Origin of the sequence: Hymenobacter terrenus, assembly GCF_000972495.1 — a bacterium.
GTDB classification, from domain to species: domain Bacteria; phylum Bacteroidota; class Bacteroidia; order Cytophagales; family Hymenobacteraceae; genus Hymenobacter; species Hymenobacter terrenus.
In genome coordinates this window covers 1-48,013 of record NZ_LATM01000033.1, presented here as the reverse complement: position 1 = coordinate 48,013, position 48,013 = coordinate 1, and the positions used below count along the sequence as shown (strand labels likewise).

Sequence of the window (48,013 nt, the reverse complement as noted above, 5' to 3'; positions counted from 1 at the left end):
CAAGGCCAGAATGGGGGGCGCCAAGGCCAGAATGGGGGGCGCCAACCCAATGCGTATGGGAAGACGCCTGGGAATAGCACAAACAGGAAAAATAAGTTCTGGACTCTGGTAATTGTTTACTCGGTAGATAAAAGTCCGAACCTGAGGAGCCGTTTATGTCCACGTCAGGCCTGGGGCGGGCCCTGGTGGAGTGACCATCCGGCGGTTCCTTTGTAGTTGCTGGGGCAACGTCCGCCCCGCTTTTCTTTCCGTCGCCATGCCCCAACGCCTGCTTTTCGTGTACAACGCCGACGGCGGCCTGCTCCCCGGCCTGAAGGATATGTTCCACAAAATTCTTTCACCTGCCACCTACCCCTGCTCGCTGTGCGCCGTGACGTATGGCGCGACCAAAATGCGGCCCGAGTGGCAGCAGTTTATCAAGGCGCTGCCGGTGCCAGTCACTTTTCTGCACCGCGACGAGTTTGAGCGCGACTACCCGCAGTGGCGCCCGCATCCGCTGCCCGCCGCCTTTGCCGTGGGCGAATCCGGGGAGTTAGCGCCCTTCATTCAAGCTGAAGAGATGAACGCGGCCGACCTGAACGACCTGATGAGCCTGGTGAGTACCCGCCTCGCTACCTTCGGAGCCCGTGCCCCAATGCCTGGCGAGTAAGGTATTTGCCCGTTGGGTTTTTTAAAGTGATAGTTTGTGCATTTTCATGAGCTAAGGTGTGGGCGTTACAAGTGGTAGAGGAAATTATTTTGCGCATTCAACGCTGCCTTAGCATCGTTCAGTACCTGTCGTTCGGTGACAAACCGAGCCAACAAAAGGCAGTGAACCTGAAAATACATATCTACACACTTATCGATCCGCAAATTTATTTGGTAATAACGGCTGTGCCGCCGCTATCTGGCAGTGGAATGAAGCCAATGTGATGAGCCTGGCAAAATTCCAGTACGGCCTGGTGCGCACCCTTGTACTCATCGTTGTTGAAGTCGTGCACGAAGATGTAGCCGCCGGGTGCTAACCGGGGGTAAAAAAACGCGAGCCCTTCTAGAATGGGCTGATAGAGGTCGGCATCGAGACTAACGAAGCAAAACGTGTCGTCGAGGCCAGCAGCGGTGGCGGGGAAGAATCCCTTGCGGACGATGCATTGCTGTGGGTGCGGCATTTTTTGCAGCACCGTCTCCGCGCTGGTATCAGCGAAGTTTTGCGTGCCGGTGGAAAAGCCGCTGGACTGCTCAGTGACGATATCTTGACGGTCAAAGCCTGAGAACGTGTCGAATAAATAAAGCTCGCGGTCAGCAAACAACTGGTTGAGGCGCTTGGCGAAATCACCACGGTACACGCCTAGTTCGGCTACGTTGCCAGGTACTTTTCTGGCGACAATTTCCTGGTAACACAGGCCCAGCGTAGCGTAACGCACATAATCCAAGTTGGGCGGTAGTGGCGCCGGACTAGTTTTATAGTTTAGCGACTTGGTAAAATACAGCCCTTTCGTCGCAACGGCTTGCGCTAGCTTTTGAAATAAGAATCGGGCAGTGCTCATGCAAAGTGCTTAAGGATGGGAAGATAGGGTGGACCAAATAGGCCTGGCCAGGAAAGGCGGCTCTGAAAAAATTGGTGTGAGCTACTAAGCAAAGTTAGCTCGCCAAGTCGAATTTGAGCACAGCGGCACAGATGAGCCAGTTGCGCTCAAATTCTGCTTAGCTTCGCGCTAATTATGAAAAATCCGTTTCTTCTTGTTACGCTGCTGGGTATGGCCACCGCATGGGCCCCGGTCGCCTCCCGTGCCCAAACTGTGCCAATCGGCTCCTCCACCTACGACGCCCGCACGTTGTTCAGCCCCTCGTTTATTGAACAGCTGGCTACGCCCACCCGCACGGCTGGTGGCCAGCCCGGCGCCGCCTACTGGCAAAATGCGGCCGACTACAAAATCGACGCCCGCCTCGACGAGAAAGCCGCCCGCGTGACGGCCACCGTTGCCATCACCTACACCAACAATAGCCCCGATAACTTGCCCTTCGTGTGGCTGCAGCTCGACCAAAACCTCTACCGCGCCAACTCGCGCGGAGCGGCCGTGACGCCGGTGAGCGGCGGGCGCTTCGGCAATGCGGCCCGCAGCTTCCAGGGCGGCGACAGCCTGCAGACGGTGAACATTGAGCTGCACGGCAAGAAGCTGAAGGCCAACTACCGCGTGCAGGACACGCGCATGCAAATCATCTTGCCCGAGCCGATGAAGCCCAAGGGCGACAAGCTCACCATCCGCATTGCCTACGGCTTCAACGTGCCCGAGTACGGCTCCGACCGCCTCGGCCGCCTCACCACCAAAAACGGCGAAATCTTCGAAATAGCCCAGTGGTACCCGCGCATGGCCGTGTACGACGACGTGGAAGGCTGGAATACGCTGCCCTACCTGACGGCCGAGTTCTACCTCGAATATGGCAACTACGACTACACCGTGAACGTGCCCGCCAACTACCTCGTGGGTGGCTCGGGCGAACTGCTGAACCCCACCGAAGTGCTCACCGCCGTCCAGCAGCGCCGCTTGGCCCAGGCCGCCGGCTCCGACAAAACCGTGCTGGTGCGCACCGCTGATGAGGTGACGCAGGCCAGCTCGCGCCCGACTGGCAAAAACGGCCGCCTCACCTGGCACTTCCGCTGCCAGCGGGCCCGCGACGTGGCCTGGGCCGCCTCGGCAGCCTTTATTTGGGATGCGGCCAAGATGAACCTGCCCAGCGGCCGGAAGTCCTTGGCCATGTCGCTCTACCCCACAGAATCGGCCCAGGACACGGCCTGGAACCGCTCGACAGAATACGTGAAGAAGAGCATCGAATACTACTCGAAACAGTGGTACGAATACACTTATCCGGTAGCCACCAACGTGGCCGGCGTGGTGGGCGGCATGGAGTACCCGGGCATTGTGTTTTGCGGCGCCAACGACCGCAAAGCCAGCCTTTGGGGCGTAACAGACCACGAATTTGGCCACAACTGGTTCCCGATGATTGTGGGCTCGAACGAGCGTAAATACCCCTGGATGGACGAGGGCTTCAACACCTTCATCAACATCCTCTCGACCCAGCATTTCAACAACGGCGAGTACAAGGCCCTCAACGACACGGCCCGAACGGTGGCCGGCCTCGTGCGTGGTATTCTGAATCCGGCCACCGACCCGCCCTACACCGTGCCCGACGTGACGCAGGCCCGTAACCTGGGCTTCGCCGCCTACAGCAAAGTGGGCTACGGCCTGTTTTTGCTCCGCGAGGAAGTGCTGGGACCGGAGCGGTTCGACTACGCTTTCCGCACCTACATTCAGCGCTGGGCCTTCAAGCACCCCCAGCCCAGGGACTTTTTCCAGACCATGAACGAGGCCAGCGGCGAGGACCTCACTTGGTTCTGGCGCGAGTGGGTGTACAATAACTGGGCGCTCGACCAGGCCGTGACCACTGTCACCTACGTCAACCAAAACCCCGCCCAGGGGGCCCTTATCACCATCGAAAACCGCGGCCAGGCCGCCATGCCCGTCACCGCCGACGTCACCGAAACCAGCGGTAAAACCACCCGTGTGCGCCTGCCGGTAGAAATCTGGCAGCGCGGCGGCACCTGGACCTTCCGCTACAACTCCACCACGCCCCTCACCCTGGTGCGCCTGAATGCCACCAAGCTGCTGCCCGATGCCAACCCCAGTAACAACGTGTGGCGGGCGCAGGTGCTAAAGTAGCCTCCCCCCAGCCCCTTTCCTGCGGAGAGGAGGAGCCACGGTACAAGGGCTCGTCTAAGTTTAATGCATGAAAAGCCTCACTGCTTGAAAGCGGTGAGGCTTTTTGCTTACTGATTTTCCCGTCAGGCTTCCCCTCTCCGCAGGAAAGGGGGCCGGGGGGTGAGGTTACGCTACCCGACCCCGCCACTTCGGGTCGTAGTGCGCGCCACCGAACAAGTACAGCATCATCGCCCGCGAGTAGCGCAGGATGGCCGGGGTGAGCAGCAGCGTTATCACGGTCACGACTACCACGTACACCCAAGTATCGGGGTTGCCGAAGAGGTAGTAGAGCAGCACGCCTACCACCAGTACCGTGGCCACGTTGAAGGCGAAGGTGATGTACATAGAGCCGTAGTAGAACCCTGGCTCCGGCTCGAACGACTGCTCGCAGACGGGGCACTGAGCCGGCATTTCGGCAAATTTGGTGATGTTGAGGGCCGAGTGTGAGAAAAGTTTGCCCTGGTGGCAGCGGGGGCAGCGGAGCCCCAGCAGGGCCGTGGTGGCGGAATCGGAGGAAGTAGCCATAACCAGTCGAGATAAGTGGAGCGGATGGAAAAGTATACGGGCAAATGGGCCGTCCGCCTACTAGCGCGGAGCTTCAAAGGCTGATTTTGCCGTTTCCCATTACAAAATTACCGGAGCTACTACCCGCGCCCGCAGCCTCCTTGCGGGCACTTACAGGACAAATCAACGCTGCTGCCGGAATGCCTCGGGCGTGGTGCCGGCGTACTTGCGGAAGTAGCGCACGAAGTACGAGGCATCGTCAAAGCCCAACTCGTAGGCCACCTGCGCCACACCCAGGGCCGAGTGGCTGAGCAGGCGCTGCGCCTCCACCACCACCCGCTCGTGGATGAGGGCGCTGGCCGTTTTGTTGAGCGCGCGGCGGCACAGAGCGTTGAGGTGGTTGGCGGTGAGGTGCAATAGCTCGGCGTAGTCGCTCACGCTGCGCTTGCTGCGGAAATGCTCGTTGAGCAGCGCCCCAAACTGCCGGATTTGCTGAAGGCCGGGGCTGGCTTCCGCCGTGGGCTGAGCTGGGTACGAGCGCCCCGCTAGCTCCAGGCACAGGTGTAAGTAGCTGCGGAAAACCTCGGCCTGGTTGGCACGGGGCTCCAGGTATTCGGCAAACAAACGCTCCACGAGCGGGCGAATTTCGGTTTCGACGGGCGGTAAATACAGCACCGGCGGGTGCGCGCTGTTGAAAAACGGGTAGTCGTAGAGGCCGTTGCCGGGGTAGCGGAAGAGGTAGAAATCGGTATCGAAAAACACCACGAAGCCCCGGGTATCGGCCGCTAGTTGCCAGTGGTGCACCTGCCCCGGCGCCAGGAAAAACAAGCTGCCCGGCCGCAGCTCATACGTCACCAAATCCACCGTGTGCGTGCCCGTGCCTGCGGTGATGTAGAGCAGCAGGTAAAAGTTGTGAGTATGCGGCACATTCACGTGCGGAAACCGGACCACGTGCGTTTCGAGGCGCTCGCAGTAGTACGGCGTGCGGGCAGCCGGTTGCGGAAACGAGGCAAGAGCGAGGACCGGCAGGCCAGCAGCTTTCATAAGCAGGAATGAAAAGGCGAAAAGGCCTTTCACTCCGCTAATAACGCATGATTACGTCACCTTCGCGGCCACGGCCACCGGCTCGGGAGCCATATCAATGTCCTTGGTTTCGGGCACGAAGAAGGAATAGAACAGCAGCCCCAGCACGCTGATGCCCGCCAACGTGCCAAACCCCACGGCATAGCCGAAGCGGTTGACCACGTACCCAGCCGGAATACTGCTGAGCGCCGCCGCCAGGCCAATGGCCGAATACACAACGCCTTGCAGTAGGTTGAAACGGCCGGTGCCCTTGCTCAGGTCGGCAATCATCAGAATGCTAACCACGCCAAACAGACCCGCCGCGATGCCATCCAACAGCTGAATCCCCGTCAGCATATAAGGGTTGTCGATGAAGGCAAACAGCAGCGCCCGCACCGGCAGCAGGACTTTCTTGCGACCCTGCTCGGCAGCATTGTCGGCAAACTTCGCTACGAACACCATCACGCCCTGCGCCATAATGATGGCAGCCGACAGATACAGCGACGAATTCTGCTTATCCACAAGCCCCATTTTCTGCCCGACCAGCGGCAGCATGGCGCCGTCGGCGAGATGGAACAGCGCCATGGCAATGGTGAAAACCAGGATGCTCCGGTTGGATAACAGGTTTTCACACCGGCCGGGTCGGCCACCTGACCCTCGTTGGCAGCCCCACGGGCCAGCTCGTGGTCAATGTCTTTTTCGCGGATGAGCATCACCGCTGCCACTATCCCCAGGCACTGAACGATCGAGAAGTAGAAGATGGCCTCGTACGAAACGTACCGGCCCAGCAGCCCCGCGATTATCGCGGCCAGCATGTTGCCCAGGTGGTTGTAGCTCTCGTTGCGACCAATGCGCTGCGAAAGCGCCGCGTGTCCCACGATGCCCAGCGTGACGGCCGCCACGCACGGCGCATACACCGATTGGGTGAGCCCCACCACCGCCTGCGAGAGCAGAATCGGGTAAAACCCGTAGCTAAGCACCACGGCCAGGCAGCAGAAGGCAATGATAATGGATGCCACCATCAGCAGCAGTAGCTTGTGCTTGATGCGGTCGATGAGTGCGCCGGCGGGAGTTTGCACCAGGATGCCCACGATGCCGGGCGCAGCGATGACGATGCCAATTTCGTCGGGCTTCCAGTCGCGGACGGTGAGCAGATAAACCGATAGGTACACGCCGACGCCATCCTTCACGTCAGCTATCAACAAGCTGACCCAGTCGAGTCCCTGCAAAGTGCGTGGTGCCGGTTCCATACTCATCGTCGTAGGTACCAGCAGTTCGACGGAGGGTGTAAGACTTGGTTTATGTCGAGTTTGTTGCTTGCACTGAAATATGCCTTTTATGTACAGATGATTAGAAAGTAAAAAACAGCAAATTACTTTCATTGCAACTAGTAGCTTAGCCGCTTTGCAGCTAGCCTGCACATGCCACAACGTCCCGCGCGGCGGGCCGTAACTTTAAATACTGCTGGGGTCTGATTGACCCTGACTGGTGGGCGCTACGGAAGCATCGCGTCAACGGGCACGGCGCTGCGCCTTGGCCGTTGAGTTGGAATATTTGTACTCCTCCAATCCAGCTGGGCCGACGACTGCCAGCAGCGACGTGCTTTTTTTGTGCTTGTGAAAATTTCTTTGTTGAATCGTCCAGCCGTTTGGGTTGTGTTGTTGAGCGCGTCCGTGCTGTTGTCTGGCTTCGCGGGGCCGAAACCCAGGCCGGCTGCTCCGGTGTCGCGTAGCCGCACCTTCGTCCTCACCAGCACCGCCACGGTGCCGGTGCCGCCCGCTGGCACCGTGGCCCTCGACCTCTGGCTACCTGTGCCGCACACCGATGCCAACCAGGATGTACGCAACCTGAAAATTGACTCACCGGTTTTCTATAAAATCGAGCAAGGTGCCTTCGGCAACCAGATGCTGCACCTGCGCCTTTCCAGGCACGACTCTGCCAGCATGCTCACCACGTCGCTGGTAGTGAAGCTCACGGCCCACATCACGCGCCGCGAACACCTGAACCTGCGCGCCCACACGCCGGCAACCGCCGGCAAGCCCGCCAAAAAGGAAAAACCCGACCCTGACCTGGCCCGTTGGCTGGCTCCCGACCGCCTTGTGCCCCTTGACCCCAAAATCAAGCAGCAAGCCCAGGAGGTGGTCGCGAAAGCCAACGCCAAAACGGACCTTGAAAAAGCCCGCGCCATCTACGAGCACGTGGTGAGTACCGTAACCTACGACAAAACCGGCCAGGGCTGGGGCCGCGGCGACATCTACTACGCCTGCGATGCCCGCCGCGGCAACTGCACCGATTTTCACGCCATTGTTATTGGCTACTGCCGGGCGGTGGGTATTCCAGCGCGGTTCAGTATCGGGTTGCCGCTGCCGCCCCAGCGCGGTAAAGGCGAAGTGAAAGGCTACCACTGCTGGGCCGAGTTCTTCACCCCCGAAACCGGCTGGGTGCCCGTCGATGCCTCCGAAGCGGCCAAAGACCCCAGCCGCCGCGCCTATTTCTTCGGTGCTCACGACGAAAACCGCGTGGAACTCAGCCGGGGCCGCGACGTGGAACTGGTACCCAGGCAAGCCGGCCCGCCGCTCAATTACTTCGTGTATCCCTACGCCGAGGCCGACGGCAAACCCCTGGAAGTGGCACGGACGTACGAGTTTGCGGACCTCGCCACGCCGTAGCGCGGCGTTGTGAAAGCAATTTATACGAATGATATCCGTCTTGCCCTCCGCGTTAATCTCACCCCCCGGCCCCCCCTCCCAAAAAGAGGGGGAACCAGCCGTACCTCGTTTGTGAAACTGCTGTAGAAGCAGTTTGATAAGTTGCTAATAGCACGATGTAGAGACGCTACCCTTGGCGTCTCGTCGTCCGCGCCGTTTGCCTAGCCGCGCCGTTCGCGCCCGTCATCGTTCAACGACGAGACGCCAAGTGTGGCGTCTCTACACCGGGCGGGCTACCGCATACCCTCATCAGAGAGCTGCTTTAAACCTGGCCCCAGGCATCTTTATAAAACAGCTCATCCAGCGAGCGGCGGCTGTCCCACTCTTCTATTTCCAACATGGGCGCTGGGTAAAAGCTTTCGACATGACCCACGCAGAGGACGGCAACCGGCTCGCTGTCGGCGGGCATTTGGCAGAGGTCCCGTAAATGGTTGGGGTCGAACAACGAAACCCAGCCAACGCCAATCCCTTCGGCGCGGGTGGCCAGCCAAAAGTTTTGAATAGCACAAGACACCGAAGCCAAATCCATGTGGGGCATGGTGCGCCGACCAAATACATGGTTTTCGCGCTGCTCCATCAACCCCACTACCAGCACTTCCGCACACGTCAGAATGCCTTCAACTTTCAATTGCATAAATGCTTCGGCCCGCTGCCCGAGCGCGTGAGCGGTGCGCACCCGCTCTTCATTTACGTGGGCATGAATGCGCTGCCGCAACTCCGGACTCACTACCCGGATGAACCGCCACGGCTGCATGTACCCCACGCTGGGCGCCCGATGAGCCGCCTCCATGAATCGGTGCAGCTGCTCGGCGTCGACTGGAGCAGGTGTAAAATGGCGCATATCCCGTCGCTCATAAATGGCCCGGTACACGCCCCTGATTTCCGGCGCGGAGAATTGATGCTGATTCATGAATAGGTGTCGCGCATCGTCCATCAATAATAAACGCTGCCAGATTTTGGTGGTGTGATGCGCTTAACCTTCATCCAACCAGGCGTTCGAAACCACGAGGCGGTCCGGCCGGACATGGCGCCGCATCTTGGCATGGATCTACTAATCCTCTCGTTTTAAGAACCTCACGCCAGATGCGGCGCCATGCCCGGCCGGACCGCCGGATTGGGGTAAACCGCTGCTTATTCAACTACTGAAAGCTGCGCGCTGCTTGTTTATGGGGCCAGCACCAGCTTGCCGAAGTTCTCGCCCGAAAACAGCTTGAGCAACGCCGGGAGGAAGTTCTCGATGCCGTGCTCGACGTGCACTTTGGGCGAACGCAGCTTGCCTTCGTGAATCCAGCCGGCCATTTCGCGGGCGGCGGTACCGTAGTTGGCGGCATTGTCGAACACGATGATGCCTTCCATGCGGGCGCGGTTTACGAGGAGGGAAAGGTAATTGGAAGGGCCTTTGACGGGCGTCGTGTTGTTGTACTGTGAGATGGCGCCGCAAATCACTACGCGGGCCTTGAAGCGGAGCTGCGCCAGCGCCACGTCCAGGATTTCACCACCCACGTTGTCAAAATAAACGTCAATGCCCTTGGGGCAGGCGGCGCGCAGGGCCTTGTTCACGTCTTCGGTTTTGTAGTTGATGCAGGCATCGAAGCCCAACTCGTTTACGCAGTAGTCAACTTTGGCCTGGTCGCCGGCGATGCCCACCACATGGCAGCCCTTCAGCTTGGCAATCTGGCCCACCACGCTGCCCACGGCCCCGGCCGCGCCGGATACCACCACGGTTTCGCCTTCCTTGGGCTGGCCCGTATCCAGCAGACCAAAGTAGGCCGTGAGGCCGGGCATACCGAGGGTGGCGAGGTAGGCTTCGAGGGGCGCGATGCTAGTATCCACTTTTAAGAGGTACTCGGGGCTGCTAGGGTCGGTGGCCCCGGCACCCACCACGGCGTATTGCTGCACCCCGAGGTTGCCGGTCACGTAGTCGCCCACGGCGAAAGCGGGGTTTTGAGATTCAACTACTTGCCCGGCGCTGCCCGCCCGAAATACTTCGCCAAGCTGAATGGGCCGGATGTAGGATTTGCCCTCATTCATCCAGCCACGCATGGCGGGGTCGAGGGAAATAAAGTTGAGTTTCACCAGCACCTGGCCTTCAGTAAGTGGTGGCATCTCAATGGTTTCGATGTCAAGATTGGCCGGCTGGGGTAGTCCTACTGGGCGCGACGCCAGTTTCACGCGGGTGTTGGTGAAGGTCATAGAGTGGTATGGTGGGAAGTGGGAGAAGTGGGAGAGATTAGGAGGAAGTGGGAAAGTTGGGAAGGTAAAAGAGGCCGTCATGCTGAGCGCAGTCGAAGCATCTCGCTCGGGGCAGTAATTCAATCGTTGAACGACATTGAATTACTGCTGCACGCGAGATGCTTCGGCTGCGCTCAGCATGACGGTGAAACGATTTGATTAGTTAAGCCTGCGAACCTGTGGCCGCTGCCGGCTGCGCTTGCTCCAGCGTCTGCACATCCTCCGCCGTCAGCCGCAGCTCGGTGGCTTTGAGCAACTCCGTGACTTGGGCCACGCTGGTGGCACTGGCGATGGGCGCGGCCACGCTCGGCGCCTGCATCAGCCAGGCCAGGGCTATCTGGGCGGCCGTGGCTTGCTGGCGGTCGGCCACGGCGTCGAGGGCGGTGAGAGTGGAAAGGCCCTTCTCATTCAGATATTTCTGGCCCACGCCACCACCGCGCGGACTCTTTTGCAAGTCGGCGGCCGAGCGGTATTTGCCGGTAAGGAAGCCGGCGGCGAGGCCGTAATACGGAATGGCGCTGATGTTTTCGCGGAGTAGGAGCGGGGCCAGATTCTTCTCAAAATCCTCTCGGTCGTAGAGATTATAGAGGTTTTGCAGCGTCTCATAGCGCGGAAAACCGTGCTGCTGGCTGGCGGCGAGCGACTCACTCAGGCGCTCGGCGGTGAAGTTGGAGGCGCCAATGACGCGCACTTTGCCCTCCTGCACTAGCTGGGCGTAGGCTTCGAGTGTTTCCTCCACGGAGGTGGTGGGGTCGTCTTTGTGCGATTGGTAGAGGTCGATGTAGTCGGTTTGCAGGCGCTTTAGAGAGCCTTCCACGGCGCGGAGGATGTAGTCTTTCTTCAGGCCCTTGTTGTCGGCATTCACTTCCCAGCCCACTTTGGTGGCGATGACGACGTCGTCGCGCCGTCCGCGCCGTTGCAGCCACTTGCCGATGATGGTTTCGGACTCGCCACCCACGTGGCCCGGTACCCACACCGAGTATCCGTCGGCGGTATCGATGGCGTTGCCCCCGCCGGCCACGAAGGCGTCGAGCACGGCGAAGGACGTGGCTTCGTCGCTGGTCCAGCCGAAGACGTTGCCACCGAGAATAAGCGGCGAAATGGAAAGGCCGGAGCGGCCGAGTTCACGGGTTTGCATAGTTTCAGGTGAAATGAGGAGGGAGGCAAGGCGGCCCTGGTAGTGGGGCGCGCTGTTTAACCGGTACCGGGGCTGGCAGGTTGTGCCCAGCGGTCCTGGTTCGGTACTTTGCAGCCCCATTCGCTGCCTATGCGCCTCTTCCTATTGCTGTTGCTGCCGTTCGTTTTTGCCGGGTCGGTGCCCAGGCCGTCCGTGGTAGAGCGGGATTTCGGCGCTTATTTCCGGGCCCGCCAGCTGCGTGGCTCCTTTTTGCTCTTCGACCCGCAGGCTAACCGGTACACTGCCTATAATGCCGCCCGCTGCCGCGAGGGCTTCTTGCCGGCGTCCACATTCAAGATTCCCAATACTATCATTGGCTTCGAAACCGGCGTCATTCGCGATACCAGCCAGGTATTCAAGTGGGACGGTGTGCGGCGCACGTTCGGCACCTGGAACCGCGACATGACACTGGCCGAGGCCCTGCGGGTGTCGTGCGTGCCGTGCTACCAGCAGGTGGCGCGGGTGGTGGGGGCTAAGCGCTACCAGCAGTGGCTCCCTAAGCTGAGGTTTGGCAAAATGGTGGTGACGGCCGCTACCGTCGACTCGTTCTGGCTGGTGGGCCCCTCGCGCATCACGCAGTTCGAGGAAATTGACTTTCTGCGCCGCTTGCATGCTAATGAGCTACCGGTTTCGGCCCGCAGCCAGCACCTGACCAAGCAGTTGCTGCTGCTCCAACAAACTCCGCAGTACCGCCTCTACGGCAAAACCGGCTGGACTAGTGCCGGACCTCGGCGCAACAATGGCTGGTTTGTGGGTTGGCTGGAACAGACCAGCGGCCCCGTTTATTTTTTCGCCCTCAACCTGGAGCCCGCCCCCGGCCTGCCTGCCGACGAGCGTTTCACTGCCGGTCGCCGCGTCATCACCGAGCAGATTTTAACCGAGCTGGGCTTGCTGAAAAAGTAAACCGGGCTGGGAGGCACTAGGGAATGCGGCGCGTGGTGCAGGCGGGGCGCCAGCGGCCCTCGCGGCATATGGGGCAAGCCACGGCATTGGTAGGGCGTAGCTCCAGCACGTGGCCGCACGTCACGCAGGCGTGGGGGCCCACGGTGGCAATGGTTTCGCTGGCCTGGGCCAGGTCCTGCGGCATGATGCACAGGCCCGGACAAACCTCGGCATCTTCGTAAAAAAACAGGCTCATTTCACCAGTGGCTTCGCTGTACACGGCTTTGAGCTGGCCCAGGTGCTCGACCTGATGCTGGCGCAGAGCCCCAAATAACTCCTTGTGAGTGAGATTTTGCCTGTGGAAATTGTCCCAATGTAAGCGGCCGTTTTGGAGCAGCAATATTTCCCGGCCCTCCATCCAGTCGCTAAATTTGGGGTATATCTCAGTGAGGTAATTGAAAACCCAATAGAGCCCCATTACCACGCTAAACACGATGACGGCGTGGCTGAGCGGCACCTCGGGATAAAACATGGTGTCGCCCGCAATCGAGCCCAGCCCGATGACGATGCTCAGCTCGAACAGCGAGAGCTGCTTCACGCTACGCCGCCCGGTGATGCGCAAGGCAGCCAAGAGCATCAGGTAGGTTATGGCGCAGCGGAAGGCCACTTCCAGAGCGTAGAGCGGCGAGTTCTCGCCCGGCCACCAAAGGCGCTGCCAGTCGAAAGGCGTAACGGATTCAGCCAAAAAAAGCATAGGAGGGCACGGAAGAATGAATGGCCCGCCAATAATAAAAGGGTCACTATATGCATGCCTTGAGGAGCAAGGCCGAGCATATTGGTTGGAGCGGAGCGCCCTGTCAGTACGTTAAGCCCGGCAGTAGAGGTTGCGCTGAGCGCCAAGGCTGCGGCCTTCCGGGGGCGCTCAGACCGCATAAAATTCCAGGGGTAGGCCGTCGGGGTCGGCGAAGAAGGTGAATTGCCGGCCTGTCAATTCATCGGTTCGAATCGGTTCGCAGGGCACCGCGTGCTGCTCCAGCCACTGAATGGCGGCCGGCAAATCGGCCACGGCGAAAGCAAGGTGGCGCAGGCCGGCCGCCTCGGGCCAGCTCGGGCGGGGCGGCGGGTTGGGAAAAGAGAATAATTCCAGCACGTACTGCCCGCTCACGGCCAGGTCCAGCTTGTAGGAGTCGCGTGCGGCGCGGTAGGTTTCGGCCAGCACTTCCAAGCCGAGGATTTCAGTATAGAAGCGCTTAGAAATGGAGTAATTAGAGCAGATGAGGGCAACGTGGTGCAAGCCAAGGAGGGGCGGCATGGGGCGAAAATGAGTGAGAGGTTACGGCAAAACTACCCAAGTACTTAACAGCTCGTCCTACCGGACTTTCTCAAGCCCAAAGTTTGAACGTTGGAGCAGCCTAGTCAGCACAATGCCTACTGGGTAGCGTCGACGTAAGCTCCGGTCAGCCTGCAAAATTCTTGCGCCGCCGGGGCGAAAACATCCTGCTGGGCGTGCGGGCCGGGCCTGAGCACTGCCATTACCTTCGGTAGTTTCAGCACCACGACGGGCCGGGCCAATACGTGGGTAACTTCGCGGGGACGCTCTACAATATAAATACCCAAGCTCAAGTGACTTGGCCAAAGGTAAGTTCTCCGTTAACTGCAAGCAGGATACGCCCTAACCTGCATCTGAAAGCGCGGCCCAACTGGTTCTTCTCTCACCTCAACGTTTCCTCTTTCATGAGTAGCAATCGTTCTTTCCTGTTCGTCCTTCTTAGCCTGATGCTAACCCTGAGCTTACTACCGCGTCAGGGCGCCGCGCAGGGCCGTAACAGCCAAGCGGCGGCCCAAGCGTTGGCCACGCAGATTACCGAAACGCTCGCCCTCACCGCACCGCAACAACAGCAGTTTCAGGCACTCTGGCAGACGACAGAACGGGGGCATTACGCCACTACCTGGGCCACGTTCCAGACGCAGCTGGCGGCTATTATGCAGCCGGGTGGCAGCGCCGAGCAAACCCATCGGCTAACGCAAAACGCCCCCGTGCTGGCCAGTGCCTACCAAGAGCTGCAACGTCTGGTAAGCATCAACCCCCAGCCCGAACCGCCCGGCAAAAACTAGTCGTGCTTCCATCGGTGCCGACAATAAGGTAAGTTCGGTTCTACTCGTGAAAGCCTTCTGCTACTTGTCTGTTCTTGTAACAGGGTTTAAACTAAATACTGATAACCAGACTGTGGACTGGCTCTGAAAGCCGGTTTCATTGGTCTGGTTATCAGTATTTAAAAGAAATAACTTCTTAGCGCCGGCCGCTAAGCGAGAACGGTAGTTTCTGCAGGGAGAAAGTGGCGACTGGCGGCTGGGTGCCGGCCAGCAGTTGGCCCAGGAACGAATACAGGACGTACACATCGTCGCCAACGACGGTCACGGTGGTGGGGGCCACAGGACCGGTCGCGTCGGTAGCGAAGGAGTTGACCTGACGGGCGGAAGTCCAGTTGTTCTGGGTTTCGAAAGCGGCTATGCTGCTGGCGCCGCGTGAGCCACCAGCTCCGTTGTTGACCACAATCAGGCGACGGCCGTCGCGGCTCAGCAGCAGCCCGTCGGGGAAAATGGTGGCCCCGTTCAGGTTGATTTCGGTGATAGTGTTGGGCTGCCGCAACGATATTTTCAGCAGCTTCTGGTCGTCGAACTTGGCCACGATGAGGTAGCCATCGGGATGGTAGACAATGCCATTCAATCCAAAGCCGACGCCGTTGGGAGTGGGAGCCAGGGCCGCATTTTCTACGAATACCGAGGCGTGGCCCGCCGGCGTCACCTTGTAGATGAGCCCGGAGAAACTGTCCGTCACGTAGGCATTGCCGGCGAAGTCGGTGGTCACGTCGTTGGCTACGTGGGGTAGATTGGGCCGCAGGTCGCTCAACCGGACGAGGGCCTGACGGCGCCCGCTGGCCTGGTCATAAATGGCCAGTAAGGCTTGCTTACCAGTTGTTTGTGGAGTGCTGCGCGGGCTGACGCCGATGTCGCCAGCAGCTACCAGCACCCGGCGCCGGAGCCTATCGAGGCGAACACCAAAGCTGCTAATCAGTGCCGAATCCTGCGCGAAAGGGTGGTACGTTCCCGTTGCCGACACGGTGCCTACCTGGCCCTTGGCCGCCGAACTCACCAGAAAAGTGTTCCGATATTGGTCGTAGGCCACGCCTTCGGGGTACAACCCCTGGCTAACAAAATCAACGCGGTCGGGGACGCGGCTGCGAAAGCCCCGGAGGTCGCTGCTGATTTCGGTGTCGGGCGTTGCGGCGGGTTCTACTGGTTCCGTGGTGTTGCAAGCCGTAGCAAGCAAACCGGTGGCTGCTATTAGCACCCGTTGGGAGTTAGCCAACGCGTGCAGGGAGCGGAAGGATGAAAGAAAATTCATGGGAAGTTGTTTTACTGAATAGGTTAGGGTGAAAATGAGCTGGCTTGAGGGGCCTGCACGGCAAGAGCTACCGGCTAGAAAACGGCCTGCTCCGCAATCTGCCGGTTGGCGTTCAGGTCGTTTTGAATGCTTTCTATTTTTGCCGTAATGGTCCCGATGGCGATTTTGCCCAAGGGCAGTCGCAGTGGTGGTTGCTCGGCATTTGCTACATCAATAATGGCTTGGGCGGCTTTGGCTGGGTCGCCTTCTTGCTTGCCGTCTACTCCCTTTATCCTTTCGCGGAAAAGCCCGGCCGTGGCGTTGTAGTCGTCGATTACGGCGGTGGCTAGCCCAAAGCCGGGGCCGGCAAAGCTGGTCCGAAATGGGCCGGGCTCGACGATGGTGAGCTTGATGCCCAGCGGCGCGATTTCCTGCGCCAGTGCTTCGCTGAAGCCTTCCAAGGCAAACTTGCTGGCGTTGTAAATTCCAAAACCCGCGAAGGCTTTTACTCCGCCGTGGGAGGAAATCTGGATAATGTGTCCGCTTTTTTGCCGCCGGAAAACGGGCAGCAGAGCTTGAGTCAGCTTTAAGGTGCCGAAGAAGTTGGTTTCAAAAATTGCCCGGATTTCGGGTAAACTCGTTTCCTCAATGGCCCCGGCAAAACCAACGCCGGCATTGTTGACCAGCACGTCAATCTTGCCAAACTTGTCGATGGCCTGCTGAGCGACTTCCTCAATTTGTTTTTCGTCGTTCAGATTCAAGACGAAGGCAAAGCCCTTGTTTGCATTCGCGGCGTTGAACTCATCGGCTTGCTGCTGCTGCCGGAATGTGCCCAGCACAAAGGCATCTTTTTCGATAAGCGCCTGAGCCAGCGCCCGGCCCAGGCCACTGGAAATTCCGGTGATAAACCAAATTCGCTTTTCCATACATTCGTTTTTTAGATAAGTCAGGGTTGTAGCTGCCGCTTCGTCGGAGTTGCGCCAAGCTGGTAATGCGGCCGCGGTTGGGTGTGGCTTCCGGGCTAATTCTGGAGTTCCAGAGCCGGGCCAGCGGCGGCAAAACTGGGGTAGTCGATGTAGCCAGTGGCCCCACCCGTGTAAAAAGTTGCCGCATCGGCCTCCGCCAACGGTAGCTGTTGGGCAATGCGAGTCGGCAAATCGGGGTTGGCAATAAAATAGCGGCCGTAAGCCACCGCATCTGCTTCCTGGTTCTCGATGGCCTCGCTGCCGGAATCAATGGTGTAGCCACCATTCACGATGAGCACACCCTGAAAGCGGCGCTTGATTTCCCGGAAAAAACCAGCCGGCATTTCTGCCGTGCCAAAAGCGGCCTGATTGAATAAATGCAGGTACGCCACCCCTGATTTCCGCAATTCCTCGGCCAGGTAGTAGTACGTTGCCCGGACGGTCTTCTCATCGTAGGCCGTCATGTCGTGCAACTGGCCGAAGGGCGTGAACCGAATGCCTACCTTACCAGCACCGTGTTTTGCCACGATGGCACTGGTGATTTCCAGGGACAGCCGGGCCCGGTTTTCAACGCTGCCCCCGTACTCATCGGTCCGGATGTTGACGTGGGGGTTTAAAAATTGCTCCAGCAAGTAGCCGTTTGCCGCGTGAATTTCCACGCCGTCGAAGCCCGCCGCGAAGGCGTTGTCGGCCGCTTGCACAAACTCTTTTTGCACCAGCAGAATATCCTCGGTCGTCATTTCTTTGACGTCCCCGGCTTGTACCTGAATGAGCGTGTTCTGGTAGTCTAAAATGCTCACCTGTGCCTGCGCCCGCACCAACGAAGGTGCCAGCGGCGCCTGGCCTTTCAGAAAAAACGGGTGCGACAGGCGCCCGGTATGAAACAGCTGAGCAAATATTCGTCCACCCGCGGCATGAACCGCAGCCGTTACCAGCTGCCAGCTCTGCACTTGTTCGGCCGACCACATGCCCGGCGTGCCAACGTAGCCTACGCTATTTTCGGAAACGTGCACCGCTTCCGTAATGATAAGGCCAGCGCTGGCCCTTTGGCCGTAGTAAGTGGCCAGCAGCTCGTTGGATAAATCGCCGGGCCGGGTGGCGCGGCTGCGGGTCAGGGGCGCCATGATGACCCGGTTTTTCAGGGCGTACGCTCCCAGCTGCAGGGGAGCCAGCAAGGTGTTTTCCATCGGTATTTTCCGGAATATGCCCGCAGCCGCCACCTTTCTCGCAGCGGCTGCGAACAAAGACTGACTTAAGCAATAAATCGTTCGCGGATGATTTTCCCGTCCTGCCAATCCTGAATGGCTACCTCCACAACTTTAGCCGGACCATTGTCAGCATGGTCATAATCAAGCGACCAGACCAGGAAGCTTCTGTTTCCTTTCACGATTTTACCTACTGCGGTAAAATCACGAACTTCCACCACTTTTGATAAAAGCTCAACGCCTACTTGTCTATTAGCAGCTTTACCGTAGTGCGTTATGCCATCAAGGTCGGTCTTCTCAAGGTCGTCATGATAGAAGGTGTCAAAGGCTTCGAGGGCTTTTCCCGCGGCCATCGTGGCAATTAACTCGTCTAGCTGCGCTGCAATTTGTTGCTCTGTCATGACTGTAGTTTTTGTGGGTTGAATGATGACACAAAATTGCAGTCCTGCTAAGCCGGGCAGTTAAAACGAAAGCGACCTTATTCGGTAGATTTCGGAGATTGGCGCTGAACACATGCTAAGGAAGTTCTTGCGGCCGCCGCGCGGGGCCTTCTCACCCAAAGTGCTGTCAGCAGATGTTAGGTCTTCTTTCCCGAATGAGCACGCAGATTAAAATGGTTTCGTAGTCGGGGTAGAGTTGTAGAGACGTGACACTTCGCGTCTCGTCGTTGCACGGTCTAAGCCGTGGGTTTTAACAATAGCAGAGGCCATAGGCAGTAGATGCGCATCTACTGCCTCTATTATTGGCCATCCACTCCACAGTTGTACCAATAGCCACCTTTAAAGCTGCATCTCAACGTGGGGCCAGGCGGCCGCACACAGCTAGCACCACGCCGTCGCTCGTGATGCAGAGCGGGCAGATGCCGAATCGAGAAAACAGCCCCAATTTTTTGTATCGGAGTAGAAGGCGGCCACCGGCCCAGCGGGCTTAGCGTAAGAAATTTTTGATGCTGGCCAGCGGCAGCTCGTCGCCAATATAACGGCCATAGTGGGCCACGGCTACCGTGCCCTGTTCGTCAATTAGGAACTCGGCCCCGATGCGATTTTTGTTGCCATCTTGCTTCATGGGTTGAGTAAAGAGTTTTTTACCTTCGCGGGCTTTGCTCAATCCCCCATGAAATAGCGAATTCAGCACTTTGCTGGCCGATATTTCCAGGCCATAGAGCTGGTAGAGGGACTGGTCTGGATTGGGTACCATCACAAAGGGCATGGGCTGCCCGGTCAGGTATTCCCGCAGGTGCTCGGGTGTAGATTCGTACACCGCTACCACCGTGAGGTTGTGCGCCTGGAAGTAGTTTGCCTGCTCCAGCAGCTCGTACATCCGTCGGTTGCACACGGGGCAACCCACGTTGCGCATGAACAGGAGCAGCACTCTGTGGCCCTTCAGGCTGGCCAGCGAAACGGGCTGGCCGTTGGTGTCAACGGTCGAGAAATTTCGGGCGGATTGCCGCGCCTGCACCCTAGTGGGCGTGGCGGTAGGCGGGGTAGCCAGCCCCGGCAGGGTCAGTAGCAACAGCGCGATGACGAACAGGCGCTGGCAGCGCGCAGCTGAAAGGGTTATCATAGATGCCGGTATTTTAAGGATTGGTTGTCCTTTGATACCTTTCCTTGGAGGGTTATCACCCACGGCCGGCATTTTCACCTTCATTAACCAGCTAAATAAGCGGTTAGCATCGGCTGTTCAACTGGCCGTCAGCGTGCCCACGTCTTTGTCAATACGCTGCAATGGGCGTAGTTGGAAAGAAGCCCTTGAAGGATTAGCCCGCTGTCAGACAGTACTTGCTACCTACATTCGCTGGGCCGGGCACGGCTCGTAAGCAGTGCTAACCAAGGCCTTCCCTTCAGATTATGATAAAACGCTATTTCCACCAACTCATCGGGTTTCTCTCCTCATTGCTGCTCTTCTTGACTATGCCTGCGGCGGCTCAAAGCCTCCCGGAACAGCCACTGAGCGCGATAAAATGCGGCCGACTGCTGGATGTGAAATCAGGCAAAGTTCTGACCAATGCCGTGGTGCTCATCAAAGGCACCACTATTCTGAAGGTCGGAACCGGGCTGGCTATTCCCGCCGAGGCCAAGGTACTTGACTTGGGCAATGCTCTGGTGCTGCCGGGCCTTATCAATGCGCACACGCACCTGCTGCAAAACTATGATGCCGCCTTAGGGGGCGACGACCAGAATATGGTGCTCACTGTGGCCCAGTTGGGTACCACGCGCCGGGCGCTGCTGGGCGTCGCCATGGGCCGCGAGGCCCTGGAGGCCGGCATCACCACCGTCCGCGACGTGGGCAACAGCGGCATCAACGGCGATGTGGCCTTGCGCGACGCCATTGAAGCTGGTTGGGTGGTGGGGCCGCGCATAGTGGCTTCCACCCGGGCCCTCTCGGCGGCTGGCGGGCAGTTTGGACAAGTTACCGCGGCGGCGCAGTCTCTGATTGAGCAGGAGTACGTCGCGGTCAGTGGCGTGGAGGAAGCCCGGCGGGCCGTACGCCAGGCCCTGTACGACGGCGCCGACTGCATCAAGGTCATCGTCAATACCGGCCCTCGGGTGCTTTCGCTCGATGAGCTGAAGGTTATTGTGGAGGAGGCCCACCGCGTGGGGCGCCCGGTAGCCGCCCATGCCACTAGCGCGCAGGCCACCCGCATTGCCGCCGAAGCTGGCGTGAATTCCATCGAGCACGGATATACCATTCCGGATGACGTACTACGGCTGATGGCAACCAAAAAGATTTTCCTGGTGCCCACCGATTACCTAGCCGATTACTACGCCATTATCAGCCCGGCTCCAGCCCAGGCCACGCCCGAGCAGCGCCAGCAGCAGCAAGCCGGCACTCAGGCCTTTGTGGCTGCCAGCCAAAAACGGCTGGCCCGTGCTATCAAGGCAGGGGTCCGCATCGCGGCCGGCTCCGATGAGTATTATCAGGTGCCCGGCAAAACCCGCGGGCAAAGTAGTCTGCTCATTTACCGCGCCTACGCAGCGGCCGGCATGCCCCCGCTCGACATCATCCGGGCCGCCACACTCAACGCCGCCGACCTGTTGGGCCTGAAGGACAAAATAGGTGCGCTCGAACCAAATATGGCCGCCGACCTCATTGCCGTAGAAGACAATCCCTTAGCCGATATTACCGCCCTGGAACAGGTGCGGTTTGTCATGAAAGGCGGCAAGGTTATCAAAAACGAGCTTCCCGGCAAATAAATACCACCCTCCGTGTACCGGACTGAGCAATAGCGCGAACTTTGCAGTCCGCGTCCCTGAACGATGGAACGGCTTAGGGATGCCAACTGCAAAGTTCGCGCTACACTATACCAATTAGTCGTTGCTATTGGAGAAACCCTGCCATCACAGCCTTGGTATCTACTTTCACGCCCTTTTGGCTTATCTGCACGCCGGGTGCCTTTACTTTAGTGTTGTTGCTGAATACACTTATAATAATTTTTTTAATTTAATAAAAACCCTTGGCATTTTGAAGCTTATCTTTATTTGCTGTGGGCTAAAGTACGCATTCTTAACATTGTTAAATTCGTCGGTAAAAGGTGCATGCTGTCTTAATTACAGTGCCGTGTTTATGTTGAGCCGCTTACTAAAGCCCAGTTTGCTCCCAAACCTGAAAGCCGTGAGGTGGTAATACAATGGGCTTGACATCATCCTTCGGGCCGGCAGTATCCGTGGCGAAACTTAGAACTGTGCGGTAGTGTCCACCGCGTGAGTCAGGGATTTTCGGTAGCTCAATGCCTTGAGGTTTATCACTCAGATTTAGGGCTACTACTACGGCTTCGGTGTTTTTGCGGCGGTCAAAAAGCACGGTTTGAGCGGGGCTGGGCAGCAGCCGGAATGCTGAGCTGGCATCAAAATTTCGCAGCGCCGGGTGTCGCTTCTTCAGCTGCAACAGCGTGGTGTAGAAGCCTTGTAGCGGGTAGCCGTTCCACGGAATAGTATCTTTATCGAAGAAGCGCAGGCGTTTTTTCAGGGCCGCCTCCTGGCCGTTGTAGAGCATGGGAATGCCCGGCCACAAGGCCGCGAGCACGGCCATGGGCTGAGCGTTAGCCCCGAGGCGCTCGTACTCGCTGCCGTCCCAGGCATTGATGTCGTGGGTGCTGGTGAAGGTCATCAGGTGCGTGCCGGGCGGGTACATCTGGCGCTCGGCGGCGAGGTAGTGGGCCAGTTCAGTGGTGGGTTTCTGGCCCCGGCCCAGGCTGTCGAGCAGGCCGTGCAGGTGCAGGGCGTAGGTGGCGTCGAAAGCCTTTTCCAGCAGGTGAGTATTGGGGGTGAACTCGCCTTCTTTAAGGAAGGTGGGCGGAAACAGCTCGTCCCACTCGGCCAGCATGAATACGGGTTTTATCCGCTCCAATTCTCGGCGGGTATCGTTCCAGAAATCAGTGGGCACAAGGCCAGCCACATCGGCCCGAAACCCGTCGATATCGGCATTTTTCACCCAATAAACCATACTTTCGGTCATGTACTGGCGGAGGGCGGGCTGGCGGTAGTCTAAGTCAATGACGTCCTGCCAGTCGGCCACGGGCGGGCGAAAATGGCCGAGACTGTCGCGGGTGTACCAGTCCGGGTGCTGGGTGGTGAGGGCATTATCCCAGCTGCTATGGTTGGCCACCCAATCAAGAATAACGTGCATGCTCAATCGGTGGGCTTCGTTCACCAGGTGCTGTAAGTCGGCCAGCGTGCCCAAGTCGGGGTTCACGGCGCGGTAGTCGCGCACGGAGTAGGCGCTGCCCAGGGTGCCCTTGCGGTGGCTCACGCCGATGGGATTGATGGGCATGAGCCAGAGAATCCCGACGCCCATTTTTTGCAAGCGCGGCAGGTGGGGCTCGAAGGCCCGAAATGTGCCCTCCGGCGTATACTGCCGCACATTCACCTGGTACAATGTGGCGGTGGCTGCCCAGGCCGGGTGCTTAATCGTGAACATATCTTTCGGAGGAGCTGCGGGTGCTACGGCCGTCGTTTGGGTTTCGGCCGGCGATTTGGTGCCGGACTGGCAGGCGCCAAGCAGGAGCGGTAGGAGCAGCCAGAACAGGTGACGGAAGGAGGGACGAGTCATGGTGCAAAGTAGTGGAAAGCAGGAAAGCCACAGGTCCCAGCATCTATACGTACGTTGTAGTTAACGTCTTTGCGTCTTTCGGCAGTGTCTGGAGTGCCTTTGGGAGGCGCAGACTACTGCGTGCCCGCTATGGCACTACTGCCCGGAGGCTGCATCTTTACGGGAGCCAGGCGGGCATTCTTAATTTCTTATGCAAATCACGATTTCCTTCATGGCGGTAGCGCTTTTTGCCGTTATCGCGCAGGCGCTGTTTGCGGCCGGGCTGCTGGCGGGGTCGCCCTTCAACCGGGTATCGAACCGCTTTCTGGCCTTGCTGATGGTGGCCATCGCCCTGTGGGTACTCGATGGATTTTTGCGCGTCTCGGGCCTGTACGGGCAGAACGCCGACTTGTATTTTTCTCCCATCTACTACTCGCTGGGGTTTGGGCCGCTGCTGTATTTCTATGTGCGCAGCTTGGTCAACTACGGGTTTCGCTGGCGGGCGAGCTACTGGTGGCACTTCGTGCCGGTGCTGGCGCAGGCGGGCTTGTACTGGTGGCTGCGTTTTCAGCCCTACGCGGTACGCAACGATTTTTGGCAGCAGGTCCACCGGCCGTTCACGTATCGGCTGGAATTTATTGGCACGTGGGTGTCGCTGATGGGGTATCTGTTTCTCAGCCTGCGTTTGCTGCGGCAGTACGGCCGTTGGCTGGAAGACAATTTCTCGGAAGCGTCGCGCCTGCGGCTGCGCTGGTTGCGGTGGCTGCTCGTGCTCCTGGCCGTAGTGAGCGTGCAGTGGCTGGCCGAGCTGGTGCTGCGCGAATTATTCGAGGTGTATTACCGCTACGATTATTCGACCGAACTGCTGGGCGTGGTGGTGTTCGTTATTGGCATTGTGGGCTTGCGGCAGGCCGATATGCGGGCCGTGCATTTCGTCCCGGAAATGGAAGTGGCAGAAGCGGAATTTCCGCCCCAAGCCACCCCCGCAGCTGCCCAAGGCGAGCCTGTTGCGGCCACCATAAAGTCCGAGCCGGAAACTGCGATTGAGACCGTAGCAACTCCCGAGACAGCCCATAGAAAGAGTACTGATTCACAACCCGCCAACCCGGCCGCGCCCGACCCACTCGTGATGGAGCGCATCCGCCACGCCCTGGTCGATGAGCGGCTCTACCAAAACCCCACCCTGACGCTGGCCGAATTATCGGCCCACACCGGCCTGCCCCCGCGCCTGATTTCCTTCACCGTAAACGCCGGTTTCGGCCGTTCCTTCAACGACCTGGTGAATGGCTACCGCGTAGCCGAAGTCCAGCGCCGCTTGGCCGCCCCCGATGCTCGCCGCTTCACCCTATTGGGCATCGCATTTGAGAGCGGCTTCAATTCCAAAACGACCTTCAACCGGATTTTCAAGCAAGTAACTGGCGTAGCCCCCCGGGATTATCAACCTTGAACGGCACGTAAGCTGGATAACTCCCCTCCTTACCAAGGAGGGGATGTTTCAGCGCCAGCTGAAACGGGGGTGGTTGAATTCGTTGAACGATGTCCGAACGACGCAGTGAAAACAAGTCTCAGTATGCCAGTGAATTGAATACAATCTTCCTTGCTGATGCGTAAACAGTTTATTCTAGAAGAGCAGGGTGATTTGTCGTTTTATATAGTCTCAAAACAGGTTTTGGGACGTCCCATATCCGGTTTTGGGGCGATGGACGGTAGGGGAGAAGGCCACCTTTGAGACGTACTTCAAACGTCCCGTTCATGACCCATTTTCTCTGGCTGGCCCTTGGCGCACTGGCCCTCCGCCCCGCCCTTGGCAGTGCTCAAACCACCCCCGCGCAGGTCTGGACCGACCGCACCCGCGTGCTGCCCGACGAACTACGCCGCCTCCCTGTCGGCCTCACGCTCTGGCACTCGCCCAACCCTGTTTATCCCGAATCCAATCCCGCGGTGCCGGGCGGCTACGTCTGGAAGCACCGCACCGCCGTGCGCGCCGAAGCCACCGACCTGGAGATTGTGAGCTGCGGCAGCTACATCTGGTACAGTGCCGCCGGCTGGCAAGCCAATCTGCACGAAACCCCTGCCGAATTCGCCGAGCTATTCAACTGCCCCGGCGGGAAGCTGAAGAAGGGCGTCACCTACACCTTCGCCCGCAACTACCGCTACGCCGCCAGCGCCAAAAGCCGCTACGGCGGCGATGCCCTTTGGTTCATTATCGCCAAAGATGCGCAAGGCCGCCTCTATAAAGGCTACGGACTGATTGAAACCGAAGCCGAGCCCCATTCCGCCAAGTGAAACCGTTGCACGAGATAGGGATGCAGCACTTTGCGTTTGGTCGTTGAACGTCGTGTCTTCCCTTCTCTCAAATACTTCACACCCCGAGCGCCCCGATTAAAAAATACCACTTACACTCCCAATATCATGAATAATCTGCTGATTTTTCTCTTCCCGTTCCTCGGCTTGCTCGCTGCCCACCCAGCCCCCACCACCTACCGGCTCGACTCTACGGCCAGCACTCTCACCTGGACCGGTCACGCCGAGGCCGGTTCCTGGGCTCCCCAAGGCACCATCCGGCTGCGGGAGGGCAGCATTTCGGCCGAAGGCCAAACCGTGCGCGCCGCGCGCATCGTGGTGGACATGGCCAGCATTGCCCACAGCCAAACGCAACTCGCCGAACACCTGCGCGGCACCGACTTTTTCGATACCGTAAAATACCCCACCGCCGTATTCGAGCTCACCGAATTCAAGGCCGGGCAGGCCCGGGGCGTATTCACCATCAAGGGCCAGACCAAGCCCGTGGATTTTCCGGTAAACATTGAGCTTACGCCGGGTGGCCTGCGTTTGCGCGGCACTGCCACGCTCGACCGCACCCAATTCGGCATCAACTATAACTCCTCTTCTTTTTTCCAGAACCTGGGCAGTTACGCCATTCGCAACGATTTTCAGGTAACGTTCGACATAATGGCGCGCTAGGGTATGACGCGGGGTTTAGGAAATAGCTATCTGCGAAGTCAAGCAAACGTCATCCGACGCCTCACGTAGAAGATAGCGGGCTGATATTTTGTCTCCCGCTCCCACTTTTGCCATGCCACCTGCTTCGTATTGGATGAGGTTACGCCACTTCCTGCGGGTGCATAAAGCATTATTTTTCTTAGGGTTTGTGCTGCCGTGGGTGGTGTTCGGCAGCATCTCATGGTCCGTTGTGGTTTTCGGCGGCTTCAGCTGCGACCAGCCAATTCTGCTGTTTTTGCATCAGCACGCCACCCCGTGGCTCGACAAGCTGGCCGTGGGCCTGACGGTCATCGGCAACACCGGCCCGATGGTCGCCACAACTCTGCTGATTATCGGTGGGTTGTTGCTGCGGGGCCGCCGTTCCCAGGCGCTGGCTTTCGTGCTTTCGGTAGGTGGGTCGATGCTACTGACTCAGGTAATCAAGTTCTTAGTAGCGCGGCCCCGCCCGGAACTATGGGCAAGCATTCACCCGGAAACCACGTATAGTTTTCCCAGTGGGCACGCCATGGACACCGCCGCGGTGGCTACGGCCGTTGGGTTTCTGCTGTGGCAGCATCGGGCCTACTGGCTGACCCGCACGTTGGGGCCCGTATTCGCCCTCAGCGTGGGCTGGGCGCGCCTGTACCTCGGCGTGCATTATCCCTCCGACGTACTGGCCGGCTGGGCCAGTGCCGTGGGCTGGGTGATAGGAGTGCAGGTGCTGGCAGCACTGGCCGTTCGCCAACCCCCACCTAAGGCTTCCGTCAAAGCCAAAGCGCCGCCACAATGAGTTCCACTTACTGCTAATGAGGTTTATCTGCCTCGTACCACACGCAGCGCACGCCGTCCTCGGTAAACTCATTGCCCAGCTGCAAGCCTATTTTTTCCAGAATCCGACGTGAGGCTGCATTGTCTACATTTTGTGAGAGCAAAATGAAAGTGCTTATTACCGGGCATCAGCGTCAGCACTTACTTATCAATGATCGTAAGCCCGCCAAGTATAGACGTGCATGGACCATTGCCAATGGGAGGCCGTCAACTACTGGCTCTTTCCTGATTCAATTCGTGGGTTGACTTCTTCCCGCACGATCAAAGGAATCTTTGCAGAAGCAACCCGCGTGGGCAGCCGCGCCACCATCGTCGCGTAGAAGTCTCGGCCACGGCGGGTGCGATAGCCGGCAGCGTTCAGTTCGGTGGCAATCTGACGCAGAGTGTGGCCGTGGCCGTTTAGCAGTCCCGCCAAGCGAGTGGTTTGGCGGTTGGGCTAGCTCTCGGCCGCGTTGCGCTGCATGGCCGCCCGTCCCTGGGCCATCACGCGGGGGGCAGGTTAGCTGGAGTGCCGAGCTGCGCTCCACGGGCTTTTTGGGCGGCGGATGTCTCCTTGGCCCGCTTGGAAATGGTTTCGCGCTCATGCTGGGCGATGACGGCGAACAGCCCCACGGTTAGGGTATTGGCATCGTGCATGTCGCAGCACACAAACTCGACGCCTGAGTCGCGCAGGGCAAAGATAAAGCTGGCGTTGCGCCAGAGGTGGCCTACCTCCTGGCCTGCGCGTCAAAACAATTAGTCCTGAGCCTCCGGTGGCCCAGTTATAGTTTGCGGCCAAGGCCGCTTGCAATAACGTCAACACGGCGGGCTCGAACACGGCGGCTTCGGTGCGCAGCAGCACGTGCCGAACGGTCTTGCCGCGGCACGTCAGGCAGCCCGCAGGGTCAGACAGGGCGGTGCCGCGCACAAAGCCCAGCACGACGTGGCCTCGTTTAGGCTGGGGATTCAAGTAGCACAACGCTCCGTGGAAGCTGTAAAACGGTATGTTCCATCTGAATTCCTCCCGTACGGCGGGGGCCAAGCTCACTAGAAGGGCCTGCAGGCGGCGGGTTACGGACTGCAACGGGGCCGGTAGTTCATCCAGAAAACACTCGACGGATTCGTTCATCAGAAATAGGGGTTCCACTAGAGTTGGAACAGGAATTCTCTTTAGCACGGCCTTCTACTACTCCTTGTCGGTGCTGGCCACGTTCTGGCTGTATTTTCACTACGCCTCCCGGCCCGCCCTCAAACGGTTCGTGGCCCAGCGCCGCACTGTTGCCCAACTGCTGTTGCTGGCTTGCATCGTCCTTACACTCGCGTTGGCCGCCCCACCGTCGACAGGGTCTTAAGCAGGTTGGCTGGCCTTCACCACCTCCCCCATCGTTTGGCGCAATCGGCTGAGGGCAAACGCCTGCGCCTTTACAGCTTTGGCCTTGGCCACAGCAGGGTCTTTTGCCAGAGCCAGCACGGTAGGGACCAAGCGCTTGGTATCGTCTTCGCAGTCGAAATTAAACAGCCATTCCTTCAGACCAATGTCTTCCCACATCACGCCCTTGCTGCTCTGCTCGACCCAACGGACTACAATAGCTGGAATGCCGTTGGCAATGCACATGATGGGGCTGTGCATCTCGTTGCCGAACAGCCCAGCGCTGCGCCGATAGATACCAACGGCTTCATCCAGAGTCCACGGGCGATTCAGCCACACCACTTTTTTCTGCACGTCGGCAGGCAGCTTATCGAGCAGCCACTCCTTGCCGATGCTCATCTCCGTTTCGTCCTCGTGGCAGATTAACACCTTCAGGGACGTTTCGCGGGTAACGGCGATGATGGCTTCGCGAAGGGGGCGGTGGTCGTGCTCCTTCATTTCCTCGTTGCGGTTGTTTCTTCCCCAGTCGAGCGGGCGGTTTTTGCGCACGTGCAGCCACGTAGGGGTAAATCGCTGCTTGGGGATACAACATAGAAACTTGCCACTCTCCAGTCCCTGCGCCTTTAGGAAAGCGTCTGCCGCCGGTTCGTTTCGTACGTCCAGGGCAAACACCGCGTCCGGAGAAAACTCCATGATGGGTGCATTGACACCATCCTGCTTAGCTTTCGCCAGGGACACCGAGTCGCGGAAATACGCGAACCGCGCTTTGCTGAGGGTTTCCTTTTCCTGGGTTCCGAAAACCCAGTGGCCGTACGTGACGCCATACACCCCAAACGGTTTGCCCGTACGTTTGTGAAAGGCCTCCGCATCGGCCCAGGCCAGCATATAGGGCCCGGAATTATGCAGCAAGAAGTCGGCGGAAGCGACGGCTGCCTCCAGCTCGGGGGTGGAAGCCTGGCCCGCGGCGTCGAGCTTGCCCTGCGCGATGCGCAGCTTCGGGAACCGCTGCTTTAACATGGTCACCTCTTGGTCCGGCAGATAATCGTAAAATGGCCAGAAGGTGACGATGGCGTCGGGTAAGTATTTTTCCAAAAGCACCAGCACGCCTGGCGTGTGAGCAATGTCGCCGATGTTTTCTGTTTGCCAGCCTGAGCGCAGCAGAATGTGGCGGGACCGGGGCGCTACCGCCAATAAGGCATCGATGGGCAGCAGCGACACGCCACACAAGGCGGTGGAAGCTTTTATAAACTGGCGGCGGTTTGGGAAAGTAGGCATTATAAACAACGGTAAATGGTTTTTGAATGGGACTCAGAGCCAGCCTTTAGGCAGCGCTCTACTGTTCCACGTAGTTGAGGTCCTTGCCGTAGCTCTCGGGTAAGGTGCTGACTGCCCAAAAGGCCACCGCCAGCGTGAATGCGCCCAGCATTGCCGCGCCCGGCACGAAGCCAAATATCCCGCTCAGGTACTGAAAGGCAGGCACCAGCAGCACCACCGCGCCCCGGGCGAAGTTGGGGGCCGTAGTCGCCACCGTGGCCCGCAGGTTGGTGCCAAACTGCTCGGCCGCCACCGTCACAAACAATGCCCAGAAGCCCACCGAAATGCCCAGCACAAAGCATACCGCGTAAAAGGTGGTGGGCGAAGCGCCTTTCAAGCCAAAGAGATACACCGCAACCAAAATGGCGCAAAATGCCAGAAACACTTGCAGCGCTTTGTTGCGGCTGTGCCAGAGCTGACTCAGTGCTCCACTTATAAAATCGCCGAATACCAGCCCGAAGTAGCACCAAAATACCGCCAGCCCGGCAGTTACTTCCCCGGTGATGCCCAGCGCCCGCCCAAACTCAGGGGCCAGCGTAACGAGAATGCCTACCACAAACCACAGCGGCACGCCGATGAGCAGGATGCGCAGGTACTTACCCAGCCGCGGCCCGTTGGTAAACAAACTCAGAAAATTGCCGCGCGACACTTCGCCCTGGGCCTGCACTTGCTGGAATATGCCCGACTCGAACACGCTCACCCGCAGCAGCAGCAGTGCCAATCCCAACCCGCCGCCCACGAAATAGGCGTTGCGCCAGCCTAGCTTCTGACCAACCAAATAAGCCAGCATGGCTCCGCTCACGCCGATGGTGGCCACTATCATCGTGCCGTACCCGCGCTTTTCTTTGGGCAAGCTTTCGCTCACGAGCGTGATGCCCGCGCCCAGCTCCCCCGCCAGGCCCACGCCGGCAATAAGCCGCAGCCAAGCGTACTGATCCACCGTCTGCGCGAAGCCGTTGGCCAAGTTGGCCAGCGAGTACAGTAGTATGGACCCAAACAATACCGAAAGGCGCCCATTCTTATCCCCGAGGATGCCCCATAGAATACCGCCAAGCAGCATGCCGCCCATCTGCATGTTGATGAGAAACAAGCCCTGGTAGGTGAGCTCGGCCGGAGCCGTGACGCCCAACTCGTTGAGGCTGGCGACCCGCACGATGCTGAACAGAATCAGGTCGTAGATATCAACAAAGTAGCCCAGCGCGGCCACGATGACGACGGCAGAGAACAGCTTCGTTGTTGATGGAGAAGTTTCTTGCCCTGGTACGGTTTCGGGGCTCTCGGGTAGTTTGCTAACAGACATGAACAGGTGGAATGAGATATTCTTGAAGGGAGGAGAAAGAAGTGGCCAGGCGGCGATGCCGTCGGTTCCAGCACATAGCTGATAAATTGTTCGCCCTCGAGTTGCGGTTCCTGCTTCTGGTTGGCATGAAGTCCGACACTGGTTCTACCATTTCTACCATTATTTATGTCTGAATGACTTTGGCTACTTCGCCGGCCATTTCCTGCTGCCGCTGCTTGACAAAGCCGCGCGCGGTACCCAGCTTGGCCAAAGCAACCGGGTAGTTTCCGTGGATTTCCAGCACCCGGCTGGCAATCTGAGCGCCAGTGCTGGTGTCAACTTCAAAAATCCAGTCGGCTAGGCCTACGTCGCGCCACATCTGGCCCTTGCTGGTATCGGTGGGCTGCCGGACCAGAATGGCGGGCACGTTGGCCTGAAACGCCATAATGGGCGAGTGCATTTCTAAACTCACCACGGCCCGGCTCCGTTCGTACACGGACGTGGCTTCGTCGGGCAGCCAGTAGGTTTCGCGCCACACCACGTTCTTCTTCACATCGTCGGGCAGCGGGTCCACCAAGTACTGCTTGGCCAGGGCCATCTCGTGGGTCATTTCGGGGCAAGCCAGCACCTTAAGTCCTGTTTTGCGCACCCATTCGATAATGACCTCCCGCAGCTTGGCGTGGTCCTGCTCTACAAACTGCTCGGAGATAGCCGCCCGACGCAGCTCTTCGGCCGTGGGAGTGGTGTTGTGAATCTTAAAATACGGTGTGTAGCGCAAACGCGGAATTACGCAGATAAACTGCTTTTCCGTCAGGCCAACCGAATTTAGATAGGCCTGCGCTTTTACTTTGTTGCGCAGCGGGATGGCAAACGTGGCATCCGGGCCAAAAGCCAGCACCGGCGACTTGATTCCTTCTTGTTGCAGTTGCTTCAGCGACACCGTATCCCGCAGGTACACAAAGGCAGCTCCATTGAGCAGGTCGGTCAGTTGTCCGTCTAGCTCCCCGCCAATCGTGACGCCAAATACGCCGTAGGGCTTGCCGGTAAGCTTACGCCATGCCTCCATATGGCTTTGAGCCAGCACCATCGGCCCGGACCCGTGCACGAAGATGTCGGCTTCCTTAAAAGCGGCCTGGAGGGCGGGCGTAGAGGGTTTGCCGACCTCGTCCAGCTTGCCTTCAGCGATAACCAGCTTGGGAAAATACGCCTTGAGCATCTCCGCTACGCCGTTATCCACGCTGGAAGGCCAGAGAATAAGCCGGGTGTTGTCGGGCAAATATTGCTTAAACACTTCCAGGGCGCCTGGCGTGTGCCCGATGTCCCCGATGTTGACCGTCTGCCAGGAGGAACGAAGGAGAATGGTCTTGGATTTAGCGCCAAACTCCTTGCCCACGCAGTTGGTAGCAGCCATGAAAATCATCAGGGATAACGACTGTTGCACAAATTCGCGGCGGTACCAGGGCATACTATTTTGACTAATAAATGATTGCAGGCGGGTGGCTTTCGGATTGGTTACCAGATTTTGTTACTTCCAGACTGTATTCACAGGTGGGCTATTGTTTTTTATAAATAATTACATCATGCCAAATTTCAATCATGGCTTAGTAAGCAGCGCTTTGGCCACTCTTGCTGCTGTCAATGGTATCGCTGCTTTGTGCGGTAGACGGTATCAAACCCAGAGGGCTGGTCGTAAGCGGGAAGCCCAGGGCAGCTATTAAACTTATGATCTAAACGAACTAAAGAAGAATAGAAGGATTACTTGAAATCAACGCTCCGTTTGCTGCCATCGGCGAATTGCACCTGCACGCTGGTAGTAGGCCCTGGGTACGCGAGCTTGGTGACGGGCAGCAGCTCCGCATCGGTCCAGGTCGTGCCCGATTTCTTCCACAGCAGCAGCGTGGCGTAGAGCGCCGGGCGGGCCGAGGGCGCCGCGAGGGTACCAGAGGCGTTGATGACGGCGCTTTCCGCGCTGGCCGGGTGCAGGCCCTTGGTGTCGTACACCTGCACCGACTCCCAGCCGCGGAGCGGCACCAGGGCCAGTTGGTAGGTCCCGTTATCGAGCAGGTGCACGGTGTAGCCTTTCACTTTCCGCGTTTGGCGCCGGACAGGTCCCTGCCCAGCAGGCAGGGCGTAGTGGCCCAGCCGCAGCGGCGTGCCCGCCGGCCCGCCGGTCACCTGGTCGACGCGCAGAATGCCGTTGGGCAACGGGATGTCGGCTAGGCGCAAACGCAGGGTGGAGTCGGCTTCCGGCACCGCGTCGCGGTAGTACACGTCGTTTTCGAAGCGCCGGAACGTGTACAGGTTCAGGGCGTGCCACTTTTGGGCTTTATCCTGAAAAACGTAGTTCATAGCCACCTCGCCGTTGGGGCCGTCGGCCTGCCAGGGGAAGGCGCTGTTGTAGGAAAGGCGGTTGTAGTTTTCGTTGGCGCGGTACGGGTCGGCCTGGCCTGCCACGCGGGTGTTGCACCGCGCCCGGATTTCGGCCGCGCCGCTATTGGGGTAGTCGGTGAGCAGAATGTTGGACCCCGGCTGAAAGCGGTTGGCCACGGTGCCTGGCTTTAGCTCCTTCGCCCACGGGCCTTCGTTCTCGGTGGCAGTCCAGAAGGGGCTGTTGGCGGGCACGAGCAAGCCCAGAAAGGCCTTGCCCATCCAATACACGCTGCCCCGGCAGTTATAGGCCTGGACTACAGGTTCGTAAGGCCCGTAGAAACCCAGCGTGGGAACCTGGTCCTGCATCATGGCCGGGTTTTGCAGAAACTGAAGCATTGCCCCCGAGGAGATGCGCCGCAGCCAGCCGAAATTTGTGCCAGGAGCGGGATTTAGCCCCATCAGGGGAAAGGGAGCGACGGACCCGAAACGGTAGCTCATGCTGCGGCCCCACATAATCATCTCCCCGTTTCGGCTGAACATGTAGGGGTAGTTGTCGCGGGCGTCGGTCAGGTGCGCGGTAAACTGCTGGGCGTACTGGGGCGAGTACTTCTGGCCGTAGAATTGCGACCAGAGCGTACCATACACCTGAAAGGCCCACATGCTATAGTAGTCGTAGGCCCCGTTGTCGCTGTACCAGCCCGCGCCCCGGTAGGCCTCCAGGCACAGTTTGAGATACTCGTCGAGCAAGGGTTCGTTGATGGCGTAGCCCCGGCTTTTGAAAAAGCTCAGCACGAAGATGTTGAAGAACCGCCAGTTAGACGGCACCGTCGGCCCGTCGCCGTAGCTGAGCATAGTAGCCGCCAGGGCATCTTTTTGCGCCTTCGACAACGGGTCCCACAGAATCTCTGGAGCGGCAAACAGGCTAACCGCTAAGCCCCCGAATTCCACCAGCGTCTGGCTCTGCCCTTCCTCTTTCGGGCGCAGCCGAATGTAGGTAGGACTGGCCGGATCTAGCAGTTGGCCGATCTGGTGGCGGTAATAGTCGCCAATTTTGATGCCGTTAATGGTCAAGCTGGGGTCTTCCTTAAGCAGGGGCATGGCGATGAACAGCGTGCGGCACAAGCCTTCGAATTTGGCGGTGCGCACCTGCCCAGCATCGTTGTTGTTGTGGGGGTAGCTGCGGCCCGGCTGCTTCGGAAAAATGAGTGGGTCATCGAGGGTGCGCACGTAGCTGAAGGCCCCGGTGAGCAGGTAGCGGGCGGCATCCTGCCAGTGCCTGCGCGTCATGCCTGTCAGCGGACTCGTTTTAAAATCAGGCGCAACTACTTTAAATACAGTTGAGGTAGCCACTGGCGCAACCGATTTCGGCGCTGCGGCGCCGGGCTGCGCCTGCGCCGGATATCCCAACTTGGCGCAGAGCAGGGCGCAGAGCACCATCCACTGCGTTACGGCGTTCAGCGGACTTTTTTGACTATTGAAGCGAAACATAACAAGCGCAAAAATGAGCATGATGCAGTTTGTGGTTGACCAAGGGAGTTAAGCGGGCTTTTTCAGCTGGAAGGAAGAATAGTAAACAAATGGTAATGTCCTGCTTTGTCTTGGCGTTCCAATCGAAGCAGGACCATTTTGAAGGTATTTAAAGGGTTTTCCAGGCAAGGAGTAAGGAGTGGAGAGCATATAGAGGTAGCCGTTTCCCTTGGGACATCATGCCCAGGGGTACAATACCCATGTCGGTGTACTCGCGGTTTTCGCCGGCTATGCCCCAGATGAAAGGTAGCGTAGCCCGTGTGGATGTACCACGGTGGCAAGAGGATGGTCTGCTCGTTGTTCACCCACAGCGGGCGGGTTTCGGTGGGCTCACCCAGCAGGTGCAGCACGCGCTGGACGTTGGACAGGTCGAAGTAGAGGTAGGCATTCATGCGCCTTTGCTAGCTGCGTAGCCCGGCACGTTGATTTCGCCCTGAAACGTGAGCAGCAACGTTGTGAAAATGATTTTGCCACTTCCCTGCTTCAGCATCTGGCCGCCGATGGGGCGGGCTAAGCGGGAGGGCGCTTTGAGGTTGATGGCCAGCACGTCGTCCCAATCAGCGTTCGGATGCTCGGCCACCGGCGCGCGGCGGATGGTACCGGCATTGTTTACCAGAATATCGATGCGGGGAAACCGCAGCAGGACTTGGGTGGTAAAAGCGTCGACTTGGTCACGCAAGCTGAAGTCTGCCTGATAGGCGTAAAACCGGCGCCCCAGGGCTCCGACTTGCTGTGCGGTATCGATTTCCTCCAAAGCCAACGGTGTGGACACGCCAATGTTGTGGGCGCCCGTATCTGGCATGGCTTGGCCAATGCCTCGACTACAGCCCGTTATAACAGCGTATTTATTGGTCAGGTCAAATAGAGGGAGGCAGTTCATGAAAGTGGAAAGGGCGGTGAAGGATGACAGTGGGGCGGAGCAGACGGGAGCAGGTAAATATTTGGGCCGTAGTAACTGGCTTGGCTCCTAGCTGAATAGGTCCGGACTGCCTCACTCATGAGGCGAACACCTCTACCATAACGGCAGCAATAGTCGGAACAGCGGCCACGGGTGAAGCGGTGGGTAAAATTTCTTTCACTCAGCCAAACCTGCTTGCTACTGGCCCTAGCTTGCCCTGCGAAAGTAGATAAGGTAAAGCAGGCTTAAAAAATGCCTTCAGCGCTCGAATACCAACAACTACCCTTTGGCGGCGCGCATTTTTGGGATACTTGTTACAAAACTGACACTATTGTGCTTCACTTACGTTCTTTATGTGTATAATGTCAAAATAATCAAGTGATTAATATGAATAGCAACAGCGAGCAATTTTGCTTGATTTTGTGAGAAAAGCAATTGCTTTTTCTGCGGGGCACAAAGCTTTTTCTGTGCTGAAAGGTTTTGGCCGCCCGATCAGTTTGGCCCGATTGAATACAAGGTTTCTTATGCTCCCGTTATTTGCCTGCGCTTGGAAAGGTTCTGCGCACAAACTCGGTGCTTCATAAAAGTATCAGCTCACTCACCCCTGATTCGAGAGGCCGTCTTTGTTAAGGGTTTTTGATTAAATTTAAATTTTCAATTACATCAGCCCTGTAAAAGAGCTTGCTTACAACGAAAGGTCTGACAGATATCCTTTTCATTGTGAGGCAGCCGGAATGGTCGACTAGCTTCACATAGTGAAACTACCGTCCTCTTGACCTTCCCAAGCATATTGCTTTCATGGCTGTTTTTGGCTATGTTATCTTCCCTTCATGTTATACCGATGAGCCGATGGCTGCGTGTGTTTGGATGTTGGTTGCTACTCGCGGGCTGTAATTCCGCCACGCAGCCCGCGAAGTCCTACCGTATTGTGTTCGCGCAGTGCAATTCAGTTGGTAAATGGCGCGAGGCGATGCTCGAGGGCATGCGGCGTGAGTTAAGCTTTCACCCGGAAGTACAGTTTAGAACCTTAGATGCCAAAAACGACATCAAGCTTCAACAATCTCAAATTCTAGCGCTTACAAAAGATAAAACAGACCTGCTCATCGTTACGCCCTGCGAAACAAAACGACTCACGGTGGCGGCGGCGGTGGAAGAAATTTACGACCGCGGCCTGCCCGTAGTCATTCTTAATCAGCCGGTTGATTCACGCCGATACACGGCTTACGTGGGCAGCTCCAACTCAGAAATAGGGCTGGCAGCGGCCCATTGCGCGGCCGGCTTGCTGCACCAACGGGGCCACGTAGTGGAACTTCAAGGCTGGTTGGGGAATCAAACTGCGATCAAGCGGCACGAGGGGTTTGAGCAGGGATTGACCGAGTACCCGGCCATGCAGCTAGTGGGAAAAGTGGCCAGCGCATGGCAGCCCTTCACGGCAAAAGCCGAACTCCAGGCTCTACTGCGCATCCACCCCGAAACGAACTTGATTTTTGCGCACAGCGACTGGCTCGCGCTGGAGGCCTACCGGGTGTGCAAAGAACTGGGACGGGAGAAGCAAATTCGCATCATTGGCGTCAATGGGTTGCCCGGTCCGGGCGGAGGCATCGGCTTGGTGCAGGACGGGGTACTGGCAGCTTCCATCAGTAACCTCCCGGGCGGCGCCGAGGCCATGCGCCTGGGTTTGCGCATCCTCAACAAGGAATCGTACGAGCGCGAAAACCTGCTCGGTATCACGGTTATTGATTCCACCAATGTGGCGATGATGCGGCAGCAGGCCGACCGGCTGGCCAGCCAACAGCAAGACATTGAGCGTCAGCTGATGTTGATGAACGACCTACAGGGCAACTATGTCACCCAGCGTAGCTTGATACTCGGGCTACTGGTGGCCTTGGTGGCTATGGCCGGTTTCGCCGCCATAGCATGGCAGTCGGGCCGCCAGCAGCGCCATCTAAACCGGCAACTGGCGCTGCGCAACGAAGAAAACACTTCCGTTAACGCACAGCTCCAAATCCAGAACGGGGAGAACGTGCGCATTAATGAGCAATTGACTGCGCAGAACGAGGAAAACGTGCGCATCAACGAAGAACTTAAAACGCAGAACGAGCAAAATGTAAGCATTAATAAGCAGCTGATTGCGCAGAACGAAGAAATTCGGCGCCAGCGCAATCAGCTGGAAGCGTTGGCTGCCCAGGCTCAGGCGGATACCGAAGCCAAGCTGCGCTTCTTCACCAACTTCTCGCACGAGCTGCGTACCCCGCTCACCCTCATTCAGGGGCCCATTGATGAGCTGATGGCCACCAAAGCTAGCTTCACAGCGGCGCAACGGCACGACTTGGGATTGGTGCATCGCAACACGCAGCGCCTACTCAAGCTGGTCAATCAACTCATGGATTTTCGCCGCATTGAAGTGGGCAAAATGATTGTGCAGGCCACTGAGGGCAATCTGGTGGAATTCGTGCGCGAAATCGTGGATGTATTTGAACGGCCCGCCATGTTGCGGGGCATTAGGCTGCGCTGGCTGCCGGCTGCGACCATCGTCAGCGCGTGGTTCGACCCGAACGTGGTAGATAAAATTCTATTCAACCTGCTATCGAACGCGCTCAAATTCACTCCAGAACGCGGTGAAATTGTGGTGCGCTTGCAACCCCAAGACGATGCCGTCGGCCGCATGGTGCGCATCAGCGTAACCGACACTGGGCCTGGCATTAGCCCTCGGGACCAAGCGCATCTATTTGAATGGTTTTACCAAGGGCAGGCCGATGGCACAGCTCAGGGGTCGGGCATGGGCTTGGCGCTGGCCTTGGGCTTGGCCCGGCTGCACCACGGCCAACTCACGGTGCAAAGCAAACTCGGACAGGGCGCCACGTTCGAGCTAACCCTACCTCGCGAATTGCCTGTGGCGCTGCACGCGCTCCCGGCTCCCCTGCTAGCGGCTGAGGGCGATTACCTCCCGTTGGTGCGGCAGCGCCGGCTACCAGTTGATGTACTGGAGCAGCCCACCGAAGCCACGCCTGCCACTGAGGCAGCCGCCAGCGACACGCTGGTGCTGGTCATCGAAGATAACCCGGAAGTAAATGATTTTCTGGTGCGGAAGCTCCGGCCTTCATTTCAAGTGCAGGCCGCCACTAATGGCACCACAGGCATCGAGATGGCCACTGCCCTGATTCCGGACTTAGTGGTGTGCGATGTGATGATGCCCGGCCTGACTGGGCTGGAAGTGGTGGCGCGCCTGCGCGATGACTGGCGCACAAGTCACATTCCGGTCATTCTGCTCACGGCCCGTGGGGCTCCCGAGCAGCAACTCGAAGGAGTGCAGGCCGGCGCCGACCTCTATCTAACGAAGCCCTTCAATCCAGCTTTTTTGCTGGAAAGCATCCGCACGCTGCTGGCCAACCGCGCCCGGCAGCGAGAGCATTTCCGCCGGGAATTAAACCTCGACAAAACGACGGTGGCCCCAACCCGCCCCGACCAGCGCTTCTTGACCGACTTGACGGCAATTATTGAAGCTAACCTGAGCCGACCCGAATTGAGCGTGGATGATGTCGGCCGCAGCCTGAACTTGTCGCGCATGCAACTCTACCGCAAGGTCAAGGCCTTGCTGGGCACCGGCCTCACCGAGCATATTCAGAACATTCGCTTAACCAAGGCCCGCCAACTGCTACTGGATGACTCGCTAACCATTGGGGAGGTGGGGTATGTACTCGGCTTTTCCTCGCCTTCGTATTTTGCCGCTGCTTTTCGCGCTAAATATCAGGTGTCCCCTTCAGAATTTCGAGCGCAACAACCCATTACCGAGAGCTAAACGCGCTACAGGGGCACATCCATAGCGCTTCACGTGCTGAAACAATTTCTTACAAAGAGAGCAGTACACCTAAGGCCTATATGCACTGACCGTGCGCAGTGAATTCAACCAATAAAAGAGTGGATGAGCGGTTACTCGTACTAACCTACCACAACTGTAGATAGCAAAGCAGCTACAAAGGGGATTTGCTCTCCCATCATTTCCCTGACCTTCGAGTCAACCAGTACTCGTTGTGCGCACAAATTTGGGATAATTGATACAAAACTGACAAAACGCACTTATTAGCCAATGCAAAATATGCGGCATAAGTTTGAAAATCAGATTTTTAAGACAAATGCTGTGCGTGAAGGAATAGTGATGGATTTTGTGCAAAAATAGTGCGCACAGACGCTGGTGGCCAACAGACCTTTGTTGAAATCCGTTGCCACTCATGATTTCATCTGCTGCCATCGTCTGCTTTGGAGAAACCCTCTGGGACCTGTTGGCCGGCGGTCATCGGCCCGGTGGCATGCCCTGTCGGGTAGCGTTGCACCTGCAGCAGTTGGGGCAGCCGGTGCAGCTCGTGAGCCGTGTGGGCGATGATGAGCTGGGCCATAAACTTCTGGCGGTACTGGCAGCCCATGGCCTGGATCCGGCTCTGGTGCAACTCAGTGCCACTCACCTGACCGGACTCGTGAAGTCGCCCGAGCCGGCTGGCGGGGTCAAATATCATAAGATTGTGCAGCCCTTGGCGTGGGATTATATTCCTTATACGGAAGCGCTGTATGATGCCGTAGCCCGGGGGCAGATGTTGGTGTATGGCACCTTGGCAGCCCGCAGCCCGGTGAGCCGCGAAACCTTGTACCGGCTCCTGCCACACGCGCCTTTTAAGGTGCTGGACTTAAACCTGCATGCTGCCCATTGCTCTCGCGAGGTGGTCAAGTACCTGCTGAAACAGGCCGACCTGGTCAAGCTGAATGCAGCGGAACTAGCCGAAATCACGGCCTGGCAGGGGCAGCCCGCGCCTGCCGAAACCGCAGTGCCCTGGCTGGCCAAAAAGTACGGTTTGCAGGCAGTCTGCCTAATGCGCGGGGCAACTGGTGCCTCGCTTTACAAAGAAGGTATGTGGTGGCACAGCACGGGCTTTGGAACTTCAATCGAAGACCCAGACGGCTACGGCGCGGGCTTTTTGGCGGCGCTGCTGGTCAGCTGGATTACCGGCCAATCGCCGGTTGAGTGCCTGCGCCGGGCCTGCGCCGCGGGAGCGGTGGTGACTGGTCAGTACGGTTCCTCCTCGCCTATACTCTCCGAAAACAACCTGAACGCACGGTTGCAATCGGTCTAAATCATTAACCTTGGCTTAGCTGCCAACTTGTTGCTAACAAAACACTTTATGCGTAAAAAGTTTAGCTTTTTGCTTCTGTTGCTGCTCCTGGTGGCCGGCCCCTTGCTGGCGCAAAGTCGGGTCGGGCGCCCGGCGCCATCCATCAACGTGGCGAAGGAATTTGCCCTGGCGGCCAAGCAGTACGACCGGATGCTGCGAACCCACCCCGATACCAAGCAGTTTCCCCAATCCAGCAAGCCCGACGGCTCGATTAACAACCGGGATGCTTCGTGGTGGTGTAGTGGCTTTTTCGGCGGCTCGCTCTGGTATTTGTTTGAGCAAACCAAAGACCCGAAGTGGAAAACTGCCGCCGATAAGTGGAGCATGGCCGTGGCCGGCCAGCAGCACAATACCGAGACCCACGACCTAGGCTTTATGCTCTATTGCCCGCTAGGCAACGGCTACCGCTTAACCAAGAACGAGACGTACCGGCCCATTCTGCTCACCGGGGCCCAGTCGCTAGCCACACGTCTCCGCCCCGAGTATGGGGTGATTAGGAGCTGGAACGAGTTCAAAGGCTACAATTATCCGGTCATCATCGACAACATGATGAACCTGGAGTTTCTGTTCTGGGCTGCGAAAGCGTCGGGCGATAAAAAGCTCTACAACCTCTGCATTTCGCACGCCGATAGCACGCTCAAAAACCACTTCCGGTCTGACCACAGCTCTTATCACGTGGTGTGCTATGAGCCGGGCGGCAAGGTGCTGGCTCGTCATACGGCCCAGGGCGCGGCTGATGGTTCGGCCTGGGCCCGCGGACAGGCCTGGGGCCTATATGGCTTTACGGTAATGTATCGCGAAACCAAAGATCCCAAGTACTTGGCGCACGCCCGCCGCATCGCCAATTTCTATCTAAAGCACCCCAACCTGCCGGTCGACAAGATTCCCTATTGGGACTTTAACGCCCCGGGCATTCCCAATGAGGAGCGCGACGCATCCGCTGGGGCGGTAGCCGCTTCGGGCCTGCTGGAACTGTGTACCTACTCGGGCAAGGAGGGTAAGGCCTATTATGAGGCGGCCGTGGCGATGCTGACCAGCCTAAGCAGCCCAGCGTACCGGGCCAAGCTGGGCGAGAACAACCACTTCCTGCTCAAACATTCGGTGGGCAACAAGCCAGCCAACTCTGAGGTGGATGTGCCCCTGGTTTACGCCGATTACTACTACCTCGAAGCGCTGCTGCGCTACGAGGCCCTGCACAAGCAGCCGGCCTACCGATTGTAGAATCAACAGTTACTTCTACCGCCCAAGCCCCACAAGTCAAATGAAATAATTCACTTTTTACCAATCAAGAAATCCCACCATGTCTAGATGCGTACATTTTTCTTCGCTCTGTTGGGCAGCCGGGCCGTTGTTTCTGGTGCCGATGCTGGGCCTGAGCCCGGTGCTTGGGGCCAGTTTCCGGCCGCCATTCACAGCCCTAGTTCGCCTGGCGGCCGACATGACCGTAACCGGTAGGGTGACGGGCGAGGACGGGGAGGGCCTGCCCGGTGTAACGGTGCTGGTGAAAGGCACCACTAATGGAACTTCGACTGATGTGGACGGCCGGTTTACGCTGACGGTGCCTGATAATGCCGTCTTGGTGTTCAGTTCGATTGGCTTCAAGGGCACAGAAGTAGCCGTGAGCGGCCCCACCCTGAACGTCAAGCTAGCCGCCGACAACAAAGCTCTGGATGAGGTGGTGGTAGTGGGGTACGGCACGCAAAACCGTGGGGATCTAACCGGCGCGGTGGCGACCGTAAAGGCCGAGGAAATCGAGAAACTGCCCGTCTCCAGCGTGGACCAAGCCCTGCAAGGCAAGGTGGCCGGCCTGCAGATTGCCACCACGTCGGGCGAGCCCGGTGGCAGCCCCAATATCCTGATACGGGGTGTAAGCTCCATCACGGGCGGGGCGCAGCCACTGATTGTCATTGACGGGTTTCCAGTGAGCAACGCCGACGGCTCCAACCCGCTCAACGCCCTCGACCCGCGCGACATCGAGTCGTTCAACGTGCTCAAAGACGCTTCGGCCACGGCCATCTATGGCTCGCGCGGTTCCAACGGCGTCATCATAATCACCACCAAGCGCGGCAAGCTGGGCAAGTCCCGGGTGAGCGTGGAAGTGTATGGCGGGGTGCAGCAAGTAGTCAAGCGCATCAAGATGATGAACGCGCAGGAGTTTGCCCAATACACCATCGACGGCCGCAACGCCGGCTACCTCGACAATACGGCAAGCACTCCCACCTTCACGCCCCGGATTACTGACAGCAATGCTGTGCGGCCCGGCGGCAACTACGACATCCCGGCGGTCCTCTCCGACCCGGCGGCTTTGGGCGAGGGCACGGACTGGCAGGATGAGATTTTCCGCACGGCTCCCATTTCCAACTACAAGGTTACGCTGGGGGGGGGCACCGACGCGCTGAAGTATAGCGTGAGCGGGGGCTTTTTCGAGCAGCAGGGCACCGTCATCAACACTTACCTGCGGCGCTTCAACTTCAAGGCTAACCTAGACGCCCGGGTCAACGACAAAATCAAGGTTGGCGTGAGCCTGATTCCGACTTATACCAATCAGAAACGCCTCAACACCGCCGAGCACTACGCCCAGCCCGGTTACGGAATTATTCAATCCGCCATGGGCATTTCGCCCCACCTGCCGCCCCGCGACGAGTTGGGCAACTTCACCTTTCAAGACGGCGACAACCAGATTGACATCAAGAACCCGCTGCGCATTGCCGACGAGTTCGTCAACACCAACAACAATTTCCGCATGCTGGCCAACTCCTACGTGGAGTACGACGTCCTGCGCGACCTGAAGCTGCGCGCTACCATCGGCGGCGACATTTTTCAGAACCAGTTCCGGGTATTCGTGCCCTCTACGCTAGCCGGCGGCTCCAACTATACCCAGGCTACTTCGGCCAATGCCTACAACCAGTTGAATACCAGCTGGGCCAACGAGAACACCTTGACCTACAACCGGGCATTTTCGGAGAACCACGTGCTGAATGTCGTGACCGGGGTGACGTTTCAGAAATTCTTCACCGACCGGCTGGAAGCCAGCGCCGCCAATTTTGCCAACGACCAAGTGACCAACATCAACGGTGGCACGGTGAACGGCGGCAGCGAAAACATTGGCCGTGAAACGCTGATGTCCTATCTGGCGCGGGTGAACTACACCTTGTATCGCCGCTTCATCTTCACGGCTACGGTGCGGGCCGACGGCTCGTCGAAGTTCGGCCCGAACAACCGGTGGGGCACGTTCCCTTCGGGCTCATTTGCCTACCGGCTCACCGACGAGGCTTTTATGAAAGCAGTGCCGGCCATCAACGATTTTAAGTTGCGGGCCGGCTACGGCCTGACCGGCAACAACAACATCGGTAACTACCGCTTCCTGCCGCAACTGGCCCCCACCAATTACGTCATCGGCGACGCGAACGTTCCTGGCCTGAGCCCTAGTACGTTTGCCAACCCGAGCCTGGCCTGGGAGGCCATGGAACAGTACAACCTGGGCCTCGATCTGGCTTTGTTCAACAACCGGATTACGCTCACGGCCGACGCTTACAACCGGGTGAACCGGGATATGCTCTTCGACATTCAGACGCCCGCGGCCACGGGCCTGACGTCGGCTACCGTGAACCTGGGCGCCGTGCGCAACCGCGGCCTGGAATTTTCCCTGGGCACGCAGAACGTGGTAGGCAAAAACTTCAGCTGGAACACCAACTTCAACATTTCTTTCAACCAAAACCGGGTGCTGGAAATGAGCAGCGATGCTGATAAGATATTTGGCAGCACGGGCGGACGCAACAATGTTACCATCACGCAGGTCGGGCAGCCAATTGGCAGCTTCTACGGACGAAAGACGCTCGGTGTGTTTCAGACCGACGACGAAGCGCGTAACTACAAAACCCAGCCTAACCAAACAAACCCGAACCAGCCCCTGGCCCGCGCCGGGGACGTGAAGTGGGCCGATACCAACAATGACGGCCAGGTAAACGACGACGACCGGGAGCTGATTGGCAGCCCACAGCCCAACTATACGCTGGGCTTCAATAACACCTTCCGGTACAAGGCATTCTCGCTAGACATTTTCACCAACGCCGTGGTGGGCAACAAGATTTACAACGCCTTGTTCGCCTTCAACAACACGGGCACGACGAACAACGCCACTTATGTGAACGACCGGCGCTGGCGCAGCCCCGAGCAGCCCGGCGACGGGCGCTGGGGCCGGGCAATCCGGGGCGGCCGCAACAACAACACGCTGTTCAGCGACCTCTATGTGTTCGACGGCTCGTTCGCGCGCATCCGCAACGTGGTGCTCAACTATTCGGTGCCCACTCCTCTGGCCAAGCGTATCGGCTTGGAAGCACTGCGCCTGAACGTGACCGGTACCAACCTATTCACCTTCTCGGACTACCCCGGCTACGACCCCGAAGTAGGAAACGCGGGCAACAATCAACGGGCGTTGGGCGTCGATTTCGGCACCTATCCCGTGGCCCGTGTCATCACCGTCGGCCTGAACGCCACCTTTTAAGCAGCTACTTCCATGAATAAGAACTATTCTATAGCCATTGCGATTAGCGTTGGCCTGAGCCTGACTTCCTGCAAAAGCTTCTTGGACGAAGTGCCGGAGTCAAACCGCATCACCACCACCTTCTACCAGACCCGGCTGGATTTTTACAACGCCCTGATGGGGGGCTACGCCGGCCTGAAGCTGCCCGGCGTGTACGCCAGCGGGTCGGGGGCCCTAATGGTGCTCGAAGAAATCGCCTCCGACAACACGGAATTTGGGGCGACCCGCCAGTCCAGTAACAATTCATTTTTTGAGATTAACGATTTATTCTTCACAAAAAGCAACACCGCCATTCAGGACGCCTGGCGCGACCATTACATTGCTATCGGGCGGCTGAACCCCATCATCGAGAAACTGCCGGGCGCCACGTTGACGCCGTCCCTCACCCAAGCGGAAAAAGACCGGTTTGACGGCGAAGCCCGCTTTTTGCGCGCCCTGTATTATTTCAACTTGGTTCGGCTTTATGGCGAAGTGCAGCTCATCACGGCGCCGGTAAATGGGATTTATGCCACTGCCGATGTACCCCGCTCCCCCAAAGAGGAGGTGTACAAGGTTATTATCAACGACCTGACCATCGCCTACAACGTACTGCCGGCCACCATTCCGGCCACCGAGGCTGGCCGGGCCTCGCGGTGGGCCGCCCGGGCTTTGCTGGGCAAAGTCTACCTGCAAATGAAAGACTACGCCAGTGCCTTGCCGGTCCTGCAGGACGTAAACGTCAACTCGGGACGGTCGCTGATGGCTAGTTTCCCCACCGTGTTCGCGGCTAATACCAGCTACGCCGCCAACACCGAGTACATTTTCGCGGTGCAGTACAAGTCGGGTCTGCTGGCGCAGGGGGCCAGTGCCGTGGGCTCCTCCGGCGGGGTAGGCGTCACGCAGGGCAGCGACATCTGGTCAAACTGGGCGCCCGTGGGTTCGGGCTTTATGCTGGGCCCCAACGGCGGCGGCGGCGGCGGGTTCAACACGCCCACGGCCGACCTGGCCAGCGCTTTTGAACCCAACGACCCGCGCAAAAACGCGTCGTTGCTGGAATCCTACCCGACCAGTAGCACTGTGATGGCGCCGGGGCGGTACGCGGTTAAATTCCGGCAGCAGGGCGCCTTGAATGCCGATGCCGACGTAGACTTTCCCATCCTGCGTTTTGCCGACGTTGTTCTTATGTACGCCGAGGCCCTTAACGAACTGGGCCAGACATCAGCGGCCGTCGCCCAACTTAACCGCATTCGAACTCGGGTCAGCCTGCCAGCCAAGCCCCTGTCCCTGAACCAGGCCGACACCAAACAGGCCATTGAGCAGGAGCGCCGCGTAGAACTGGCCTTCGAAAACCAGCGCTGGCCCGACCTTATCCGCTCCGGCCGCTATGTGGACGTGATGCGGGCTAAAGGATTTACCATCCAACCCTTTCAAAACCTGTATCCGGTGCCTCAGCGCGAAACGGACCTGAATGCTAAGCTGTCGCAAAACCCCGGTTACTAAGGTTGCAAGTAGTTTGGGAAAGATTACGTCAAGCTTGCCAAGGTAGTGCTGTCGTGTCTTGTCCTAAAATGAGTTGACCATCAATTCTCCGCAGATGGAACACTTATTTTTCTTTCGCAAGCAGGCGCATGAGCTGAAAATACGCCAGATGGTCGAAGAAATCAACTTCAGCCGCCATACCATTGAGTCAGCGATGAGCAAGTACCAAGTGCTTACTCGTTCGACCGTCACTAAGAGGGTGTTTGAGATTTAGGGCGGGCATAAACTATTGAGGCACATGGTCGAGTTAGCAATCAGCAGCCAAGCTTGATGGCTAGCGGGGGTGAATTCGTAGTCGACGGCCAACCGCCGAAAACAAGCTAGCCAAGCAAGGGTGCGCTCGACGACCCAGCGCTTGGCAACGGGCACGAACCCGCGTACGCTCGGTGGCCGGCTGGCCAGTTCGTGGCGCAGTCCCAGCGCCTGCAGGGGGGCAGCAAAACCGCTCCGGTACGCGTTGTCGGTGAGCACGGTGGCCAGGCGCTGGCCCCAGGTGGGGCGCTTGGGCAGCAAGCCCAACACGGCGGCCGAGCCGTCGTGGCCGTTGGCTGCGTGTACGTAAGAGGCGAAAATACGTCCTTCCACGTCCTTGATAATCTGCCGTTTGCGGCTATTGACATGCTTGCCGCCGTCGGTGCCCTGGTGCTCAAAAATGCGCGGGGCCAGCTTCACGCTTTGGCTGTTCACGCACACGAGCGAGGGCGTCGCGGCCCGGTTGGCCGCGAGGCGGTCGGCCCGGTTCAGCGCTTCATTGAGGTTGCCCCACACGGCAAACTGCCAGCGCCGGAAATAGTAGTGTACGGCCGTCCAGGCGGGAAAAGTAGCCGGTAAGGCCCGCCATTGGCAGCCCGTGCGGCAGATGTAGCGCACGGCATCAAGCACCCGGCGCAAGCACCGGCGCCGGTTTCCATGGACGGGTAAGAGCGGCTGCATATCTTGCCACTGCGAGTCAGTAAGGGGTTGATAGCCGTCAACCATAAAGCGTCCGGGAGCCTAGGAACCCCCGCCGCAACTTACTGACTCGTTTCTTTTTGAATCTCCACTAAATCTCATACACCTTCTAAGTGGCTGGAACGTATCCGACGGGAAGAACAGGCACATACTCAAGCTATGGAACACATCCAAAAAAAGCCAGCCACGACGCTTGTTGAGCAGGCCATGCAACATGCCTATGCCCTGACTGGGCAGGGCAAGCACTTGCAGAAACAGTTCGAGCAAGCCGAGTTGTAGGTGCTCTACTATAAAAACGTCATCCGAGTGGCCGAGCAGGAGTTGAGCGTGAGCATCGAAAAAAAGTCCGCTACCAATTAGTGTCTTGCCCTGAAATAGGTTGACAGTTTTTCACCTTAAAAACTGTTC

General features: G+C 58.3%; 44 protein-coding genes. 18 read left to right on the top strand and 26 right to left on the bottom strand.

Features of this window, described 5'->3' with window-relative positions:
- Positions 1 to 256 precede the first annotated feature (256 nt).
- Complete coding sequence (locus WX88_RS23260) at positions 257 to 649, top strand: hypothetical protein (RefSeq protein ID WP_046246819.1); 393 nt, start codon at positions 257 to 259, stop codon at positions 647 to 649.
- A 205-nt stretch (positions 650 to 854) separates the two neighbouring features.
- Here the strand turns inward: WX88_RS23260 and WX88_RS23255 are convergent, their stop codons facing one another.
- Positions 855 to 1,526 carry a TylF/MycF/NovP-related O-methyltransferase gene (locus WX88_RS23255; protein ID WP_052733027.1) on the bottom strand — a complete coding sequence of 224 codons (672 nt, stop codon included), beginning with the start codon at positions 1,524 to 1,526 and terminating at the stop codon, positions 855 to 857.
- Between the two features lie 174 nt (positions 1,527 to 1,700).
- Here WX88_RS23255 and WX88_RS23250 point away from each other — a divergent pair, with 174 nt between their 5' ends.
- The gene (locus tag WX88_RS23250; RefSeq protein WP_197076913.1) at positions 1,701 to 3,698 is read left to right on the top strand and encodes a M1 family metallopeptidase; all 1,998 of its coding nucleotides are present in this window, start codon (positions 1,701 to 1,703) and stop codon (positions 3,696 to 3,698) included.
- A gap of 165 nt (positions 3,699 to 3,863) precedes the next feature.
- Here WX88_RS23250 and WX88_RS23245 read toward each other — a convergent pair whose 3' ends face one another.
- The 4 genes from WX88_RS23245 to WX88_RS29650 all read right to left on the bottom strand — a co-directional run bounded on the left by WX88_RS23245 (position 3,864) and on the right by WX88_RS29650 (position 6,559).
- Positions 3,864 to 4,262 carry a DUF983 domain-containing protein gene (locus WX88_RS23245; RefSeq protein ID WP_231590777.1) on the bottom strand — a complete coding sequence of 133 codons (399 nt, stop codon included), beginning with the start codon at positions 4,260 to 4,262 and terminating at the stop codon, positions 3,864 to 3,866.
- 162 nt (positions 4,263 to 4,424) lie between these two features.
- The gene (locus tag WX88_RS23240; RefSeq protein ID WP_046246818.1) at positions 4,425 to 5,285 is read right to left on the bottom strand and encodes a helix-turn-helix domain-containing protein; all 861 of its coding nucleotides are present in this window, start codon (positions 5,283 to 5,285) and stop codon (positions 4,425 to 4,427) included.
- A 51-nt stretch (positions 5,286 to 5,336) separates the two neighbouring features.
- The gene (locus tag WX88_RS29655; protein ID WP_156176377.1) at positions 5,337 to 5,825 is read right to left on the bottom strand and encodes an MFS transporter; all 489 of its coding nucleotides are present in this window, start codon (positions 5,823 to 5,825) and stop codon (positions 5,337 to 5,339) included.
- Positions 5,765 to 6,559, bottom strand: a complete 795-nt coding sequence (locus WX88_RS29650; protein ID WP_197076912.1) for an MFS transporter — start codon at positions 6,557 to 6,559, stop codon at positions 5,765 to 5,767. The genes WX88_RS29655 and WX88_RS29650 overlap by 61 nt, the downstream gene beginning before the upstream one ends.
- A gap of 360 nt (positions 6,560 to 6,919) precedes the next feature.
- On the opposite strand from WX88_RS29650, the gene WX88_RS23230 reads away from it, so the two are divergent.
- Positions 6,920 to 7,972: a transglutaminase-like domain-containing protein gene (locus WX88_RS23230; RefSeq protein WP_231590776.1), complete on the top strand. Its 1,053-nt coding sequence runs from the start codon at positions 6,920 to 6,922 to the stop codon at positions 7,970 to 7,972.
- Between the two features lie 301 nt (positions 7,973 to 8,273).
- Here WX88_RS23230 and bluB read toward each other — a convergent pair whose 3' ends face one another.
- From bluB to WX88_RS23215, 3 genes are all read right to left on the bottom strand, one after another.
- On the bottom strand, positions 8,274 to 8,921 hold the full coding sequence (gene bluB, locus WX88_RS23225; protein WP_046246826.1) for a 5,6-dimethylbenzimidazole synthase: 648 nt from the start codon (positions 8,919 to 8,921) through the stop codon (positions 8,274 to 8,276).
- Between the two features lie 254 nt (positions 8,922 to 9,175).
- Positions 9,176 to 10,204 carry an NADP-dependent oxidoreductase gene (locus WX88_RS23220; protein WP_046246817.1) on the bottom strand — a complete coding sequence of 343 codons (1,029 nt, stop codon included), beginning with the start codon at positions 10,202 to 10,204 and terminating at the stop codon, positions 9,176 to 9,178.
- Positions 10,205 to 10,406: 202 nt separating this feature from the next.
- Positions 10,407 to 11,381: an aldo/keto reductase gene (locus tag WX88_RS23215; protein WP_046246816.1), complete on the bottom strand. Its 975-nt coding sequence runs from the start codon at positions 11,379 to 11,381 to the stop codon at positions 10,407 to 10,409.
- Positions 11,382 to 11,510: 129 nt separating this feature from the next.
- On the opposite strand from WX88_RS23215, the gene blaOXA reads away from it, so the two are divergent.
- The gene (gene blaOXA / locus WX88_RS23210; RefSeq protein ID WP_046246815.1) at positions 11,511 to 12,323 is read left to right on the top strand and encodes a class D beta-lactamase; all 813 of its coding nucleotides are present in this window, start codon (positions 11,511 to 11,513) and stop codon (positions 12,321 to 12,323) included.
- A gap of 16 nt (positions 12,324 to 12,339) precedes the next feature.
- Here the strand turns inward: blaOXA and WX88_RS23205 are convergent, their stop codons facing one another.
- The 3 genes from WX88_RS23205 to WX88_RS23195 all read right to left on the bottom strand — a co-directional run bounded on the left by WX88_RS23205 (position 12,340) and on the right by WX88_RS23195 (position 13,919).
- Complete coding sequence (locus tag WX88_RS23205) at positions 12,340 to 13,056, bottom strand: DUF421 domain-containing protein (protein WP_046246814.1); 717 nt, start codon at positions 13,054 to 13,056, stop codon at positions 12,340 to 12,342.
- A 168-nt stretch (positions 13,057 to 13,224) separates the two neighbouring features.
- The gene (gloA2, locus tag WX88_RS23200; RefSeq protein WP_046246813.1) at positions 13,225 to 13,614 is read right to left on the bottom strand and encodes an SMU1112c/YaeR family gloxylase I-like metalloprotein; all 390 of its coding nucleotides are present in this window, start codon (positions 13,612 to 13,614) and stop codon (positions 13,225 to 13,227) included.
- 116 nt (positions 13,615 to 13,730) lie between these two features.
- Complete coding sequence (locus WX88_RS23195; protein WP_156176375.1) at positions 13,731 to 13,919, bottom strand: hypothetical protein; 189 nt, start codon at positions 13,917 to 13,919, stop codon at positions 13,731 to 13,733.
- A gap of 117 nt (positions 13,920 to 14,036) precedes the next feature.
- Between WX88_RS23195 and WX88_RS23190 the strand changes: the two genes are divergently transcribed.
- Positions 14,037 to 14,417: a hypothetical protein gene (locus tag WX88_RS23190; RefSeq protein WP_156176374.1), complete on the top strand. Its 381-nt coding sequence runs from the start codon at positions 14,037 to 14,039 to the stop codon at positions 14,415 to 14,417.
- 175 nt (positions 14,418 to 14,592) lie between these two features.
- Here WX88_RS23190 and WX88_RS23185 read toward each other — a convergent pair whose 3' ends face one another.
- The 5 genes from WX88_RS23185 to WX88_RS23165 all read right to left on the bottom strand — a co-directional run bounded on the left by WX88_RS23185 (position 14,593) and on the right by WX88_RS23165 (position 19,420).
- Positions 14,593 to 15,708 (bottom strand): hypothetical protein, encoded by a 1,116-nt coding sequence (locus WX88_RS23185; RefSeq protein WP_052733024.1) that lies wholly within the window; start codon positions 15,706 to 15,708, stop codon positions 14,593 to 14,595.
- A 74-nt stretch (positions 15,709 to 15,782) separates the two neighbouring features.
- Positions 15,783 to 16,613, bottom strand: coding sequence for an oxidoreductase (locus WX88_RS23180; protein WP_046246810.1), 831 nt, complete (start codon positions 16,611 to 16,613; stop codon positions 15,783 to 15,785).
- Positions 16,614 to 16,708: 95 nt separating this feature from the next.
- Positions 16,709 to 17,839: an alkene reductase gene (locus tag WX88_RS23175; RefSeq protein ID WP_046246809.1), complete on the bottom strand. Its 1,131-nt coding sequence runs from the start codon at positions 17,837 to 17,839 to the stop codon at positions 16,709 to 16,711.
- Positions 17,840 to 17,904: 65 nt separating this feature from the next.
- Positions 17,905 to 18,258 carry a SnoaL-like domain-containing protein gene (locus WX88_RS23170; RefSeq protein ID WP_046246808.1) on the bottom strand — a complete coding sequence of 118 codons (354 nt, stop codon included), beginning with the start codon at positions 18,256 to 18,258 and terminating at the stop codon, positions 17,905 to 17,907.
- Between the two features lie 526 nt (positions 18,259 to 18,784).
- The gene (locus tag WX88_RS23165; RefSeq protein ID WP_046246807.1) at positions 18,785 to 19,420 is read right to left on the bottom strand and encodes a peroxiredoxin-like family protein; all 636 of its coding nucleotides are present in this window, start codon (positions 19,418 to 19,420) and stop codon (positions 18,785 to 18,787) included.
- Between the two features lie 284 nt (positions 19,421 to 19,704).
- On the opposite strand from WX88_RS23165, the gene WX88_RS23160 reads away from it, so the two are divergent.
- Entirely contained in the window at positions 19,705 to 21,051 is a 1,347-nt protein-coding gene (locus tag WX88_RS23160) for an amidohydrolase family protein (RefSeq protein ID WP_046246806.1), read from the top strand.
- A gap of 385 nt (positions 21,052 to 21,436) precedes the next feature.
- On the opposite strand, the gene WX88_RS23155 is transcribed toward WX88_RS23160, so the two are convergent.
- Positions 21,437 to 22,906, bottom strand: coding sequence for an alpha-amylase family glycosyl hydrolase (locus tag WX88_RS23155; RefSeq protein WP_052733023.1), 1,470 nt, complete (start codon positions 22,904 to 22,906; stop codon positions 21,437 to 21,439).
- A 190-nt stretch (positions 22,907 to 23,096) separates the two neighbouring features.
- On the opposite strand from WX88_RS23155, the gene WX88_RS23150 reads away from it, so the two are divergent.
- From WX88_RS23150 to WX88_RS23135, 4 genes are all read left to right on the top strand, one after another.
- Positions 23,097 to 24,332 (top strand): helix-turn-helix domain-containing protein, encoded by a 1,236-nt coding sequence (locus WX88_RS23150; RefSeq protein ID WP_046246805.1) that lies wholly within the window; start codon positions 23,097 to 23,099, stop codon positions 24,330 to 24,332.
- Between the two features lie 305 nt (positions 24,333 to 24,637).
- Positions 24,638 to 25,171, top strand: a complete 534-nt coding sequence (locus WX88_RS23145; protein WP_046246804.1) for a hypothetical protein — start codon at positions 24,638 to 24,640, stop codon at positions 25,169 to 25,171.
- 126 nt (positions 25,172 to 25,297) lie between these two features.
- Positions 25,298 to 25,849: a YceI family protein gene (locus WX88_RS23140; RefSeq protein ID WP_046246803.1), complete on the top strand. Its 552-nt coding sequence runs from the start codon at positions 25,298 to 25,300 to the stop codon at positions 25,847 to 25,849.
- A gap of 112 nt (positions 25,850 to 25,961) precedes the next feature.
- Positions 25,962 to 26,657 carry a phosphatase PAP2 family protein gene (locus WX88_RS23135; protein ID WP_072053088.1) on the top strand — a complete coding sequence of 232 codons (696 nt, stop codon included), beginning with the start codon at positions 25,962 to 25,964 and terminating at the stop codon, positions 26,655 to 26,657.
- Positions 26,658 to 26,906: 249 nt separating this feature from the next.
- Here the strand turns inward: WX88_RS23135 and WX88_RS30435 are convergent, their stop codons facing one another.
- From WX88_RS30435 to WX88_RS32195, 3 genes are all read right to left on the bottom strand, one after another.
- On the bottom strand, positions 26,907 to 27,110 hold the full coding sequence (locus WX88_RS30435; protein WP_156176373.1) for a recombinase family protein: 204 nt from the start codon (positions 27,108 to 27,110) through the stop codon (positions 26,907 to 26,909).
- Positions 27,111 to 27,178: 68 nt separating this feature from the next.
- Entirely contained in the window at positions 27,179 to 27,331 is a 153-nt protein-coding gene (locus tag WX88_RS29060; RefSeq protein ID WP_231590775.1) for a recombinase family protein, read from the bottom strand.
- Positions 27,276 to 27,803 carry a DUF1801 domain-containing protein gene (locus WX88_RS32195; RefSeq protein ID WP_072053087.1) on the bottom strand — a complete coding sequence of 176 codons (528 nt, stop codon included), beginning with the start codon at positions 27,801 to 27,803 and terminating at the stop codon, positions 27,276 to 27,278. Before WX88_RS32195 ends, WX88_RS29060 begins: the two co-directional genes overlap by 56 nt.
- Positions 27,804 to 27,873: 70 nt before the next feature.
- Between WX88_RS32195 and WX88_RS30430 the strand changes: the two genes are divergently transcribed.
- A complete protein-coding gene (locus tag WX88_RS30430) occupies positions 27,874 to 28,026 on the top strand; it encodes a hypothetical protein (RefSeq protein WP_156176372.1) in 153 nt (50 codons plus the stop codon).
- Here the strand turns inward: WX88_RS30430 and WX88_RS23125 are convergent.
- The 4 genes from WX88_RS23125 to WX88_RS23110 all read right to left on the bottom strand — a co-directional run bounded on the left by WX88_RS23125 (position 28,023) and on the right by WX88_RS23110 (position 34,494).
- Positions 28,023 to 29,318 carry a polysaccharide pyruvyl transferase family protein gene (locus WX88_RS23125; RefSeq protein ID WP_046246801.1) on the bottom strand — a complete coding sequence of 432 codons (1,296 nt, stop codon included), beginning with the start codon at positions 29,316 to 29,318 and terminating at the stop codon, positions 28,023 to 28,025. The genes WX88_RS30430 and WX88_RS23125 overlap by 4 nt on opposite strands.
- A 58-nt stretch (positions 29,319 to 29,376) precedes the next feature.
- Positions 29,377 to 30,657 (bottom strand): MFS transporter, encoded by a 1,281-nt coding sequence (locus tag WX88_RS23120; RefSeq protein ID WP_046246800.1) that lies wholly within the window; start codon positions 30,655 to 30,657, stop codon positions 29,377 to 29,379.
- A 163-nt stretch (positions 30,658 to 30,820) separates the two neighbouring features.
- Entirely contained in the window at positions 30,821 to 32,101 is a 1,281-nt protein-coding gene (locus tag WX88_RS23115; protein ID WP_052733022.1) for a polysaccharide pyruvyl transferase family protein, read from the bottom strand.
- A gap of 290 nt (positions 32,102 to 32,391) precedes the next feature.
- The gene (locus WX88_RS23110) at positions 32,392 to 34,494 is read right to left on the bottom strand and encodes a DUF2264 domain-containing protein (protein WP_197076911.1); all 2,103 of its coding nucleotides are present in this window, start codon (positions 34,492 to 34,494) and stop codon (positions 32,392 to 32,394) included.
- 218 nt (positions 34,495 to 34,712) lie between these two features.
- Here WX88_RS23110 and WX88_RS30425 point away from each other — a divergent pair, with 218 nt between their 5' ends.
- Positions 34,713 to 34,946, top strand: a complete 234-nt coding sequence (locus tag WX88_RS30425; RefSeq protein ID WP_156176370.1) for a hypothetical protein — start codon at positions 34,713 to 34,715, stop codon at positions 34,944 to 34,946.
- Here WX88_RS30425 and WX88_RS23105 read toward each other — a convergent pair.
- Positions 34,922 to 35,413 (bottom strand): SDR family NAD(P)-dependent oxidoreductase, encoded by a 492-nt coding sequence (locus WX88_RS23105; RefSeq protein WP_046246821.1) that lies wholly within the window; start codon positions 35,411 to 35,413, stop codon positions 34,922 to 34,924. The two genes, WX88_RS30425 and WX88_RS23105, sit on opposite strands and share 25 nt — an antisense overlap.
- 859 nt (positions 35,414 to 36,272) lie before the next feature.
- Here WX88_RS23105 and WX88_RS23100 point away from each other — a divergent pair.
- The 6 genes from WX88_RS23100 to WX88_RS30420 all read left to right on the top strand — a co-directional run bounded on the left by WX88_RS23100 (position 36,273) and on the right by WX88_RS30420 (position 46,868).
- Positions 36,273 to 39,230 (top strand): hybrid sensor histidine kinase/response regulator transcription factor, encoded by a 2,958-nt coding sequence (locus WX88_RS23100; protein WP_197076910.1) that lies wholly within the window; start codon positions 36,273 to 36,275, stop codon positions 39,228 to 39,230.
- 430 nt (positions 39,231 to 39,660) lie between these two features.
- Positions 39,661 to 40,554 (top strand): PfkB family carbohydrate kinase, encoded by an 894-nt coding sequence (locus WX88_RS23095; RefSeq protein WP_046246798.1) that lies wholly within the window; start codon positions 39,661 to 39,663, stop codon positions 40,552 to 40,554.
- Between the two features lie 48 nt (positions 40,555 to 40,602).
- Positions 40,603 to 41,814 carry a glycoside hydrolase family 88 protein gene (locus WX88_RS23090; protein ID WP_046246797.1) on the top strand — a complete coding sequence of 404 codons (1,212 nt, stop codon included), beginning with the start codon at positions 40,603 to 40,605 and terminating at the stop codon, positions 41,812 to 41,814.
- Between the two features lie 79 nt (positions 41,815 to 41,893).
- Complete coding sequence (locus WX88_RS23085) at positions 41,894 to 45,097, top strand: SusC/RagA family TonB-linked outer membrane protein (RefSeq protein ID WP_082116259.1); 3,204 nt, start codon at positions 41,894 to 41,896, stop codon at positions 45,095 to 45,097.
- 12 nt (positions 45,098 to 45,109) lie between these two features.
- Positions 45,110 to 46,615 (top strand): RagB/SusD family nutrient uptake outer membrane protein, encoded by a 1,506-nt coding sequence (locus WX88_RS23080; RefSeq protein ID WP_046246796.1) that lies wholly within the window; start codon positions 45,110 to 45,112, stop codon positions 46,613 to 46,615.
- A 94-nt stretch (positions 46,616 to 46,709) separates the two neighbouring features.
- On the top strand, positions 46,710 to 46,868 hold the full coding sequence (locus WX88_RS30420) for a hypothetical protein (protein ID WP_156176369.1): 159 nt from the start codon (positions 46,710 to 46,712) through the stop codon (positions 46,866 to 46,868).
- On the opposite strand, the gene WX88_RS23075 is transcribed toward WX88_RS30420, so the two are convergent.
- Positions 46,865 to 47,632, bottom strand: coding sequence for an IS5 family transposase (locus tag WX88_RS23075; protein WP_046246795.1), 768 nt, complete (start codon positions 47,630 to 47,632; stop codon positions 46,865 to 46,867). The two genes, WX88_RS30420 and WX88_RS23075, sit on opposite strands and share 4 nt — an antisense overlap.
- Positions 47,633 to 48,013 lie beyond the last annotated feature (381 nt).

What these genes read in the sequence shown, in the direction of transcription:
- WX88_RS23120 (WP_046246800.1), bottom strand. Translation starts at nt 30,657, where the DNA reads ATGTCTGTTAGCAAACTACCCGAGAGCCCCGAAACCGTACCAGGGCAA.
- WX88_RS23140 (WP_046246803.1), top strand. Translation starts at nt 25,298, where the DNA reads ATGAATAATCTGCTGATTTTTCTCTTCCCGTTCCTCGGCTTGCTCGCT.
- WX88_RS23090 (WP_046246797.1), top strand. Translation starts at nt 40,603, where the DNA reads ATGCGTAAAAAGTTTAGCTTTTTGCTTCTGTTGCTGCTCCTGGTGGCC.
- WX88_RS23095 (WP_046246798.1), top strand. Translation starts at nt 39,661, where the DNA reads ATGATTTCATCTGCTGCCATCGTCTGCTTTGGAGAAACCCTCTGGGAC.
- blaOXA (WP_046246815.1), top strand. Translation starts at nt 11,511, where the DNA reads ATGCGCCTCTTCCTATTGCTGTTGCTGCCGTTCGTTTTTGCCGGGTCG.
- WX88_RS23190 (WP_156176374.1), top strand. Translation starts at nt 14,037, where the DNA reads ATGAGTAGCAATCGTTCTTTCCTGTTCGTCCTTCTTAGCCTGATGCTA.
- WX88_RS32195 (WP_072053087.1), bottom strand. Translation starts at nt 27,803, where the DNA reads ATGAACGAATCCGTCGAGTGTTTTCTGGATGAACTACCGGCCCCGTTG.
- WX88_RS23255 (WP_052733027.1), bottom strand. Translation starts at nt 1,526, where the DNA reads ATGAGCACTGCCCGATTCTTATTTCAAAAGCTAGCGCAAGCCGTTGCG.
- WX88_RS30425 (WP_156176370.1), top strand. Translation starts at nt 34,713, where the DNA reads ATGCCCAGGGGTACAATACCCATGTCGGTGTACTCGCGGTTTTCGCCG.
- WX88_RS23155 (WP_052733023.1), bottom strand. Translation starts at nt 22,906, where the DNA reads ATGACTCGTCCCTCCTTCCGTCACCTGTTCTGGCTGCTCCTACCGCTC.
- WX88_RS23105 (WP_046246821.1), bottom strand. Translation starts at nt 35,413, where the DNA reads ATGAACTGCCTCCCTCTATTTGACCTGACCAATAAATACGCTGTTATA.
- WX88_RS23100 (WP_197076910.1), top strand. Translation starts at nt 36,273, where the DNA reads ATGAGCCGATGGCTGCGTGTGTTTGGATGTTGGTTGCTACTCGCGGGC.
- WX88_RS29650 (WP_197076912.1), bottom strand. Translation starts at nt 6,559, where the DNA reads ATGAGTATGGAACCGGCACCACGCACTTTGCAGGGACTCGACTGGGTC.
- WX88_RS23145 (WP_046246804.1), top strand. Translation starts at nt 24,638, where the DNA reads ATGACCCATTTTCTCTGGCTGGCCCTTGGCGCACTGGCCCTCCGCCCC.
- WX88_RS23160 (WP_046246806.1), top strand. Translation starts at nt 19,705, where the DNA reads ATGATAAAACGCTATTTCCACCAACTCATCGGGTTTCTCTCCTCATTG.
- WX88_RS23135 (WP_072053088.1), top strand. Translation starts at nt 25,962, where the DNA reads ATGCCACCTGCTTCGTATTGGATGAGGTTACGCCACTTCCTGCGGGTG.
- WX88_RS23075 (WP_046246795.1), bottom strand. Translation starts at nt 47,632, where the DNA reads ATGGTTGACGGCTATCAACCCCTTACTGACTCGCAGTGGCAAGATATG.
- WX88_RS23150 (WP_046246805.1), top strand. Translation starts at nt 23,097, where the DNA reads ATGCAAATCACGATTTCCTTCATGGCGGTAGCGCTTTTTGCCGTTATC.
- WX88_RS23170 (WP_046246808.1), bottom strand. Translation starts at nt 18,258, where the DNA reads ATGACAGAGCAACAAATTGCAGCGCAGCTAGACGAGTTAATTGCCACG.
- WX88_RS23125 (WP_046246801.1), bottom strand. Translation starts at nt 29,318, where the DNA reads ATGCCTACTTTCCCAAACCGCCGCCAGTTTATAAAAGCTTCCACCGCC.
- WX88_RS23250 (WP_197076913.1), top strand. Translation starts at nt 1,701, where the DNA reads ATGAAAAATCCGTTTCTTCTTGTTACGCTGCTGGGTATGGCCACCGCA.
- WX88_RS23175 (WP_046246809.1), bottom strand. Translation starts at nt 17,839, where the DNA reads ATGGAAAACACCTTGCTGGCTCCCCTGCAGCTGGGAGCGTACGCCCTG.
- WX88_RS23205 (WP_046246814.1), bottom strand. Translation starts at nt 13,056, where the DNA reads ATGCTTTTTTTGGCTGAATCCGTTACGCCTTTCGACTGGCAGCGCCTT.
- WX88_RS23080 (WP_046246796.1), top strand. Translation starts at nt 45,110, where the DNA reads ATGAATAAGAACTATTCTATAGCCATTGCGATTAGCGTTGGCCTGAGC.
- WX88_RS23165 (WP_046246807.1), bottom strand. Translation starts at nt 19,420, where the DNA reads ATGATAACCCTTTCAGCTGCGCGCTGCCAGCGCCTGTTCGTCATCGCG.
- WX88_RS23110 (WP_197076911.1), bottom strand. Translation starts at nt 34,494, where the DNA reads ATGTTTCGCTTCAATAGTCAAAAAAGTCCGCTGAACGCCGTAACGCAG.
- WX88_RS29060 (WP_231590775.1), bottom strand. Translation starts at nt 27,331, where the DNA reads ATGCACGATGCCAATACCCTAACCGTGGGGCTGTTCGCCGTCATCGCC.
- WX88_RS23220 (WP_046246817.1), bottom strand. Translation starts at nt 10,204, where the DNA reads ATGACCTTCACCAACACCCGCGTGAAACTGGCGTCGCGCCCAGTAGGA.
- gloA2 (WP_046246813.1), bottom strand. Translation starts at nt 13,614, where the DNA reads ATGCCGCCCCTCCTTGGCTTGCACCACGTTGCCCTCATCTGCTCTAAT.
- WX88_RS23180 (WP_046246810.1), bottom strand. Translation starts at nt 16,613, where the DNA reads ATGGAAAAGCGAATTTGGTTTATCACCGGAATTTCCAGTGGCCTGGGC.
- WX88_RS23245 (WP_231590777.1), bottom strand. Translation starts at nt 4,262, where the DNA reads ATGGCTACTTCCTCCGATTCCGCCACCACGGCCCTGCTGGGGCTCCGC.
- WX88_RS23240 (WP_046246818.1), bottom strand. Translation starts at nt 5,285, where the DNA reads ATGAAAGCTGCTGGCCTGCCGGTCCTCGCTCTTGCCTCGTTTCCGCAA.
- WX88_RS23185 (WP_052733024.1), bottom strand. Translation starts at nt 15,708, where the DNA reads ATGAATTTTCTTTCATCCTTCCGCTCCCTGCACGCGTTGGCTAACTCC.
- WX88_RS30420 (WP_156176369.1), top strand. Translation starts at nt 46,710, where the DNA reads ATGGAACACTTATTTTTCTTTCGCAAGCAGGCGCATGAGCTGAAAATA.
- bluB (WP_046246826.1), bottom strand. Translation starts at nt 8,921, where the DNA reads ATGAATCAGCATCAATTCTCCGCGCCGGAAATCAGGGGCGTGTACCGG.
- WX88_RS23215 (WP_046246816.1), bottom strand. Translation starts at nt 11,381, where the DNA reads ATGCAAACCCGTGAACTCGGCCGCTCCGGCCTTTCCATTTCGCCGCTT.
- WX88_RS23115 (WP_052733022.1), bottom strand. Translation starts at nt 32,101, where the DNA reads ATGCCCTGGTACCGCCGCGAATTTGTGCAACAGTCGTTATCCCTGATG.
- WX88_RS23085 (WP_082116259.1), top strand. Translation starts at nt 41,894, where the DNA reads ATGTCTAGATGCGTACATTTTTCTTCGCTCTGTTGGGCAGCCGGGCCG.
- WX88_RS23260 (WP_046246819.1), top strand. Translation starts at nt 257, where the DNA reads ATGCCCCAACGCCTGCTTTTCGTGTACAACGCCGACGGCGGCCTGCTC.